The sequence below is a fragment of the Pseudomonas sp. CG7 genome (assembly GCF_023701885.1).
GTDB lineage: Bacteria > Pseudomonadota > Gammaproteobacteria > Pseudomonadales > Pseudomonadaceae > Aquipseudomonas > Aquipseudomonas zanjanensis.
Genome location: NZ_JABAEE010000042.1, coordinates 1 through 54,841 on the forward strand (window position 1 = coordinate 1; position 54,841 = coordinate 54,841).

At 61.7% G+C, this 54,841-nt stretch carries 56 protein-coding genes, 1 tRNA gene and 1 pseudogene (1 of these 58 cut by a window edge); 33 read left to right on the plus strand and 25 right to left on the minus strand.

From position 1 onward, the window contains the following. Positions 1-173 precede the first annotated feature (173 nt). From folM to HGO40_RS17590, 6 genes are all read left to right on the plus strand, one after another. Complete coding sequence (gene folM, locus HGO40_RS17565; protein ID WP_250964035.1) at positions 174-884, plus strand: dihydromonapterin reductase; 711 nt, start codon at positions 174-176, stop codon at positions 882-884. A 20-nt stretch (positions 885-904) separates the two neighbouring features. Beyond that, the gene (gene folE / locus HGO40_RS17570; protein WP_250964036.1) at positions 905-1,465 is read left to right on the plus strand and encodes a GTP cyclohydrolase I FolE; all 561 of its coding nucleotides are present in this window, start codon (positions 905-907) and stop codon (positions 1,463-1,465) included. Next, positions 1,466-1,846, plus strand: coding sequence for a dihydroneopterin triphosphate 2'-epimerase (gene folX, locus HGO40_RS17575; RefSeq protein WP_025211888.1), 381 nt, complete (start codon positions 1,466-1,468; stop codon positions 1,844-1,846). Between the two features lie 97 nt (positions 1,847-1,943). After that, positions 1,944-2,240 carry a DUF1244 domain-containing protein gene (locus HGO40_RS17580; RefSeq protein WP_250964037.1) on the plus strand — a complete coding sequence of 99 codons (297 nt, stop codon included), beginning with the start codon at positions 1,944-1,946 and terminating at the stop codon, positions 2,238-2,240. Then, positions 2,233-2,571 (plus strand): HopJ type III effector protein, encoded by a 339-nt coding sequence (locus HGO40_RS17585; protein WP_250964038.1) that lies wholly within the window; start codon positions 2,233-2,235, stop codon positions 2,569-2,571. Before HGO40_RS17580 ends, HGO40_RS17585 begins: the two co-directional genes overlap by 8 nt. 301 nt (positions 2,572-2,872) lie before the next feature. Further along, a complete protein-coding gene (locus HGO40_RS17590) occupies positions 2,873-4,123 on the plus strand; it encodes a 2-aminoadipate transaminase (protein ID WP_250964039.1) in 1,251 nt (416 codons plus the stop codon). Between the two features lie 185 nt (positions 4,124-4,308). Here HGO40_RS17590 and trxB read toward each other — a convergent pair whose 3' ends face one another. Further along, entirely contained in the window at positions 4,309-5,271 is a 963-nt protein-coding gene (trxB, locus tag HGO40_RS17600; RefSeq protein WP_250964040.1) for a thioredoxin-disulfide reductase, read from the minus strand. Between the two features lie 311 nt (positions 5,272-5,582). On the opposite strand from trxB, the gene cysZ reads away from it, so the two are divergent. Continuing rightward, positions 5,583-6,338: a sulfate transporter CysZ gene (cysZ, locus tag HGO40_RS17605; protein ID WP_250964041.1), complete on the plus strand. Its 756-nt coding sequence runs from the start codon at positions 5,583-5,585 to the stop codon at positions 6,336-6,338. A 40-nt stretch (positions 6,339-6,378) separates the two neighbouring features. Next, complete coding sequence (locus HGO40_RS17610) at positions 6,379-7,578, plus strand: glycosyltransferase family 4 protein (RefSeq protein WP_250964042.1); 1,200 nt, start codon at positions 6,379-6,381, stop codon at positions 7,576-7,578. Between the two features lie 137 nt (positions 7,579-7,715). Here HGO40_RS17610 and HGO40_RS17615 read toward each other — a convergent pair whose 3' ends face one another. The 3 genes from HGO40_RS17615 to HGO40_RS17625 form a co-directional block, all read right to left on the minus strand. Further along, entirely contained in the window at positions 7,716-8,819 is a 1,104-nt protein-coding gene (locus HGO40_RS17615) for an NADH:flavin oxidoreductase (protein WP_250964043.1), read from the minus strand. Positions 8,820-9,078: 259 nt separating this feature from the next. Next, positions 9,079-9,561 carry a glutathione peroxidase gene (locus HGO40_RS17620; protein WP_250964044.1) on the minus strand — a complete coding sequence of 161 codons (483 nt, stop codon included), beginning with the start codon at positions 9,559-9,561 and terminating at the stop codon, positions 9,079-9,081. A gap of 113 nt (positions 9,562-9,674) precedes the next feature. Beyond that, on the minus strand, positions 9,675-10,160 hold the full coding sequence (locus HGO40_RS17625; RefSeq protein ID WP_018612607.1) for an FKBP-type peptidyl-prolyl cis-trans isomerase: 486 nt from the start codon (positions 10,158-10,160) through the stop codon (positions 9,675-9,677). On the opposite strand from HGO40_RS17625, the gene HGO40_RS17630 reads away from it, so the two are divergent. From HGO40_RS17630 to yihG, 3 genes are read left to right on the plus strand one after another with little or no spacing between them, the layout of a single operon-like run. Continuing rightward, entirely contained in the window at positions 10,129-10,467 is a 339-nt protein-coding gene (locus HGO40_RS17630; RefSeq protein WP_250964045.1) for a DUF3565 domain-containing protein, read from the plus strand. The genes HGO40_RS17625 and HGO40_RS17630 overlap by 32 nt on opposite strands. Before the next feature lie 54 nt (positions 10,468-10,521). Next, complete coding sequence (gene pta, locus HGO40_RS17635; protein WP_250964046.1) at positions 10,522-12,621, plus strand: phosphate acetyltransferase; 2,100 nt, start codon at positions 10,522-10,524, stop codon at positions 12,619-12,621. Next, positions 12,622-13,530: a 1-acylglycerol-3-phosphate O-acyltransferase, YihG family gene (yihG, locus tag HGO40_RS17640; protein WP_250964047.1), complete on the plus strand. Its 909-nt coding sequence runs from the start codon at positions 12,622-12,624 to the stop codon at positions 13,528-13,530. A gap of 184 nt (positions 13,531-13,714) precedes the next feature. On the opposite strand, the gene cysN is transcribed toward yihG, so the two are convergent. The 3 genes from cysN to HGO40_RS17655 form a co-directional block, all read right to left on the minus strand. Beyond that, a complete protein-coding gene (gene cysN / locus HGO40_RS17645; RefSeq protein ID WP_250964048.1) occupies positions 13,715-15,613 on the minus strand; it encodes a sulfate adenylyltransferase subunit CysN in 1,899 nt (632 codons plus the stop codon). A 9-nt stretch (positions 15,614-15,622) separates the two neighbouring features. After that, positions 15,623-16,540: a sulfate adenylyltransferase subunit CysD gene (gene cysD / locus HGO40_RS17650; protein WP_003178041.1), complete on the minus strand. Its 918-nt coding sequence runs from the start codon at positions 16,538-16,540 to the stop codon at positions 15,623-15,625. Between the two features lie 267 nt (positions 16,541-16,807). After that, the gene (locus HGO40_RS17655; protein ID WP_250964049.1) at positions 16,808-17,566 is read right to left on the minus strand and encodes a Nif3-like dinuclear metal center hexameric protein; all 759 of its coding nucleotides are present in this window, start codon (positions 17,564-17,566) and stop codon (positions 16,808-16,810) included. 104 nt (positions 17,567-17,670) lie between these two features. Between HGO40_RS17655 and algW the strand changes: the two genes are divergently transcribed. The 3 genes from algW to HGO40_RS17670 all read left to right on the plus strand — a co-directional run bounded on the left by algW (position 17,671) and on the right by HGO40_RS17670 (position 21,912). After that, positions 17,671-18,831 carry a Do family serine endopeptidase AlgW gene (gene algW, locus HGO40_RS17660; RefSeq protein WP_250964050.1) on the plus strand — a complete coding sequence of 387 codons (1,161 nt, stop codon included), beginning with the start codon at positions 17,671-17,673 and terminating at the stop codon, positions 18,829-18,831. Between the two features lie 245 nt (positions 18,832-19,076). Continuing rightward, positions 19,077-21,182 (plus strand): TonB-dependent siderophore receptor, encoded by a 2,106-nt coding sequence (locus tag HGO40_RS17665; RefSeq protein WP_250964051.1) that lies wholly within the window; start codon positions 19,077-19,079, stop codon positions 21,180-21,182. Positions 21,183-21,192: 10 nt separating this feature from the next. Then, positions 21,193-21,912, plus strand: a complete 720-nt coding sequence (locus HGO40_RS17670; RefSeq protein ID WP_250964052.1) for a DUF4198 domain-containing protein — start codon at positions 21,193-21,195, stop codon at positions 21,910-21,912. A 306-nt stretch (positions 21,913-22,218) separates the two neighbouring features. On the opposite strand, the gene HGO40_RS17675 is transcribed toward HGO40_RS17670, so the two are convergent. Genes HGO40_RS17675 through HGO40_RS17685 form a run of 3 tightly spaced genes read right to left on the minus strand, consistent with a single transcriptional unit; the run spans position 22,219 to position 23,336 of the window. Next, entirely contained in the window at positions 22,219-22,842 is a 624-nt protein-coding gene (locus tag HGO40_RS17675; RefSeq protein ID WP_207964445.1) for an SOS response-associated peptidase, read from the minus strand. Positions 22,843-22,881: 39 nt separating this feature from the next. Further along, positions 22,882-23,142: a putative signal transducing protein gene (locus HGO40_RS17680; protein ID WP_250964053.1), complete on the minus strand. Its 261-nt coding sequence runs from the start codon at positions 23,140-23,142 to the stop codon at positions 22,882-22,884. Positions 23,143-23,153: 11 nt separating this feature from the next. Next, complete coding sequence (locus tag HGO40_RS17685) at positions 23,154-23,336, minus strand: CPXCG motif-containing cysteine-rich protein (protein WP_250964054.1); 183 nt, start codon at positions 23,334-23,336, stop codon at positions 23,154-23,156. 142 nt (positions 23,337-23,478) lie between these two features. Here HGO40_RS17685 and HGO40_RS17690 point away from each other — a divergent pair, with 142 nt between their 5' ends. Next, positions 23,479-24,642 carry a 1-acyl-sn-glycerol-3-phosphate acyltransferase gene (locus HGO40_RS17690; RefSeq protein ID WP_250964055.1) on the plus strand — a complete coding sequence of 388 codons (1,164 nt, stop codon included), beginning with the start codon at positions 23,479-23,481 and terminating at the stop codon, positions 24,640-24,642. Positions 24,643-24,879: 237 nt separating this feature from the next. On the opposite strand, the gene HGO40_RS17695 is transcribed toward HGO40_RS17690, so the two are convergent. After that, the gene (locus HGO40_RS17695) at positions 24,880-25,161 is read right to left on the minus strand and encodes a hypothetical protein (RefSeq protein WP_250964056.1); all 282 of its coding nucleotides are present in this window, start codon (positions 25,159-25,161) and stop codon (positions 24,880-24,882) included. Positions 25,162-25,386: 225 nt separating this feature from the next. Between HGO40_RS17695 and HGO40_RS17700 the strand changes: the two genes are divergently transcribed. Further along, positions 25,387-25,593, plus strand: coding sequence for a hypothetical protein (locus tag HGO40_RS17700; protein ID WP_058544127.1), 207 nt, complete (start codon positions 25,387-25,389; stop codon positions 25,591-25,593). Between the two features lie 238 nt (positions 25,594-25,831). Here HGO40_RS17700 and HGO40_RS17705 read toward each other — a convergent pair whose 3' ends face one another. Continuing rightward, a complete protein-coding gene (locus HGO40_RS17705; RefSeq protein ID WP_003205489.1) occupies positions 25,832-26,416 on the minus strand; it encodes a YajG family lipoprotein in 585 nt (194 codons plus the stop codon). 364 nt (positions 26,417-26,780) lie between these two features. Here HGO40_RS17705 and HGO40_RS17710 point away from each other — a divergent pair, with 364 nt between their 5' ends. Both HGO40_RS17710 and mqo read left to right on the plus strand, forming a co-directional pair. Next, on the plus strand, positions 26,781-27,014 hold the full coding sequence (locus tag HGO40_RS17710) for a hypothetical protein (RefSeq protein ID WP_014340171.1): 234 nt from the start codon (positions 26,781-26,783) through the stop codon (positions 27,012-27,014). 738 nt (positions 27,015-27,752) lie between these two features. After that, complete coding sequence (mqo, locus tag HGO40_RS17715) at positions 27,753-29,258, plus strand: malate dehydrogenase (quinone) (protein WP_250964057.1); 1,506 nt, start codon at positions 27,753-27,755, stop codon at positions 29,256-29,258. A gap of 63 nt (positions 29,259-29,321) precedes the next feature. On the opposite strand, the gene HGO40_RS17720 is transcribed toward mqo, so the two are convergent. From HGO40_RS17720 to HGO40_RS17730, 3 genes are all read right to left on the minus strand, one after another. Then, on the minus strand, positions 29,322-29,780 hold the full coding sequence (locus HGO40_RS17720; protein WP_250964058.1) for a hypothetical protein: 459 nt from the start codon (positions 29,778-29,780) through the stop codon (positions 29,322-29,324). Positions 29,781-29,969: 189 nt separating this feature from the next. Beyond that, the gene (locus HGO40_RS17725; protein ID WP_250964059.1) at positions 29,970-30,257 is read right to left on the minus strand and encodes a PA4642 family protein; all 288 of its coding nucleotides are present in this window, start codon (positions 30,255-30,257) and stop codon (positions 29,970-29,972) included. A gap of 61 nt (positions 30,258-30,318) precedes the next feature. Further along, a complete protein-coding gene (locus tag HGO40_RS17730) occupies positions 30,319-30,804 on the minus strand; it encodes a hypothetical protein (RefSeq protein WP_250964060.1) in 486 nt (161 codons plus the stop codon). Positions 30,805-31,133: 329 nt separating this feature from the next. Between HGO40_RS17730 and dauA the strand changes: the two genes are divergently transcribed. Beyond that, positions 31,134-32,876, plus strand: coding sequence for a C4-dicarboxylic acid transporter DauA (gene dauA, locus HGO40_RS17735; protein WP_250964061.1), 1,743 nt, complete (start codon positions 31,134-31,136; stop codon positions 32,874-32,876). 139 nt (positions 32,877-33,015) lie between these two features. On the opposite strand, the gene HGO40_RS17740 is transcribed toward dauA, so the two are convergent. Further along, complete coding sequence (locus HGO40_RS17740) at positions 33,016-33,489, minus strand: WbuC family cupin fold metalloprotein (protein WP_250964062.1); 474 nt, start codon at positions 33,487-33,489, stop codon at positions 33,016-33,018. A gap of 3 nt (positions 33,490-33,492) precedes the next feature. Continuing rightward, the gene (locus HGO40_RS17745; RefSeq protein ID WP_053125250.1) at positions 33,493-34,050 is read right to left on the minus strand and encodes a hypoxanthine-guanine phosphoribosyltransferase; all 558 of its coding nucleotides are present in this window, start codon (positions 34,048-34,050) and stop codon (positions 33,493-33,495) included. Positions 34,051-34,212: 162 nt separating this feature from the next. Between HGO40_RS17745 and upp the strand changes: the two genes are divergently transcribed. Both upp and HGO40_RS17755 read left to right on the plus strand, forming a co-directional pair. Next, the gene (gene upp, locus HGO40_RS17750; protein WP_250964063.1) at positions 34,213-34,851 is read left to right on the plus strand and encodes a uracil phosphoribosyltransferase; all 639 of its coding nucleotides are present in this window, start codon (positions 34,213-34,215) and stop codon (positions 34,849-34,851) included. A gap of 2 nt (positions 34,852-34,853) precedes the next feature. Continuing rightward, complete coding sequence (locus HGO40_RS17755; RefSeq protein WP_250964064.1) at positions 34,854-36,128, plus strand: uracil-xanthine permease family protein; 1,275 nt, start codon at positions 34,854-34,856, stop codon at positions 36,126-36,128. A gap of 144 nt (positions 36,129-36,272) precedes the next feature. Here the strand turns inward: HGO40_RS17755 and hemH are convergent, their stop codons facing one another. Together hemH and HGO40_RS17765 are read right to left on the minus strand one after the other, a co-directional pair. Beyond that, positions 36,273-37,298 (minus strand): ferrochelatase, encoded by a 1,026-nt coding sequence (gene hemH, locus HGO40_RS17760; protein ID WP_250964065.1) that lies wholly within the window; start codon positions 37,296-37,298, stop codon positions 36,273-36,275. A gap of 13 nt (positions 37,299-37,311) precedes the next feature. Then, the gene (locus tag HGO40_RS17765; protein ID WP_250964066.1) at positions 37,312-38,211 is read right to left on the minus strand and encodes a TIGR01777 family oxidoreductase; all 900 of its coding nucleotides are present in this window, start codon (positions 38,209-38,211) and stop codon (positions 37,312-37,314) included. 196 nt (positions 38,212-38,407) lie between these two features. Between HGO40_RS17765 and HGO40_RS17770 the strand changes: the two genes are divergently transcribed. The 6 genes and pseudogenes from HGO40_RS17770 (at position 38,408) to HGO40_RS17795 (ending at position 44,169) form a co-directional block, all read left to right on the plus strand. Next, entirely contained in the window at positions 38,408-39,394 is a 987-nt protein-coding gene (locus HGO40_RS17770) for an NAD(P)/FAD-dependent oxidoreductase (protein ID WP_186705017.1), read from the plus strand. Between the two features lie 176 nt (positions 39,395-39,570). Further along, positions 39,571-40,533, plus strand: coding sequence for a YbgA family protein (locus HGO40_RS17775; protein WP_250964067.1), 963 nt, complete (start codon positions 39,571-39,573; stop codon positions 40,531-40,533). Further along, complete coding sequence (locus HGO40_RS17780) at positions 40,533-41,477, plus strand: MerR family transcriptional regulator (protein WP_250964068.1); 945 nt, start codon at positions 40,533-40,535, stop codon at positions 41,475-41,477. Before HGO40_RS17775 ends, HGO40_RS17780 begins: the two co-directional genes overlap by 1 nt. Positions 41,478-41,489: 12 nt before the next feature. Beyond that, positions 41,490-42,941: pseudogene (gene phrB, locus HGO40_RS17785) on the plus strand (deoxyribodipyrimidine photo-lyase). A gap of 121 nt (positions 42,942-43,062) precedes the next feature. After that, positions 43,063-43,836 (plus strand): SDR family NAD(P)-dependent oxidoreductase, encoded by a 774-nt coding sequence (locus HGO40_RS17790; RefSeq protein ID WP_250964069.1) that lies wholly within the window; start codon positions 43,063-43,065, stop codon positions 43,834-43,836. A 27-nt stretch (positions 43,837-43,863) separates the two neighbouring features. Next, positions 43,864-44,169 (plus strand): YkgJ family cysteine cluster protein, encoded by a 306-nt coding sequence (locus HGO40_RS17795; RefSeq protein ID WP_250964070.1) that lies wholly within the window; start codon positions 43,864-43,866, stop codon positions 44,167-44,169. A 134-nt stretch (positions 44,170-44,303) separates the two neighbouring features. Here the strand turns inward: HGO40_RS17795 and HGO40_RS17800 are convergent, their stop codons facing one another. The 6 genes from HGO40_RS17800 to hemA form a co-directional block, all read right to left on the minus strand. Further along, positions 44,304-44,822 (minus strand): acyloxyacyl hydrolase, encoded by a 519-nt coding sequence (locus HGO40_RS17800; protein ID WP_186705011.1) that lies wholly within the window; start codon positions 44,820-44,822, stop codon positions 44,304-44,306. 114 nt (positions 44,823-44,936) lie between these two features. Beyond that, positions 44,937-45,728 (minus strand): glutamate racemase, encoded by a 792-nt coding sequence (murI, locus tag HGO40_RS17805; RefSeq protein ID WP_250964071.1) that lies wholly within the window; start codon positions 45,726-45,728, stop codon positions 44,937-44,939. Next, positions 45,721-46,476 (minus strand): molybdopterin-synthase adenylyltransferase MoeB, encoded by a 756-nt coding sequence (locus tag HGO40_RS17810; RefSeq protein WP_250964072.1) that lies wholly within the window; start codon positions 46,474-46,476, stop codon positions 45,721-45,723. Before HGO40_RS17810 ends, murI begins: the two co-directional genes overlap by 8 nt. Continuing rightward, on the minus strand, positions 46,470-47,300 hold the full coding sequence (gene prmC / locus HGO40_RS17815; RefSeq protein WP_250964073.1) for a peptide chain release factor N(5)-glutamine methyltransferase: 831 nt from the start codon (positions 47,298-47,300) through the stop codon (positions 46,470-46,472). The genes HGO40_RS17810 and prmC overlap by 7 nt, the downstream gene beginning before the upstream one ends. A 14-nt stretch (positions 47,301-47,314) precedes the next feature. Then, entirely contained in the window at positions 47,315-48,397 is a 1,083-nt protein-coding gene (gene prfA / locus HGO40_RS17820) for a peptide chain release factor 1 (protein WP_250964074.1), read from the minus strand. Then, positions 48,394-49,683 (minus strand): glutamyl-tRNA reductase, encoded by a 1,290-nt coding sequence (gene hemA, locus HGO40_RS17825; protein ID WP_250964075.1) that lies wholly within the window; start codon positions 49,681-49,683, stop codon positions 48,394-48,396. The genes prfA and hemA overlap by 4 nt, the downstream gene beginning before the upstream one ends. Before the next feature lie 172 nt (positions 49,684-49,855). On the opposite strand from hemA, the gene HGO40_RS17830 reads away from it, so the two are divergent. The 6 genes from HGO40_RS17830 to HGO40_RS17855 all read left to right on the plus strand — a co-directional run. Then, positions 49,856-51,580 (plus strand): tetratricopeptide repeat protein, encoded by a 1,725-nt coding sequence (locus tag HGO40_RS17830; RefSeq protein ID WP_250964076.1) that lies wholly within the window; start codon positions 49,856-49,858, stop codon positions 51,578-51,580. A gap of 4 nt (positions 51,581-51,584) precedes the next feature. Continuing rightward, the gene (gene lolB / locus HGO40_RS17835) at positions 51,585-52,202 is read left to right on the plus strand and encodes a lipoprotein insertase outer membrane protein LolB (RefSeq protein WP_250964077.1); all 618 of its coding nucleotides are present in this window, start codon (positions 51,585-51,587) and stop codon (positions 52,200-52,202) included. A gap of 1 nt (position 52,203) precedes the next feature. Then, positions 52,204-53,055, plus strand: coding sequence for a 4-(cytidine 5'-diphospho)-2-C-methyl-D-erythritol kinase (gene ispE / locus HGO40_RS17840; protein WP_250964078.1), 852 nt, complete (start codon positions 52,204-52,206; stop codon positions 53,053-53,055). Between the two features lie 37 nt (positions 53,056-53,092). Then, positions 53,093-53,167 (plus strand) — tRNA-Gln (locus HGO40_RS17845). 47 nt (positions 53,168-53,214) lie between these two features. Continuing rightward, on the plus strand, positions 53,215-54,156 hold the full coding sequence (locus tag HGO40_RS17850; RefSeq protein ID WP_003171603.1) for a ribose-phosphate pyrophosphokinase: 942 nt from the start codon (positions 53,215-53,217) through the stop codon (positions 54,154-54,156). A gap of 140 nt (positions 54,157-54,296) precedes the next feature. Next, on the plus strand, positions 54,297-54,841 hold the 5' portion of the coding sequence (locus tag HGO40_RS17855) for a 50S ribosomal protein L25/general stress protein Ctc (RefSeq protein ID WP_060740648.1). Its footprint extends 58 nt past the window's final position; only the first 545 of its 603 coding nucleotides appear in the window; it begins with the start codon at positions 54,297-54,299; its stop codon lies off the right edge, out of view.

A 54,841-nucleotide genomic window follows, 5' to 3' on the forward strand; every position in this document is an offset into this window, starting at 1 on the left:
CGCTCTGCTGAAAGGGCAAAGCGAATACCAACCAAAAGCGGCTTGAGGGCTTCCCCTCAACCATAGAATCTCCCACAGGGGACAGTTGAGTTGCCACTGGATTAGCCGTTGTACGTAGGATGCCTCCTCCGTCGCTGTTATAGTTTTGCTCTTGCCGTGAACCGAGCCGTCCCATGTCCAGTGCCACCGCTCCTATCCTGATCACTGGTGCAGCCCAGCGCGTCGGCCTGCACTGCGCCCGACGCTTGCTGGAGGACGGGCAGCCGGTGATCGCGACCTATCGCACCGAACGCCCCGGCGTGCAGGCGTTGCGCGATTTGGGGGCGACGGTGCTGTTCGCCGACTTCTCCAGCGAAACGGGAATCCTGGCCTTTATCGAACAACTCAAGCAGCACACCGACCAGCTGCGGGCCATCGTGCACAACGCCTCGACCTGGATGCCCGAGGCGCCTGGCAACGAAGCGACGGCTTTCAGCGCCATGTTCGGCGTGCACATGCTCGCGCCTTACCTGATCAACCTGCATGGCGCCGAACTGCTGCGGCGTTCAACGCCCGCGGATATCGTGCACATCAGCGATGACGTGACTCGCAAGGGCAGCGCCCGGCATATCGCCTATTGCGCCAGCAAGGCCGGCCTGGAAAGCCTGACCCTGTCGTTCGCGGCGAAGTTCGCCCCCGCGATCAAGGTCAACGGCATCGCCCCGGCCCTGCTACTGTTCAACCCCGAAGACGACGCGGCTTACCGCGCCAAGGCCCTGGCCAAGTCCGCGCTGGGTATCGAACCTGGCAGCGAAGTGATCTACCAGAGCCTGCGTTATCTGCTGGACAACCCCTATGTCACCGGCACGACCCTGACCGTCAACGGCGGGCGGCACGTCAAATAGCCTTGTTTCGAGGATGCACCATGACGCTATCCCTGCCCCAGCACTACCGCGAGATCCTCATCGGCCTGGGGGAGAACCCCGAGCGCGAGGGTTTGCTCGATACCCCGGTGCGTGCCGCCAAGGCCATGCAGTACCTTTGCCATGGCTATGAACAAAGCGTCGAGCAAATCGTCAACGGCGCGCTGTTCGCCTCTGACAGCGATGAAATGGTGATCGTCGCCGACATCGAACTCTATTCACTCTGCGAACATCACCTGTTGCCCTTCATCGGCAAGGCCCATGTGGCTTATATTCCTACCGGCAAGGTCTTGGGGCTGTCGAAGATCGCCCGGTTGGTGGACATGTTCGCCCGCCGCCTGCAAATCCAGGAGAACCTGACCCGGCAAATCGCCGACGCGGTGCAGCAGGTCACCCAGGCCGCCGGCGTGGCGGGGGTGATCGCGGCCCAGCACATGTGCATGATGATGCGCGGTGTCGAAAAACAGAACTCGACCATGAACACCTCGGTGATGCTCGGCGCCTTTCGCGATTCCAGCACCACGCGCCAGGAGTTCCTGCAATTGATTCGACGGAGCAAGTAAATGCCACAACTTCAGCCAGCCATGGCACGTATCAAGGTCAAGGACCTGCGCCTGCGCACCTTCATCGGCATCAACGAGGATGAAATCCTCAACAAGCAGGATGTGTTGATCAACCTGACCATCCTCTACGCTGCCCAAGAAGCGGTGCGCGACAACGACATCGACCACGCGCTGAACTACCGCACCATCACCAAGGCGATCATCGCCCACGTGGAAGGCAACCGCTTCGCCCTGCTCGAACGCCTGACCCAAGAACTGCTCGACCTGGTCATGGCTAATGAGTCGGTGCTGTACGCCGAAGTCGAAGTGGACAAGCCGCACGCCTTGCGCTTCGCCGAGTCCGTATCGATTACGCTCGCGGCAAGCAGGGCTACTTCGTAGCAGCCAAAAGCTTCAAGCTGTAAGCTTCAAGCCTGAACACCGCAAACCCACTTTCAGCTTGAAGCTTGCCACTTGAAGCTGTCTCGCAGAGACCCCCATGAACGACCAACAACGCCTCGAACTCGAAGCCGCCGCTTTCCGTCGGCTGGTTGCCCACCTGGACAGCCGCAAGGATGTGCAGAACATCGACCTGATGAACCTCGCCGGCTTCTGCCGCAACTGCCTGTCCAAGTGGTACAAGGCCGCCGCCGATGAGCGCCAGGTCGAGGTCAGCCTCGACGACGCCCGCGAAGTGGTCTATGGCATGCCGTACGCCGAGTGGAAAGCCCTCTACCAGAAAGAAGCCAGCGCCGAACAACAGGCGGCGTTCTCCAAAGGAAAACCCGATGTTTGATCTTGCCACCCTGCGTACCCGTCTCATGAGCGGTGAACATGCCTTCGCCGACACCCTGGCCTTTATCGCCGCCGGCTACGACTACCAACCCCAGGCTTTCAACAACGGCGGCGTGCAAAACGCCGCCGGGCAGAACGAAGGTTCGTGCAAGACCCTGGGCCTGGCGCTGCTCGAAGGCTTGAGCAATGAAGAAGCGCTGCTGGCATTCGGCGAACATTACCGTTCGGTGCTGGCCACGCCCGAAGGCAGCGATCACGGTAATATTCGCGCGTTGATGGTCCATGGGCTGGCGGGTGTGACGTTTGAGGCGCAGCCGCTGCAGCGGCGTTGATCCGAGCCCCGCTCTGTAGCCAGGTCCGCTTTTGTGGCGAGGGAGCTTGCTCCCGCTGGGCTGCGCAGCAGCCCCAAACAATCAAACTCAATTTGCCTGACACTCCGAGTTGCCAGGTTTCGGGGCCGCTTCGCGCCCCAGCGGGAGCAAGCTCCCTCGCCACGGGCTGCACATCTCAAGTAAGCGGCGCCTCACCACATCCCGACTTTTAAGATTGACCCGGCAACTTTATTTCGTTTGCCGGGCGCCTCTGCTCGCGGCTTAGATAACGGAAATCTCTCCTTCGTCCGGGCCGTCCTCCATGAGCAGCGAAACCATCAGCCAATCGATCTCTATCGTGCATCCCGTCAGCCTCAGCCACGGCAAGAATGCCGAGGTCTGGGACACCGACGGCAGACGCTACATCGATTTCGTCGGCGGCATCGGTGTATTGAACCTGGGCCATTGCCATCCGCGCATCGTCGAGGCGATCCGCGAACAGGCCACCCGGCTGACTCACTACGCCTTCAACGCCGCGCCTCACGCGCCCTACATTGAGTTGATGGAACGTCTGGCGGCGTTCATCCCGCTGGGCTACCCCGTCAGCGGCATGCTCACCAACAGCGGCGCCGAAGCGGCGGAGAATGCCTTGAAGATCGTGCGCGGTGCCACGGGCCGTACCGCCGTGATCGCGTTTGACGGCGCCTTTCACGGCCGCACCCTGGCGACCCTCAACCTCAACGGCAAGGTCGCGCCCTACAAACAGAAAGTTGGCGTGCTGCCCGGGCCGGTGTATCACCTGCCGTACCCCAGCCAGGACAACGGCATCACCTGCGATGAGGCGTTGAAGGCCATGGAGCGGCTGTTCAGCGTCGAGATCGACGTGAATGACGTGGCCTGTTTCATTGTCGAGCCGGTGCAGGGCGAAGCCGGCTTCCTGGCGTTGGACGTGCCCTTCGCCCAGGCCCTGCGGCGGTTCTGCGACGACAAGGGCATTGTTCTGATCGTTGATGAGATCCAGTCCGGCTTCGGCCGCACCGGCCAGCGCTTTGCCTTCCCCCGGTTGGGCATCGAGCCAGACCTGGTGCTGCTGGGTAAAAGCATTGCCGGCGGCGTGCCCCTGGGAGCAGTGGTGGGCCGCAAGGCGCTGCTGGACAACCTGCCCAAGGGTGGCTTGGGCGGCACCTACTCCGGCAACCCCCTTGCCTGCGCCGCCGCACTGGCGACCCTGGACGAAATGACCGACGCCAACCTGACCGCCTGGGGTGCACAACAGGAAGAGGCGATCGTCAGCCGCTACGAATCCTGGCGCCGTCGCGGGCTGAGCCCTTACCTGGGCCGCCTGACCGGTGTCGGCGCGATGCGCGGCATCGAACTGAGCCACGCCGATGGCACTCCGGCCTCGGCACAACTGACGCAACTGCTGGCCTTGGCACGGGAAGCGGGCCTGCTGCTGATGCCCAGCGGCAAATCACGGCACATCATCCGGCTGCTGGCGCCGTTGACGACCGAGCCGGCCGTGCTGGAAGAAGGATTGGATATCTTGGAGGCGTGCCTGGCGAAGCTGGCCTGACAATCGATCTTCTGACCAAACAGAGGACTTGTGGGAGCGGGCTTGCTCGCGAAGGCGGTGTGTCAGTTAGCATCGATGTCGACTGGAACACCGCCTTCGCGAGCAAGCCCGCTCCCACAGGGTCCACCGGCAGATATCCAAGCACAAAAAAACCGGCCGAAGCCGGTTTTTTTGTACCCGATGAATCAGAACGATGCGTTCTGCAGGCCATCCAGGTAACGCTCGGTGTCCAGGGCTGCCATGCAACCGGCACCGGCCGAGGTGATCGCCTGGCGGTAGACATGGTCAGCCACGTCGCCGGCCGCGAAGATGCCTTCGACACTGGTGGCGGTGGCATTGCCGTCGCGGCCGCCCTTGACTACCAGGTAGCCGTCCTTGAGTTCCAGTTGGCCTTCGAACAACGAGGTGTTCGGGGTGTGGCCGATGGCGATGAAGACGCCGTCCACTGTGATCTCGTCAAAGCTGCCGTCGTTGTTCTTCAGGCGGGCACCGGTCACGCCCATGTTGTCGCCCAGCACTTCGTCCAGGGTCGCGTTGAGCTTGAGGATGATCTTGCCTTCGGCGACGCGGGCGTTGAGCTTGTCGATCAGGATCTTCTCGGCGCGGAAGGTTTCGCGACGGTGGATCAAGGTGACCGTGCTGGCGATGTTGGCCAGGTACAGGGCTTCCTCGACGGCGGTGTTGCCGCCACCGACCACAGCCACTGGCTTGTTGCGGTAGAAGAAGCCGTCGCAGGTGGCGCAGGCCGAAACACCTTTGCCCATGAACGCTTCTTCCGACGGCAGGCCCAGGTAACGAGCGCTGGCGCCGGTGGCGATGATCAGGGCATCACACGTATAGGTCGCGCTGTCGCCGGTCAGGGTGTACGGCTTGGCGGCGAAATCCACGGCATTGATGTGATCGAAGACGATCTCGGTCTCGAAGCGCTCGGCGTGTTCCTTCATGCGCTCCATCAGGGCCGGGCCGGTCAAGCCGTGGACGTCGCCCGGCCAGTTGTCGACTTCGGTGGTGGTGGTCAATTGACCGCCGGCCTGCATGCCGGTGATCAGCAACGGCTTGAGGTTGGCACGGGCCGCATAGCCCGCAGCGCTGTAACCGGCAGGGCCGGAACCAAGGATAATCACTCGCGAATGACGCACTTCAGACATGACCTGCTCCTGTTGACCGGACCTTGCGGGCCGGAACGCCGGGTGAGCGGCGCGAATAAAAAAGGACCGTTGACGCACTTGGGGAAGGCTTGGGTTCGACAGTCCTGGAAAAGAATGGGTGCAGCGTATCGAGGGAGCGAAGATTAAGGAAATACGGTTTAACAATCCAGCTCATAGGTGAGCTCTATCCCCGGCGGTCCTTTTAATAGGCGCCTTCGCCTCAAGAAACGTTGTTACACGCCATGTCGCCGCTTTCCCGGGCGGGGCAAAGCCGGTAAGGTCGGCGCGTTCATCTTCGCTCGGAGCCACCTATGCCCGCCCCCGTCCTGTCCGGCCCGCAATATCTGCGAGAAGGCCTCAAGCTGGTCTTGAGCCCGGGCCTGCGCCTGTTCGTCCTCTTGCCCCTGGCGATCAACCTGGTGCTGTTCGTCGGATTGATCTACCTGGCCGGCCATCAGTTCAGCCTGTGGGTCGATACGCTGATGCCGTCGCTGCCGGAATGGCTGAGTTTCCTCAGCTACGTGCTCTGGCCATTGTTCGTGGTGCTCGTCGTGTTGATGGTATTTTTCACCTTCACCATGCTCGCCAACATCATCGCGGCGCCGTTCAACGGTTTTCTCGCGGAAAAGGTCGAGGTGGTCATCCGTGGCACCGACGATTTTCCGGCCTTCAGCTGGGCCGAGTTGATCGCCATGATCCCCCGGACCCTCAGCCGGGAGGCGCGCAAGCTGGGTTATTTCCTGCCCCGCGCCCTGGGGCTGTTCGTGCTGTCGTTCATCCCCGTGGTCAATCTGGTGGCGGCGCCACTGTGGCTGCTGTTCGGCGTGTGGATGATGGCGATCCAGTACATCGACTACCCGGCGGACAACCACAAGTTGGGCTGGAACGAAATGCTCGCCTGGCTGCGGGAAAAACGCTGGCAGAGCCTGGGCTTTGGCGGCAGCGTCTATCTCGTGCTACTGATCCCGGTGGTGAACATCCTGATGATGCCGGCGGCGGTGGCTGGGGCGACATTATTCTGGGTGCGCGTGCAAGGCGCCGAGACCGCGTTGGCCCGTCAGGGCTGAGCCGGTCACAAATCCATCATCCAGGCGTCACAATGACGAAATGGCCCCGGTCGACACTGGGGTCATGACCACACCCCTGCACATTACCCTGATCACCGAAACCTTCCCGCCGGAAATCAACGGCGTGGCCAACACCTTGGGCCGCCTGTACGACGGCTTGCGCGCCCGCGGGCATCAGGTCGAGCTGATACGACCTCGCCAGGCCGACGACCCGCGCCAGGCCAGTGACGACCAACTGCTGCTGTGCCGGGGCTGGCCGCTACCGGGTTATCCGGGCTTGCAGTGGGGCCAGGCGTCGATGCACAAACTCCTCCGGCGCTGGAAACGCCATCGTCCGGACGTGCTGTACATCGCCACGGAAGGGCCGCTGGGTTTGTCGGCACTGCGGGCGGCGCGTCGCCTGGGCATCTCGGTGGTCAGTGGTTTCCATACCAATTTCCAGCAATACACCCAACAGTACGGCCTCGGGCTGTTGAGTCGCGGGCTCACCCATTACCTGCGCTGGTTTCACAACCGCTCCAGCCTGACCCTGGTGCCCAGTCTCAGCCAACGCCTGGAATTGGAGCGGCGCCATTTCGAGCGGGTGGCGTTGTTGTCCCGGGGCGTGGACAGCCAACTGTTCCATCCAATCAAGCGCTCGGCGAGCCTGCGCGAAGCGTGGGGCCTGGGTGACGATGACATCGCCGTGATCCATGTCGGACGCCTGGCACCGGAGAAAAACCTCGGGCTGCTCAAGCGCAGTTTCGACACGCTGTGCAGCGCTTTCCCGGGGCGCCGGATGAAACTGGTGGTGGTCGGCGACGGCCCGCAGCGGTCCGCGCTGGAGCAGGCATTGCCCGAGGCGATCTTTTGCGGCTCGCAACGCGGCGAGGCGCTGGCCAGCCACTATGCGTCCGGGGATGTGTTTGTCTTTCCGAGCCTGACCGAAACCTTCGGCAATGTGGTACTGGAGGCACTGGCGTCCGGGCTGGGGGTGGTGGCCTACGACCAGGCCGCCGCGGCGCAACATATTCGCCATGGCTACAACGGCGTGCTGGCGATGCCGGGGGATGAAGAGGCGTTCTGCGATGCCGCCCGTTGGCTGCTGGAAGAGCGCGAGACCTTGCGTTGTGTGCGACTCAATGCACGCCAGCATGCCAGTCGCCAGGGGTGGGCGTCGGTGTTCGAGCAATTTGAAGCGCAGTTGCGAGGGGTTAGCGTGGGTGAGCAGGTGATGCCTGCTGCGCCGACTGTGCGCTGATTGTTTGGTGATGCTGAGGCCGCCATCGCGAGCAAGCTCGCTCCCACAGGGGTTCTCGGCTAAACACAAAAATTGTGCGCGCTGAAGATGAAATGTGGGAGCGAGCTTGCTCGCGATGGCGTCGGATCAGGCGCCGCTTAGACCAGGGTCATCAACGCCTCGCGACTGAACGGCAAGATCTCTTGCTCCCGCCCTTCACGGACTTTTTGCGCCCAGTCCGGATCCACCAGCAGAGCACGCCCCACCGCCACCAGGTCGAACTCATCGTTGTTCAAGCGCTCCAGCAGCTTTTCCAGGCTGGCCGGTTGCGCGACTTTGTCGGTGTTGACCATGAACTGCAGGAACTCGCCATCCAGGCCGACGCTGCCCACGGTGATGGTGGGCTTGCCGGTGAGCTTGCGGGTCCAGCCGGCCAGGTTCAGCTCGGAGCCTTCGAATTCCGGCTCCCAGAAACGTCGCGTCGAACAGTGGAAAATATCCACGCCCGCTTCGGACAACGGTTTGAGGAATTCGCCCAAGGCTTCAGGCGTCTGCACCAGGCGCGCGGCGTAATCCTGCTGTTTCCATTGGGAGAAGCGGAAAAAGATCGGGAAGCCCTCGCCCACCGCCGCACGCACGGCACGGATCAACTCGATCGCAAAGCGCGAACGGTTGGCCAGGCTGCCGCCGTAGCCGTCGGTGCGCTGGTTGCTGCCGTCCCAGAAGAACTGGTCCACCAGGTAACCGTGGGCACCGTGGAGCTCCACTCCGTCCATGCCGATGCCCTGGGCGTCTTTTGCCGCTTGGGCGAAGGCCGCGATGACATCGTCGATGTCCGCCTGGGTCATGCCGTGGACCACCACCTGGCCGTCCTTGAGCTTTTCGGTCGGACCGTAACCCGGCACGCTGGCGTCCGGCTCGGTGCCGATGCGTCGCACGCTGCCCACGTGCCACAACTGTGGAACGATCTTGCCGCCTTCGGCATGCACCGCATCGACCACCTGCTTCCAGCCGGCCAACGCTGCATCGCCGTAGAAATGCGGCACGTTCGGGTAGCCGTTGGAGGCCTTGTGCCCGACCGTCGTGCCCTCGGTGATGATCAGGCCGACCCCGGCCGCCGCGCGACGACGGTAGTACTCGATCACCTTGGCGTTCGGCACGCCGCCCGGCGAAAAGGAACGGGTCATCGGCGCCATCACCACCCGGGTCGGCAACTCGAACGCGCCGAGGTGGAAGGGTTTGAACAGGGCTTTTACAGGCATGGGGCACTCCACGGAACGAAGTCACAGGTCGGATATGACGACGATAATATGGAGCACGAGGGGCGCTGGACAGCACTATTGATTTGAATGATCAAGGATCAAAAGGGAGCGGTGAGTACCACAGCCTCAAGCACGCTCCCTGTGGCGAGGGAGCTTGCTCCCGCTCGGTTGCGCAGCAACCGCAAAAAGCCAGGGCCGCTTCGCAGCCCAGCGGGAGCACGCTCCCTCGCCACAAAGGGACCGCCATACATTATTGGGATCAAGCCAGCGCTTTTTCGATCGCCTGGATCACGGAAGGATCATCCGGCGCCGTGCGCGGTGAGAAACGCGCCAGCACCCTGCCGTCCTTGCCGAGCAGGAATTTTTCGAAGTTCCAGGTGATGTCCCCGGGAAACTCGGCCCCCTCGCCCGCCAGCAGGCGGTACAACTGATGACGTTCATGACCATTCACGTCCAGCTTGCTGGACAGCGGGAACGTCACGCCATAGTTGAGGCTGCAGAACTCCTGGATTTCCTGCTCGCTCCCCGGCTCTTGCCCGGCGAACTGATTGCAGGGCAGGCCCAGCACGCTGAAGCCCTTGTCCTTGTATTGCTGATAGAGATTTTCCAGCGCCGCGTACTGAGGCGTAAGGCCACATTTGGAGGCGACGTTGACCACCAGCACGACTTGCCCCTTGAAAGGCGCCAGAGGAAGCTCCTGACCATCCAGGGCTTTCAGTTTAAGGTCGTGGAAAGCACTCATGACGAACTCCAGGTTTGCGGATCTTTTCGAAACAGCCATGGGTGATGCTAACAGCAGCGACTAAAAAGGCGCCATAGGGCGCCTCTCCAGTCAACTTGAGCGTAGCGCAGAAATCAATGGTGATGGCCGCCTTCACCATGGACGTGACCATGGGCGATTTCTTCCTGGCTGGCGTCACGGATGTCAACGATCTTGACTTGGAAGTTCAAGCGCTGACCGGCCAACGGGTGGTTGCCGTCAACGGTGACGTCGTCGCCTTCCAGGTCGCGGATGGTGACGATCTGCATCTGGCCATCGGGCGCCGAGGCGTGGAACTGCATGCCCACTTCCAGCTCATCCACGCCTTCGAACATGCTGCGGCTCAAGGTGCTGACCAGCTCAGCGGAATATTCGCCATAGGCGTCTTCCGGCTCAACGGCGACTTTCAGCTCGTCACCGACGGCTTTGCCTTCCAGGGCCTTCTCCAGGCCTGGAATGATATTACCCGCGCCTTGCAGGTAGACCAGCGGAGCGCCGCCGGCAGAGCTGTCGATGACCTCACCAGCGTCGTTGGTCAGGGTATAGTCGATGGAGACAGCCTTATTGGCGGCGATCAGCATGGGGCGAGACCTTTTGCATAAGAATGAAGAACGGACAAGTCTAAACAAGGATTTGCCCGAAAGCGAACGGAACCCGGACAAACGGGCTAGCTCGAACAGACCGACGGTCACCGGTTTCCATCAGGACGAGGACGGACACTGGGTGGCCGAGCTGTCCTGTGGCCACACCCAGCACCTGCGTCACCAACCGCCGTGGCAGTCTCGGGCCTGGGTGCTGGACCCTGCGCAACGTATTGGAAAAATAGGCCAGCCCTTTGATTGCGGCTGGTGCGCTCAAGGCCCGGTTAGCGATAACCTTGGCGACTGAATCGTGGGTAGACGGCCAGTCATAGGTCGCGCCATTCCCCCTTAGAGAATTCGCATGCAAACTTTTTTTATCGCGCCCACCGATTTTGGGGTGGGTCTGACCTCCATCAGCCTCGGGCTGGTGCGTACCCTTGAACGGGCCGGGCTGAAAGTCGGCTTTTTCAAACCTATTGCCCAGCCGCATCCCGGCGACACCGGGCCAGAGCGCTCCACCGAGCTGGTGGCCCGCACCCATGGTCTCAAGCCGCCGCAACCCCTGGGCCTGGCCCATGTGGAGCGCATGCTCGGCGATGGCCAGCTCGATGAACTGCTGGAAGAAATCATCACCCTTTACCAGCAAGCGGCCATCGGCAAGGACGTGCTGGTCGTCGAGGGCATGGTCCCGACCCGCAACGCCAGCTACGCCGCCCGGGTCAACCTGCACCTGGCCAAGAGCCTCGACGCCGAGGTCATCCTGGTGTCGGCACCGGAAAACGAAGTGCTGACCGCGCTTTCCGGGCGGGTGGAGTTGCAAGCGCAGTTGTTCGGCGGGCCGAAGGACCCGAAAGTCCTCGGGGTGATCCTGAACAAGGTCCGCACCGACGAAAGCATGGTAGCGTTTTCCGCACGGCTCAAGGAGCACTCGCCCCTGTTGCGCAGCGGCGATTTCCGCCTGCTCGGTTGCCTGCCGTTTCGCCCCGAACTCAATGCCCCGCGCACCCGCGACGTGGCCGACCTGATGGGCGCACAGGTGCTCAATGCCGGCGACTACGAAACCCGGCGCATGAGCAACATCATCATTTGCGCCCGCACCATGCGCAACACCGTGGAACTGCTCAAGCCCGGCGTGCTGGTGGTGACGCCTGGCGATCGCGACGACATCATCCTTGCCGTGAGCCTGGCGGCAATCAACGGCGTGCCACTGGCCGGCCTGTTGCTGACCAGCGACACGCTGCCCGACCCACGCATCATGGACCTGTGCCGCGGCGCCTTGCAGGCAGGGTTGCCGGTGCTGTCGGTGAGCACCGGCTCCTATGACACCGCCAACCTGCTCAACGGCCTGAACAAGGAAATCCCCATCGATGACCGCGAACGTGCGGAGATCATCACCGATTTTGTCGCCAGCCACCTGGACGCCAAATGGTTGCACCAGCGCTGCGGCACGCCACGGGAAATGCGCCTGTCGCCAGCGGTGTTCCGCTATCAGTTGATCCAGCGCGCCCAGGCCGCCAACAAACGCATCGTCCTGCCCGAAGGCAGCGAACCGCTGACCGTCCAGGCCGCCGCCATCTGCCAGGCCCGGGGCAGTGCCCGTTGCGTGTTGCGGGCCAAGCCGGCCGACGTCGAGGCGGTGGCCCGCGCCCAAGGCATCGAACTGCCGCCAGGGCTGGAGATCCTCGATCCGGACTCGATCCGCGAGCGCTACGTCGAGCCGATGGTGCGATTGCGCAAGAGCAAGAGCCTGAACGCGCCGATGGCCGAGCAGCAACTGGAAGACACCGTGGTTATAGGCACCATGATGCTGGCCCTGGATGAAGTGGACGGACTGGTCTCCGGGGTCATCCACTCCACCGCCAACACCATCCGCCCAGCCTTGCAACTGATCAAGACCGCGCCAGGCTGCTCGCTGGTGTCCTCGGTGTTTTTCATGTTGATTCCCGAAGAAGTGCTGGTCTACGGCGACTGCGTGATGAACCCGCACCCCAGCGCTGCGGAGCTGGCGGAAATCGCCCTGCAAAGCGCCGACTCGGCCGCCGCGTTCGGCATCACCCCACGGGTGGCGATGCTCAGTTATTCCAGCGGCGAGTCGGCCAGTGGCGAAGAAGTGGAAAAAGTCCGCGAAGCCACCCTGCTGGCCCACGAAGCCCAGCACGGCTTGCTGATCGACGGCCCGCTGCAATACGACGCCGCCGCCAACGAAACCGTGGCCCGGCAACTGGCGCCCAACAGCCAAGTGGCCGGCCGGGCGACGGTGTTCATCTTCCCGGACCTCAACACCGGCAACACCACCCACAAGGCCGTGCAGCGCAGCGCCGATTGCGTCAGCCTCGGGCCGATGCTGCAAGGCTTGCGCAAACCGGTGAATGACTTGCCCCGTGGCGCCCAGGTCGACGACATCGTGTACACCATCGCCCTGACTGCGATCCAAGCCGCCAACCGACCTTTGGATATTTAAATGCTGGACTTCCTGCCTGCCCCCTTGCGCGGCGTCATTGCTTCGCTGCTGTTGGCCCTGAACACCATCGCCTGCTGCACACCTCTGTTCATCGTGGCGATCTTCAAGCTGGTGCTGCCCTTCCCCGCCGCCCAGCGCTTCACCGACTGGCTGATGAGCCACATCCATGAAGCCTGGATCAGCAACAACAAGGCCTGGATGAACCTGGTGCGGCGTACCCGCTGGCACCTCAGCGGCTTGGAGGGCCTGGATTACCAGCACTCGTACCTGATCACCAGCAACCACCAGAGCTGGGTCGACATCATGGTGTTGCAGTACGTGTTGAACCGGCGCATCCGGCCGTTGAAGTTTTTCCTCAAGCAAGAGCTGATTTGGGTGCCGGTGATCGGCCTGGCCTGGTGGGCCCTGGGTTTCCCGTTCATGAAGCGCTACTCCAAGGCTTACCTGGAAAAGCATCCGGAGAAGAAAGGCAAGGACCTGGAAACCACCCGCAAAACCTGCGCGATGTTTCGCGACAACCCCGTGGGCATCTTCAACTTCGTCGAAGGCACGCGTTATACCGAAGGCAAGCACGCCCAGCAGCAGGCACCGTTTCGCTACCTGCTCAAGCCCAAGGCCGGTGGCATCGCGTTCGTGCTCGATGCCATGGGCGAACAATTGGAGTCGATCATCAACGTGACCATCCATTACCCGGGCGGACGTCCTGGGTATTGGGATTTGCTCTGCGGCAACGTTGGCGAGGGGGTGGTGCATTGCCAGGCGCTGACGATCCCGCCCCAGTTCATTGGTAAAAGCTACGACCAGGACGGTGCCTATCGCCTGGAGTTCCAGGGCTGGATCAATCAGTTGTGGCAGGACAAGGATGCGTTGCTTGCGCAGATGCATCGGGAGTATCCCGCCAAGTCTTGAGGTGGCTGCACCGGCCTCATCGCGAGCAAGCTCGCTCCCACAGGTATTTGCCTCAGCGCTGACCATTGTGGGAGCGAGCTTGCTCGCGATGGCGCCCCTCCAGACAACAAAAAAGCCCGCCGATGATCACTCATCGGCGGGCTTTTACTTGCCGCTTGAAGCTAGAAGCTTGCAGCTGTTTCCCTTAGATCGCCCCACGCTTGCGCAACAGATCCAGCACCTGCTTGACGCTTTCTTCCAGGGTCAGCGCCTGGGTGTCGATCACCAGGTCGGCATCCAGCGGCACGTCATACGGGAAGGACTCGCCCGGGATGTTGTCGCCGGCCGCGGCATAGAGCCCTTGCGGATCACGCTGGGCACACACCGTTGGCGAGGCCTGGACGTAGACCGTCAGCAGACGCTCACGGCCGATCAGGTCCTTGGCCTGCTCGCGCCCTTCGGCACTCGGCGCAACGAACGCGGCCAAGGTCAGCAGCCCCGCGTCGTTGAACTGACGAGCGACATGCGCCGCACGGCGCCAGTTCTCGGTCCGCCCGGCACGATCCTGCGGCAAGCCCTTGTTCAGGTCATGACGCAGGTTCTGGCCATCGAGGACAAAGACCGCACGGCCCGAGGCGAACAACTTGCGCTCGACCGCATAGGCCAGCGTGCTCTTGCCAGCGCCCGACAGGCCACTGAACAAGATTGTCGCCGGCTGCTGGCCGAAACGCTGGGTGCGTTCTTCCACCGACACATGGGCCAGTTTGCCGTGGTGCGTGCTGCTGCCGTGGGTCAGCGGCTGGGCGACGATCATGCCGGCGCCGACCGTACCGTTGGTCAGGCGATCGATGACGATGAACGCGCCAGTGGTGCGGTTGCTCTCGTAACCGTCCAGGGCGATCGGCGCATCCAGGGCGATCCTCACCTTGCCGATTTCGTTGAGCTGCAACGCGCTGGCCGGACCTTCTTCCAAGGTGTTCACATCGACCTTGTTGACGATGCTGGCAATCGAGCCCGGCACGTAGCTGGTGGCACGCTTGATGTCATATTTCTTGCCCGGCAGCATCGGCTCTTCGGCCATCCACACCAGCAGCGCTTCGAAGCTGTCGGTGACCGGCGGCACGTTGTCGGCATGCACCAGCAGGTCGCCACGGGAGATGTCGATCTCGTCTTCCATGGTCAGCGTCACTGCCTGGCCTGGACCGGCGTGTTCCAGCTCGCCTTCGAAGGTGACGATGGATTTCACGCGGCTGCTCTTGCCTGACGGCAGCACCACCACTTCGTCGCCCTTGTGCACGATGCCGCTGGCGAGGGTGCCGGCGAAACCGCGGAAGTTGAGGTTCGGACGGTTGACGTACTGCACCGGGAAACGCAGGTCGGTGAAGTTGCGGTCGCCCGCCACTTCCACGGTCTCGAGGATTTCCATCAGCGACTGGCCGGTGTACCACGGCGAACGCTCGGACTTGTTCACCACGTTGTCGCCCTTGAGGGCGGACATCGGCACGAAGTGCATGCTGGTGGGCTTCATCTTCAAGCCTTCGGCGAACTTCAGGTAGTCGGCCTTGATTGACTCGAACACGCCCTGGTCGAAGTTCTTGAGGTCCATCTTGTTGATGGCCACGACGATGTGCTTGATGCCCAGCAACGAGGCGATGAAGCTGTGGCGACGGGTCTGGGTCTGCACGCCGTAGCGGGCGTCCACCAGGATGATCGCCAGGTCACAGGTGGAAGCACCGGTGGCCATGTTGCGGGTGTACTGCTCATGGCCTGGGGTATCGGCGATGATGAATTTGCGCTTGGCGGTGGAGAAATAGCGGTACGCGACATCGATGGTGATGCCTTGTTCGCGCTCGGCCTGAAGGCCATCGACCAGCAACGCCAGGTCGATGTCGTCACCGGTGGTGCCGACTTTCTTCGAATCGCGGGTGATAGCTTCCAGGTGATCTTCGTAGATCATCTTGGAGTCGTGCAGCAGGCGCCCGATCAGGGTGCTCTTGCCGTCGTCGACGTTACCGCAGGTCAAGAAGCGCAGCAGCTCTTTACGCTCGTGCTGGCCCAGGTAGGCGAGGATGTCCTCGCTGATCAAATCAGATTGATGCGACATGACAGCCCCTTAGAAATAACCTTGACGTTTTTTATCTTCCATCGAGCCTGCGCCATCGTGGTCGATGACCCGGCCCTGGCGCTCGGAAGTTCGCGTCAGGAGCATTTCCTGGATGATGTCCGTCAGGCTTTCGGCCTCGGACTCCACCGCGCCCGTCAACGGGTAGCAGCCAAGGGTACGGAAACGCACTTTCTTCTTGACGATACGGGCCTTGTCTTCGTCGGACAGGTGCTCGAGGATGCGCTCGTCGTCGATCATGATCAGCGTGCCGTTCTTCTCGATCACTTCACGCTCGGCGGCGAAGTACAGCGGCACGATCGGGATGCCTTCGAGGTAGATGTACTGCCAGATGTCCAGCTCGGTCCAGTTCGACAGCGGGAAGACGCGGATCGACTCGCCCTTGTTGACCTTGCCGTTGTAGACGTTCCACAGCTCCGGGCGCTGGTTCTTCGGGTCCCAGCGGTGCTTGCTGTCACGGAACGAGTACACGCGCTCCTTGGCGCGGGATTTCTCTTCATCGCGACGGGCACCGCCGAACGCAGCATCGAAACCATACTTGTCCAAGGCCTGCTTGAGGCCTTCGGTCTTCATGATGTCGGTGTGCTTGGCACTGCCGTGGGTGAACGGGTTGATGCCCTGCGCCACGCCGTCCGGGTTCACATGAGTGATCAGGTCCAGGCCCAATTCCTCGACCATGCGGTCGCGGAACTTGTACATTTCCTGGAATTTCCAGCGGGTGTCGACGTGCATCACCGGAAACGGCAGCTTGCCGGGGAAGAACGCCTTGCGTGCCAGGTGCAGCATCACGGCGGAGTCTTTACCGATGGAGTACAGCATCACCGGGTTATCGAACTCGGCGGCCACCTCGCGGATGATGTGGATGCTTTCCGCCTCCAGCTGTTTCAGATGCGTCAGTTTGTCGACCATGGCTACTCACGAAAACTTTCTTATGAACGGCCAGCGGGCCGTGTTCGAGCGGGGAATCCTAGCACAGCGACCTCTTCTAATCAGGGCGCCAACTAGATCGAAACAGCATATGGATATGCCCAGTGGTTCGGGCCCCGCACCGGTCTTTTTGTGGGAGCGAGCTTGCTCGCGATAGCGGTGTGTCAGCCACATTAATGTCGACTGATCCGCCGCCATCGCGAGCAAGCTCGCTCCCACAGGGGTTAGTTCCCATAGGGTTATAAACAGTCAGATCGGATTCGGGCAATCGATGAAGATGTGTTCCAGGGCAAAGCGTCGCGCCAGGTAGTCACCCAGCGCCTGGACGCCGTAGCGCTCAGTGGCATGATGCCCGGCGGCAATGAAGCTGACGCCGTTCTCCCGGGCGCTGTGGAACGTCTGCTCCGAGGCCTCGCCGCTGAGGTAAAGGTCGACACCTGCGAGCACCGCCTGATCGATATACCCCTGGCCGCCACCGGTGCACCAGCCGACCCGACGGATCATCTGCTCGCCTTCGATCAGCAGGGGCTCGCGGCCCAAGGCTTCCTGGACCTTGCGCGCGAAATCCCGGGCCGTCATCGGTTCGGACAGAGAGCCGACCAGGCCGACAATCTTGGGATTATCCGGATCCAGCGGCCCCTCGACGGTGATGTCCAACTGGCGGGCCAGTTGCACGTTATTGCCCACTTCGGGGTGCAGGTCCAGGGGCAAGTGGTAAGCCAACAGGCTGATGTCATGCTTGAGCAACGTCTTGAGACGACGCTGTTTCATGCCGGTGATACAAGGGTTCTCGCCCTTCCAGAAATAACCGTGATGCACCAGCACCAGGTCGGCCCCGGCCTCGACAGCCGCATCGAGCAAGGCCTGGCTGGCGGTGACGCCGCTGACGATGCGCCTCACCTGGGGCGCGCCTTCGACCTGCAGGCCGTTGGGGCAATAATCGGCAATCCGGCTGCTGGCCAGGTAACGGTCCGCTTCTTCTACCAGGGTGTTCAGGGCGCCGGCCATGAAAAGACTCCTAAATATCCCGTTCAGAGGCGCGCGCGGCCTCGTATAATGCGCGACATTATGGGCGGTCTCATACCGCCTGCAACCTTTGTAGGACGTGCTTAATGCTCAAGGCGCTGCGTTTTTCCGGCTGGCCGCTATTGGCCGGTGTGCTTGTCGCTCTACTGATTATCCAGCGCTACCCGGAGTGGGTTGGCCTGCCGAGCCTCGACGTCAACCTGCAGCAGGCGCCGCAAACCAAGGCGGTGCTGCAGGGGCCGGTGTCCTATGCCGACGCCGTGACCACCGCCGCGCCGGCCGTGGTGAACCTGTACACCACCAAGGTCATCAACAAACCCAGCCATCCGCTGTTCGAAGACCCGCAATTCCGGCGCTTTTTCGGCGACAACTCGCCCAAGCAGAAGCGCATGGAGTCGAGCCTGGGGTCGGGCGTGATCATGAGCCCGGAAGGCTACATCCTGACCAACAACCACGTCACCAGCGGTGCCGACCAGATCGTGGTGGCCCTCAAGGACGGCCGTGAAACCCTGGCCCGGGTGATCGGCAGCGACCCGGAAACCGACCTGGCGGTACTGAAGATCGATCTCAAGAACCTGCCAGCCATCACCATCGGCCGCTCCGACAGCATCCGCATCGGCGACGTGACCCTGGCCATCGGCAACCCGTTCGGCGTTGGCCAGACCGTGACCATGGGCATCATCAGCGCCACCGGGCGCAATCAGTTGGGCCTGAACAACTACGAGGACTTCATACAGACCGACGCCGCGATCAATCCCGGCAATTCCGGTGGCGCGCTGGTGGATGCCAACGGCAACCTCACCGGGATCAACACGGAGATCTTCTCCAAGTCCGGCGGCAGCCAGGGCATCGGTTTCGCCATTCCGGTGAAACTGGCGAGGGAGGTGATGAAATCCATCATCGAACACGGCCAGGTGATTCGTGGATGGCTGGGGATTGAAGTCCAGCCGCTGACCCAGGAACTGGCGGAATCCTTCGGCTTGTCCGGGCGGCCCGGCATCGTGGTGGCGGGGATCTTCCGCGACGGTCCGGCGCAGAAGGCCGGCCTGCAACTGGGCGATGTGATCCTGAGCATCGATGGCGAACCGGCCGGCGATGGCCGCCGCTCGATGAACCAGGTGGCGCGGATCAAGCCCACCGACAAGGTGACGATCCAGGTCATGCGCAACGGCAAGGAGCTCAAGCTCACCGCCGAAATCGGCCTGCGCCCACCGCCGGCGCCGGTCGCGGTCAAGGAAGAACAATAACCGCGCAGCACCGTGGCGAGGGAGCTTGCTCCCGCTGGGCTGCGAAGCAGACCCAACAGGATTGAATGCAATCGGTCTGGTGTTTTTGAGGTGGCAGGTTTAGGGCTGCTGCGCAGCCCAGCGGGAGCAAGCTCCCTCGCCACAAAAACGGCGTTCGGCTCCACGTTTTCAGAGAAAGATAAATAGCATAAATTCTCATTAGTAGTGTTATATTGTTTCAATCTCAAGGTTTGGAACAACATAACATGTCATCCCTGAAACGGATTTCCATCGCCAGCCTCACCCTGGGCCTGCTCGGCGATCCGGCCTACGCCGAAGAAATCCAGCCGCTGGAGCTGGACGCCATCACCGTAACGTCCGACTACGAATCCGCCACCGGGCCTGTCACGGGCTATCGCGCCACCCGCTCCGCCAGTGCAACCAAGACCGACACGGCCCTGCGTGACATCCCGCAATCGATCAGCGTGATTCCCGCCAGCGTGCTCAAGGACCTGGGCAGCACCAGTGTTGAACGGGCATTAGAGTATGCCGGCGGCGTGTCGAAGCAGAACAACTTCGGTGGCCTGACGCTTTACGAATACAGCGTGCGCGGTTTCACCACCTCGGAGTTCTACAAGGACGGTTTCAGCGCCAACCGCGGCTATCCGAGCACCCCGGACGCCGCGAACATCGAACGCATCGAAGTGCTCAAGGGCCCGGCGGCCAGCCTGTATGGCCGAGGCGACCCTGGCGGCACGGTGAACATCGTCACCAAGAAACCGCAACCGGAAGCCTTCACCACGCTGCAAACCAGCGCCGGAAGCTGGGATCGCTACCGAACCGCGCTGGACGTCAACACGCCACTGGACGCCGAAGGCAACGTGCTGTCACGGGTCAATCTGGCGGTCGAGGACAACAATAGCTTTCGCGACCATGTCGGCAGCAAACGTGTTTTCGTTGCGCCTTCCATCAGTTGGCAACTGAGCCCCGATACGCGGTTGCTGGTGGAAAGCGAAATCGTGCGCCACAGCTCGACGTTCGACCGCGGCATCGTCGCTCCGAACAATCGCTGGAGCGGCGTTTCCCGCTCGACTTTCCTGGGCGAGCCCAACGACGGCGACATCGACAATCACAACAACATGCTCCAGGCCGCCCTCGAGCATCAGCTCAACGACGCCTGGCAACTGCGCCTGGCCAGCCACTACAAGCAGGGTGAGCTCTGGGGTTTCGCTTCCGAAGCGCAGCCGTTGAACGCCGATGGCCGCACGGTGAACCGCCGCTACCGCGAACGCGACAACAACTGGCACGACAGCATCACTCAGTTTGAATTGCGTGGCCTGTTCGACCTCGGACCCTGGCAGCATGAACTGCTGATCGGCAGCGAATACGAGGACTATCGCAAGAACGAGCGCGGGACCAGGATCCTCGGTGGCAGCTACCCCATCGACATCTATCAGCCGGTCTACGGCCAGCCGAAACCCAATGGTGATCGGATCGGCACGGATTTCTTCGAGCGAGTGCAAAGCCGCGCGCTGAACCTGCAAGACCAGATCGTCTTCACCGACAAGCTGCGGGGCATGCTTGGCGTGCGCTACGAGCATTTCGAGCAGAGCATCGAAGACCACAACACCAATCTCACCAGCCGCCAACGCCACGACGCCCTGACCCAGCGGGCCGGCCTGCTGAATCAATTGACGCCCGAGGTCGGCCTGTTCGCGAACGCCTCCACCTCGTTCAAGCCCAACAACGGCCTGGATGCCGGCGGCAAGACTTTCGATCCCGAGGAAGGGGTCGGCTATGAAGTTGGGATCAAGAGCGAGTTGTTCGACGATCGCCTGAGCACCACCCTGGCGGCGTTCCGTATAGAAAAGGAAAACGTTCTGGCTCAGACCGCAGGGACTGATTTCTACAGTGCCATTGGCAAGGCCCGCAGCCAGGGTATCGACTTGCAACTGACCGGGCAGGTGACCGACGCCGTGCGGGTGATCGGCGCCTATGCCTACATCGACGCCGAAGTGACCAAGGGTGACCCGGGAAATCCCACCGGCAGCCGGATCCTCGGCGTCGCCAAACACAGCGGCAGCCTACTGGGGGTCTACGAATTCCAGGATGGGCACCTGCGCGGCTCGGATGTTGGCGCGGCGTTTACGTACGTCGGTGATCGCTCGGGCGAAGCCGGCAAGGATTTCGAACTGCCGGCCTACCACACCGTGGACCTGCTGGCCCATTACAAGGCCAGCGATGACGTCACCGTGGGCCTGAACCTGAATAACGTCTTCGACGAAAAATACTACGAACGCTCCTACAGCAATTACTGGGTCACTCCCGGCGATCCGCGCAACTTCACTGTCAGCCTCACCCTCGATCTATAAGGAAGTCAGCATGAAATACCCCAAGACCTTCGCCCTGCTTGGCCTGCTCCTGGCCGCGCAGGCCTCGGCCCATGGCCTGTGGACCGAACAGCGTCGCGGCAACATCGAAGTGATCTACGGCCACGGTGCCGAAGACAATGCCTTCAAGGCGCAGAAAATCAGCGGTGCCTGGGCCTATGACCTGGGCGGCAAGATGATTCCGGTCACCGTAGAACGCCTGCCGGACCACGCCCGCCTGCAACCGCTCAAGCCGCCAGCCGTATTGGCGGTGGCGCTGGACAACGGCATGTGGTCCCAGACGGCGGACAAGAAGTGGATCAACGAAGGCCGCAGCAAAGTGCCCGGGGCGGTCGAAGCGACCCAGACGTTCAAGTACAGCCTGGCGATCTATGAGCCTGGGGCGAAACTGCCAGCGCTGGAACCGATCAAGTTCGTGATCCTGCCGGAAGTCGACCCGCTGACCGTAGGCCCAGGCCAGCCATTGCCGGTCCGGGTGCTGCTGGACGGCAAACCGGCGGCCGGGGTGAAACTGGTGGGCGACTACCGCAGCGCGCCGAACACCGTCTCGACGGAAACCGACGCAGAGGGCCGGGCCAAGGTACTGGTGCGCAACGAAGGACTGAATGTGATCGCGGCGCACATGGAAATCAAGCTCAAGGACAACAAGGACGTGGACACCCGTGGCGTGTTCACCTCGCTGACGTTCCTGGGTGAGCCGCATCACGAGTAACCTCAGAACCTATGGGAGCAAGGTTGACTGACACGATGCCATCGCGAGCAAGCTCGCTCCCACAGGGGATTGGCGGGGACCACACTTTTGTGAACACCCGCAGCCTAGTGTGGGAGCGAGCTTGCTCGCGAAAGCGGTGGGTCAGTTTGCATGAATGTTGGATGTCACGCCCCTTTCGCGAGCAAGCCCGCTCCCACAAGGGATGGTGGGTGTACGAGAAATTTGAATACACCTGTAATCCACTGTGGGAGCGAGCCTGCTCCGGGCGGCGATCCGACGATGGGGCCAATACAAGCGCCGCAAAACTCAAGCCGGCGTCAAGCACTCCGGCCCATTGAGCTTCGGATCATTGACCATGTTGGCCAACACCCGCTCGCGCAGTGGCGCCGGCTCGCTGGCCAACAGCCCTTGCAAGGCATGCAGCGGGGTCTCGGGGTCGAGCCACAGGCGCTGGCCTTCTTCGTCCAGGATCAACGGCCGGCGTTGACCCGCCGCCGGTTGGGTGATTACCGCCGTGCTCAACCACACCTGTTCCTGCACCGGATACGCTTCCCAGATCGCGGCAAAAAACAACGACGAGCCCTCTCCCGGCGTCAGCCAGTACGGACGCTTGCGCGTACCCCCGCGCCACTCGTAGAAGCCGTTGGCCGGCAGCAGGCAGCGGCGCAGGCGCAAGGCCTCGCGGAACATCGGTTGCTCGGCCACGGTTTCGGCCCGGGCATGGGCCGGGGTGCGGGACAGGTCGGTCAGCCACGGCGGCGTCAGGCCCCAGCGCGCCCGGGCCAGCTCGCGCTGCCCCTCGGCGCCGGCCCGCAGCATCAGCACCGAATCGTTGGGCGAAATATTCCATTGGGCCTTCTGATCGGCGGGAAAACCGGGCAGGGCCGCGAAGGCGGGGTTCCAGCGAAACAGGGCATAACGTCCACACATGGGGCAACACGACTCTTGATCGAACGAACGACCGCCAGCCTAACAGACCAGCGTGCCGCGATAACTGTCCGGTTCGTCACCCGGCAGCGGCAGCGCCGCATTGTACGCGGCGATCAACTCCCGGGCGTATTGCGCCTGGTCGTCTTCCACCGCCAGCCCGAGCAATCCATGCATCGGCAACTCCCCCACGCCGCCGACCAGGTCACGCCCCACCAGGTGCGCGGTGACGCCTTCGCTGGCGAGCATGCCTTGCAGCAACTCACCTTCCATCAAGTTGTCCAGCTCGTAGATTCGCTGCATGGGCGCCCCCTTCACTCGTTTTCGCTGAAGACTTCGAGATGCCACTCTTCTTCATGGACTTGCAGTACAAAGGTGATCGGCCGACAACACACCTGACAGTCCTCGATGTAGGTCTGGTCACCGCCGGACAGGTCCACGGTTGTCTCTATTTCCTCCCCACAATAGGGACAATCATAACTAGCCTCTTCCAGCATCGCGGTCTCCCAAGTGACTTGTGCGTATAATCGCCGGTCTATTTGCAGGGCTATTTTCGTCTGGCTTATCTTCCAGGCCGTGCCCCGTCGTTTTTTCGATCGAACCTTTACTTACCCTAGCCGTTTCCAACAAGAGAGCATGATGGGCGAATTCGATGCCATCCGACCTTACGACGACAGCGAAGTCCCAGCGGTGCTGGCACGGCTGCTCGGCGACAAGGCGTTTCTAGATATCCTCACCCACTTCCGCTTCCCACGCCTGGCCGGCGCCTTCGGCTGGATGCTCAAACCCCTTATAGCGCAAAGATTGCGCCGTGAGTTCGCCGGTGTGACCTCGGTCGCTACGTTGCAGGACAAGGTGGAGTTCTACGTCGACCACACCATCGAGCGCGCCACCGATGGCGTGACCTACACCGGGGTGGAGCAATTCAAGTCCGGCAGTGCCTACCTATTCATCGCCAACCACCGCGATATCGTGATGGACCCGGCCTTCGTCAATTACGCCGTGTACCACGCCGGCCTGCCGACGCCGCGCATCGCCATTGGCGACAACCTGCTGCAAAAGCCCTTTGTCAGCGACCTGATGCGCCTGAACAAGAGTATCATCGTGCACCGCTCCATCACCGGGCGGCGGGAAAAAATGGCGGCGTACGAGTTGCTGTCGGCGTATATCAACCATTCGCTCCGCAACGACTGCGCCTCGATCTGGATCGCCCAAGCCGAAGGGCGGGCCAAGGACGGTGACGACCGGACCGAATCGGCGATCCTCAAGATGTTCCACATGAGCCGCAAGGACGAGCCGTTCGGTGAGGTGATCCAGTCACTGAACCTCACGCCGGTATCGATCAGCTACGAATACGACCCTTGCGACCAGGCCAAGGCCCGCGAGTTGTACATCCGCGCCACCACCGGCACCTACACCAAGGCCCCGGGCGAAGACGACGTGAGCATCGCCAAGGGCATCACCGGCTACAAGGGCCGGGTCCATGTGAACTTCGCGGCGCCCATCACCGAGCTGTTCGAGGACACCAAGCAATTGGCCCTGGAAATGGACCGGCAGATTCTCGGCGGCTATCGGCTGTTCCCGGTGCATTACCTGGCCTACGCCCAATGGGCCGACGCCGACCCGCAGTTGCAGGTGCCGACGGCGGCCGAGGGGTTTGGTGCTGATGAGTTGGCCAAGGCCCAGGAAGAATGGCAACGCCGACTGGACGCATGCCCGCCGGAACACCGACCGTTCCTGGTGCTGCAATATGCGACGCCGGTGCGTAACCAGTATCGGGTCAAGGCCGGGTTGGCGCTTTAAAGCCGGGCTTGCGAGGGCCTGGTTTGGCCTCTGTGGCGAGGGAGCTTGCTCCCGCTCGATTGCGCAGCAATCGCAAAACGGGCTTGCAGTGATTTGAGTGGACCTTCGACGGGGGCTGCTTCGCAGCCCAGCGGGAGCAAGCTCCCTCGCCACAAAAGCACTTTTGCCAGGCAACCCTCATTTGCCCTGCAAACACTTTTGCAAAGCGATCCTCGATTGCCTTGCAAGGCTACTGCGTTAGAACTGCGTGCTGATCCACGACACCAGCACCGCCAGCGCCAGGCAGCCGAAGCCAAACCGGTAGAAAAACCGGTTCATGCGCTGGGTGGCCAGGTCCAGCAATGCTTCGAAGCGTTCCTCGCCATTGCCACTGCGTGCTTGCAGGCAGGCCCGCGCCCGTTGTTCCCGGCGACGCGTCGCATGCAGCACCCAGCCGCCCGGGCAGGCAAACAGCAGCGCGAGCAGGTTGATCAGTTTGGCGGGGTGGGCGGCGAACAGCGAAAACAGATGCGACGACATCACGAACCTCAAGGGAAAAACGGACAGGACATGCCCGTGGCCTACGAACAGGGCGCGGATTCTACCGAAAGCCTGTCGCCCTGCGCCGTGTTTTCCGACCAGTAACGATCCCATCGCGGCGCTGGGTTCCTTTGTGGCGAGGGAGCCAAGATTAATTTCCCCCGTCACCGTTTCGTCATCTGATTAGGCCACTCTGTCGCCCTTCAAACCTTCACGGAACCCGTCATGCTGCACGCCGAAAACCAGGATCGCCTCTATCTCATCAGCCCGAGCGACGAACAACAGAACCTCGTCGACAGCTTGTCCTTCAATGTGCAGGACCGCCATTGGCTGGTGTATTGCGCCCTCGGCGGCCATCCACACGCCGACCTGCCGGAGACAGACCTGCTGACCGGGATCAGCGTGCTGGAGTTCTATTCCCAGGCAGCCTGAGAATTTCGCCCATAAAAAACCCCTGTGGGAGCGAGTCGGTGTGGGGGGGGGGGGGGGGGGGGCGCCCGGGGGTGGGGGGGGCGGCCGCAGAGTCGCGCGCCCGGCACGCGCGCGGGGCGCCGGCGGCCGCCCCCCGAGCCCGTGCCCCCCCCCCACTACCCACCACCCCCCCCCCCCCCGCCCCCCCCACCCCCGCTCCCACACAAGCTCGCTCCCACAGGGGATAGGGGTTCGTTACTTACTCAGCCAGCACCTGGCCAATGGTCGGGTCCTTGAACAGCCGGGTCAGGGCATCGCTCAAGACATCGCTGACCAGCTTGGTATTGGTGTCCTGGTTCGGTGCCATGCCGAAGCGCTGGTCCAGGGACGCACCGTAGCGACCGCTGTAGCGGCGGTTGGCGTTCTGCACGTCGGAGCGGAAGGTCGCGCCGATGGTGGCTTCGGTCACGTACATGCCTTCCTTGGGCGATTGGTACTTGAGCTCGGCCAAGGTCACGGTCAGTTGCGGTGCATTCAAGGCATTGGCGGTCGGCGTGAAGCCCAGCAGACGTACTGCGGCTTCAGCCTGGGCCTGCAACTTGGGCAGGATCTGCGCGCCCTGCACCGTGATCACGCTGGTTTCCGGGTACAACCCGCCGCGGGTGCCGAGTGTCGGCGACGGACGACCGTCCACGACCCGCACCACCACCGGCTGGCCACGCCCCACAGGGGCCAGTTGGGCATTGAGCTTGGGCTCCGGGTTAAGTTGTTGCGGGCTGTGGGCGCAGCCGACAAGGGTCAGACTGGTCACAGCGATCAAACCGAACAACAGGCGTTGCAACATGCTCTTCTCTCCAGAATCGGGCACAAACAGGCCGGCAGTATAGCGGTGCGCCATCGCGGTGAACTAGTGGCCTGTACGGTTAATTCGAGTACTCAAATTCGAGTGCCAGGGCTTGCCAGGCAAGGCGCCATGACGAGTCGTAGCCCGCTACGGCGAGGAATGGCAACGCAGGCTGGCAAGTTCTGGCGCCGAAGTTGAGTGCACGAATTAGCCACACAGGCCACTAAGACTTGCGATGGATACTGAAATGTCTGACACGAGCCGTGATTGGCGGTTCCTGTCACCCCATTGTCACGATCCTTACACCGGTATGTCATGGCTCGCTGTCAGGCTTGCTTCAAGCTTCCTGACCCGGTATCCGCTCATGCGCTTCCTCATTTCGCTGTTCACCCCGCGCCCTCATCACCGCAGCTTCGCCCTGCTCGATCGCAACGGCCGTTGCCAGGCGTTCAAGCAGTGCAGCCTGCAACCCATGGGCGAAGGCTGGGTGGAAATCGATGAGATCCGTCTCAACTGGTTGCACCAGCCATTGCCCGCCAGCGCCCGCGTGCAACCGCTTCGTGCCCGCGCACGCAACCGGCAACTGTTGACCATCTGACCGGACGGCTAATAAAAGTCATTAAACACGACCATTTCCCTGCGTTTCTTCGATACAATCTCCCCCCGATTATAAGGACGTCTCCTGATCGGGCCGCGCAACACCGCTGATGCGCTGGTATTGGCACCCCGCACCGCCCACAGAGAGCCGCCCACACAGATCGAGTGAAGCTGGCGCGCTTGCTGTTCCTCCAGGCAAATCACCACTTTTCGCGAATCTGCAGAGCTGTCATTACGCTCGGTCACTGAGCTGTCTGCCCGTTTTGCCTGTCATGTATTCCATGGGGGCAACCAAACCGGGCGCAGTGCCAGGCTGGGACAGCCCTTTTTTGAGGTTCACGTCTTCAAAAGAGCGTGAAAAAACGGGTTTTCACAACTTCACGAGAGTGTGGCGAGCAAATGAAGAGTTTTGCGTCTGAACAAGCACCATTGGCGTCTGAAACAGCCCAACGACACAGGACCGGATATCGCTCAAGAACCGGCGCCTGAAGCCTGTCCGCTACGGATTTGGTTGCACGAACGGATGTCTCGGCCAAAAGTCGAATTGCCCGCCCGGCGCTTAAATGAGTTCATGTGACTCTTGAGGCCAGGCTGCATGCATCCGCAGTAGGTGCGAAAAATTGCGAAGATTCGGACATGGCGATCCTGGCCATGGATCACTGGGGCGCAACTGACCTGCCCCGCCACTCCTGGCCGCTATGCCGACAATTTGGTGCTGCAGATTTTGGAGACGCGTTAAATGGCGCATAACGAAGCAGTCGATGTAGTTCTGGTAGGGGCCGGCATCATGAGTGCCACCCTGGCCGTGCTGCTCAAGGAGCTCGACCCCGCGATCTCGCTGGAAGTCGTCGAGCTGATGGATTCCGGTGCCGCGGAGAGTTCCAACCCGTGGAACAACGCCGGTACCGGCCATGCAGGGCTGTGTGAGCTCAACTACACGCCCCAGGCGGCCGACGGCACTGTCGACATCAAGAAAGCCGTGCACATCAACACCCAGTTCGAGGTGTCGAAACAGTTCTGGACGTACCTGACCAAAAAAGGCACGTTCGGCTCCTCCAAGTCTTTCATCGCCCCGGTGCCACACCTGCGCTTCGTGCAAGGCGAGAAAGGCGTGGCGTTCCTGAAGAAGCGTTTCGAGTTGATGCACCAGCATCACGCCTTCGCCGACATGGAATACACCGAAGACAAGGCCAAGATGGCCGAGTGGATGCCGTTGATGATGCCTGGCCGGCCAGACGATGAAGTCATCGCCGCCACCCGTGTCATGAACGGTACCGACGTCAATTTCGGCGCGCTGACCAACCAATTGCTCAAGCACCTGACCAGCGCCCCGGACACCCAAGTCAAATACTGCAAGCGCGTTACCGGGCTCAAGCGCAACGGCAGCGGCTGGACCGTGAGCATCAAGGACGTCAATTCCGGCAGCACCCGCGAAGTCGACGCCAAGTTTGTATTCCTCGGTGCCGGCGGCGCGGCGCTGCCGCTGCTGCAAGCCTCGGGCATCGAGGAAAGCAAGGGCTTCGGCGGCTTCCCGGTCAGCGGCCAGTGGCTGCGTTGCGACAACCCGGAAGTGGTCAAGCACCACCAGGCCAAGGTCTACAGCCAGGCCGCGGTGGGTTCGCCGCCCATGTCGGTGCCGCACCTGGACACCCGCGTGGTCGACGGCAAGAAATCCCTGCTGTTCGGACCCTACGCCGGTTTCACCACCAAGTTCCTCAAGCACGGCTCGATCATGGACTTGCCGCTGTCGGTACGTGCCGGCAACATCGGCCCGATGCTGGCCGTGGCCCGGGACAACATGGACCTGACCAAGTACCTGATCAGCGAAGTGATGCAGTCCATGGAACAGCGCCTGGAATCCCTGCGCCGCTTCTACCCCGAGGCGAAAGCCGAAGACTGGCGCCTGGAAGTGGCCGGCCAACGGGTGCAGATCATCAAGAAAGACCCAAAGAAAGGTGGCGTCCTGCAATTCGGCACCGAACTGGTGGCAGCCAAGGATGGCACCCTCGCCGCCCTGCTCGGCGCATCGCCGGGTGCATCGGTGACCGTGTCGATCATGCTGGAACTGATCGAACGTTGCTTCCCGGACAAGACCAAGGGCGAGTGGGCTACCAAGCTCGCGGAGATCTTTCCGGCTCGGGAAAAAGTGCTGGAAACCGACGCGGCGCTGTATCGCAAGATCAATGCGCAGAACAACATTGCGTTGGAGTTGGTCGAAGACAGCAAGGCGCACAGTTACGCCTGATACCTTGCCGCCAATATAAAAAGCCTCCCGTGCAAAACGGGAGGCTTTTTATTTTCCGCGGCGTTATTTCATGGTGAATTTGATGCGTGTTCCGCCGTTACGAACATAGTCATCATCGTCTTCTACATCAATCAATTGAGCGACACAATAACCCGTCGGCTCCGCTTTGACCCAGCGACGAAAAGGCATTGCCCCTTCGCTGATCGGTCTTCGTGCGACATGTCCAAAACTGAAATGGCAGATGCGACTGTCTTGCGTGTAGCTAAAAGCCTCTTCCTTGGAGCGTGACTGAGGCAGGTAGTACTTCAGCTCCTGGCTCTCACTCGGACTTATCCAAAAGTTGTGGCCCGAACCGGCCCAATAATCAGTCCAGCTAAAGCCGCTACCAGGAACAATATCGTCTACCGTGGCATTGTGAATCTCGACATTGACAACTTCATCCCGCGCACAGGCCGCGGAACTTGCCAGATACGCCGCCAAGGACAGCAGCACGCCGGCGATACACTTTTTTTGATCTTCCATGACCAATACAACTCCATTAAGACACTGACGTAAAAGCCACTTGGCTTCGAACGCAAAGGTAATGGAATTTCAAATAAAACAGAACAGCCCGAATGGTGACATAACCTTTCAGAGCGCTGTAAAAAAGAAAAAGTTAGTTGCATACAAGCGGAATATTCAACGCTCCGAAGAGCGTTGATAGGCGTTGATTCAGCCGCGCGCCTTGTTGATCAACGCGATGTACTCTTCGGCATTTCGCTGATCCTTGATCAGCGCAACGAAATCGTTGCCGTGCTCATCCTTGCCGTTGAGGTCATGGCCGGCCTCGACGAAGAACATCAGGAAGCGCTCGAAATCGTCGACCCGCAGGCCACGGTAGGCCTTGATCAGTTTGTGCAACGACGGCGAAGTGGCATCGACCGGTTCGAAATCGAGGAACAGCTTGATCTGTTCATCGCCAATCTCGTCGCCAATCACTTGTTTCTTGTCTTTACGCATTGCCGGCTCCAACTCGCACAATTCACGGGGCGGGCAGTTTACCCCCGGCAGGCCCCGGGGCTCAACGCGGGCGTTCGGCGCCGGTGTGCAGGTCGGCCCAGATATGGCCGTTGGCGTAAGTGAGGAACTGCACATAGACCGTGTTGTTGCGCAACAGATCGATGACCACCCGGTACTGGGCCTGTGGATAAGACAGCGTCAGGGTCTTGCTCGCCTCGTCGAAGGCCGGTTTTTTCAGGCTTTTGCTTTCGCCGTCGAAGTTGAGGATCACCTGGCTGACGGTCGCTCCTTTGTTCAAGGGCTTGCCCTTGAGACGGACCAGCAGGGGCGAAGTGACCGGGATCGGTTGCTGGTTGGACTGGCGCTGGTTACCCAGCACCACCGAATATTCGGTCACTTGCAGCAACTGCTGCTGTTCAGGTTGTTCCTGGCGCACCACCAGGTCATCCGGTGGCAGGAACTGGCTGTGCATCGGCGCGGCCACGGCCGTCAAAGGCAGACCGGCGATCAACAACAAAATGGCGCAACGGCGGATCGATACACGCATGGCAAGCTCCAGGGTCTTGGCCGGGCACTCTAGCATGAGCACCGCCGGTAAAAATAAGCGATCCGGATCAATACATCCGGGCAGCGGGCGCGGCATACTCAAAGAGCCATCAGCGTCGATCTCACTGGCGCATGCCTGTGTGGCGAGGGAGCTTGCTCCCGCTGGGTGGCGCAGCCGCCCCAACAACAGGCGACTGCGATTCCCCTGGCAAACCGCGTCGACCCGTTTTACGCCGGCTGCGCCGCCGAGCGGGAGCAAGCTCCCTCGCCACAGGGATCGTTGTTCGGCAGGTCCAGATGTAACGCCCGTTCATTTTGTGTGGAGTGCCCATGTCCTTCTCCGCCCCACCGCTGTTCGCCGCCTGGCGCCAAACCTGGCGGGCCGGTTACACCCTCGAACGCCTGCGCGGCGATCTGGTGGCCGGGCTGACCGTCGGCATTATCGCCATCCCCCTGGCCATGGCCCTGGCGATTGCCGTCGGCGTGCCGCCGCAGCACGGCCTGTACACGGTGTTGGTGGCAGCGCCGCTGATCGCCCTCACTGGCGGCTCACGCTTCAACGTGAGCGGGCCGACAGCGGCGTTCGTGGTCATCCTGCTGCCCATCACCCAGCAATACGGCCTGGGCGGCCTCTTGTTGTGCACCATGCTCGCCGGCCTGATCCTGATCGCCCTGGGCCTGATCCGCGCCGGCCGCTTGATCCAGTACATTCCCTACCCGGTCATCCTCGGTTTCACCGCGGGCATTGGCGTGGTCATTGCTACCCTGCAACTGAAGGACCTGCTGGGGCTGACCACCGCAGGCCAAGCCAAACACTACATCGAACAACTGGGGGAATTGATCGTGGCGCTGCCCGGTGCCCGTCTCGGCGATGGGCTCATCGGCGCCGCGTGCCTGGCGGTACTGATTGCCTGGCCGCGCTGGGTGCCCCGGGTGCCCGGGCATCTGGTGGCCCTGCTGGTGGGTACGCTGCTGGGGCTGGCGATGGAACGCGGCGGATGGCCGATCGCGACGCTGGGCGAACGGTTCAGCTACGTTGTCGATGGCATCGCTCACCCGGGCATTCCGCCCTTTCTACCGAGCTTCGACTGGCCCTGGAACCTGCCGGACGGCCAGGGGCATCGGTTGATCCTGTCCTATGACCTGATCCGCCAACTGCTGGCGCCCGCCTTTGCCATCGCCATGCTCGGCGCCATCGAATCCTTGTTGTGCGCGGTGGTGGCGGATGGCATGACCGGCAGCAAGCACGACCCCAACGCCGAGCTGCTGGGCCAGGGCCTGGGCAATTTGGTGGCGCCGCTGTTCGGTGGCATCACCGCCACCGCCGCCATTGCCCGCAGCGCCACCAATGTGCGCAGCGGCGCCTCTTCACCGCTGGCCGCGATCATCCACAGCCTCGTGGTGCTGGTGGCGATTGTGCTGCTGGCGCCGCTGTTCAGTTACTTGCCCATGGCCGCACTGGCCGCGCTGTTGGTGATGGTCGCCTGGAACATGAGCGAAGCCGGGCATGTGCTGCACACCCTGCGCATCGCCCCGCGCAGCGACGTACTGGTGCTGCTGACCTGCCTGGGCCTGACGGTGCTGTTCGACATGGTCCTGGCCGTCGCCGTCGGCCTGCTGCTCGCCGCCGGGCTGTTCATCAAGCGCATGAGCGAACTGACCGACAGTGCCGAACTGCCGCGCCACTTCCACCAGGCCCTGCTGGACATGCCCGAACATGTACGCTGCTACGGGATTCGTGGGCCGCTGTTCTTCGGCGCGGCGGAAAAGGCCCTGGATGTGCTGCGCCGGTTCGACCCGGGCGTTCGTGTAGTGGTCGTGGACATGAGCGCCGTGCCGATGCTGGACATGACCGCCCTGGCCGCGCTGGAAAATATCCTGAAGGATTACCGCAAGCACGGCATCGGCCTGATCCTGGTCGCGACCGCACCCCGGGTACGCCTGAAATTGCGACGCGCCGGCATTCATCGCGAACAGCGGCAATTGGCGTATGTGCAGACTTTGGAGCAGGCGCGGGTCAAGAGCGAGCAATGGCTGGCGGCTGGCAGCACCGCTCACGCAAGCCTTGCCTGATCTGTGGCAAGGGAGCCTTTGTGGCGAGGGAGCTTGCTCCCGCTGGGCTGCGTAGCAGCCCCATGGGTGGAGTTGTGCAATTGCAGGTGGGTGCTTCGCACCCAAGCGGGAGCAAGCTCCCTCGCCACAAAAGCAGGTGCTAGTCGAACTGGGCGCGCATCCAGGCGTGGTATTGCGCCACGCCGGCCTCGCCTTCGCGGGGCGCCCAGTGAGCCAGTTCGCCCTCGCCCACGGGCCGGTAAGGGCCGGCCTTGCATTCGAACATCAGGCTGTCGGCTTCCAGCACCACCAAGCCGTGATACACGCCAGCCGGCAAGTCGACGCCGAGGCAATCGCCGCCGGCCTGCAGGATGCGCTTGTCCACCACCGCACCGGCCTCGTCAAAAATCAACACCCCCAATCGGCCCTTGAGCACCAGCAAGGTTTCCGCCTTGTCGGCGCTCAGGTGACGGTGCGGCGGGATGTAGGTCGAAGGCTGCAGCCCCACCGCCATGCGATGGCACGGCTCATCCATCCCATGGAAATTATGGTGCTGCCGCCCGCGAGGATTGGCCGCGGCTTTCTCGGCCAACTCATCGAACAGCGCTTGTTCCAGAAAGCTTGGCCGAGTCATCGATTACATGCCCTTGACGGCGAAGATGCCATTGGCGTTGCGCCAGTAACCTTTGTAGTCCATGCCGTAGCCGAAGATGTAGCGGTCGATGCACGGCAGGCCGACGAAATCGGCTTTCAAGTCCGGCCGCGCCTTGCGGTCATGGTCCTTGTCGATCAGCACGGCGGTGTGCACGGCACGGGCGCCGGCGTGTTTGCAGAAGTCGATGATCGCGCCCAGGGTGTGACCTTCGTCGAGGATGTCGTCGATGATCAGCACGTCGCGGTCGATGAACGAGACTTCTGGCTTGGCTTTCCAGAACAGGTCGCCGCCGCTGGTTTCGTTGCGATAACGAGTGGCGTGCAGGTAGGACGCTTCCAGGGGGAAGTTCAGGTAGGTCAGCAGCTTGCCGGAGAAAATCAGCCCGCCGTTCATCACGCAGAACACCACCGGATTGGCATCGGCCAGTTGCTCGTTGATTTGCGCACCGACACGGGCGATGGCCGCTTCGACTTCGGCTTCGGTGTACAGGCAGTCAGCCTCTCGCATGATTTGACGGATATGCTCGAGATCAGCGGACATGGCGCTCTCCAAGGGGCAGGGTTCGGAAAAGCCGGCAAAGGTACGCATCCCGCCCGGCCAGATCAAGCGTTTGTGGACTAACGTTCTGTATTGTCTATAGGACAACACCCTCGGATAGATTAATCTAGGCCGGTTTTTTTGCCCGCCGCCGGAGCCTTCCCCATGCCCATCCTCGAGATCCGCCACCCGCTGATCAGACACAAACTCGGCCTGATGCGCCGCGCCGACATCAGCACGAAGAACTTCCGTGAACTGGCCCAGGAAGTCGGTGCCCTGCTCACCTACGAAGCCACCAAGGACCTGCCGCTGGAATCCTATGACATCGACGGTTGGGCCGGTACGGTCCAGGTCGAGAAAATCGCTGGCAAGAAAATCACCGTGGTGCCGATCCTGCGCGCCGGCATCGGCATGCTCGAGGGCGTCCTGAGCCTGCTCCCCGGGGCCAAGGTCAGCGCCGTGGGCGTGGCTCGCAACGAGCAGACCCTGCAAGCGCACACCTACCTGGAAAAACTGGTGCCGGAAATCGACGAGCGCCTGGCGATGATCATCGACCCGATGCTCGCCACTGGCAGCTCCATGGTCGCCACCATCGACCTGCTGAAAAAAGCCGGTTGCCGGGACATCCGCGCCATGGTGCTGGTCGCGGCCCCCGAAGGCATCAAGGCCGTGCAGGACGCCCACCCGGACGTGACCATCTACACCGCGTCCATCGACCAGAAACTCAACGAACATGGCTACATCATCCCGGGCCTGGGCGATGCCGGCGACAAGATCTTCGGCACCAAGCAGAAGGACGCTTGAGCATGCAAGACGAGTTCAACGATCCGCTCTGGCGCCAGATCCTGTCCGGTGCCCAGATGCTGTTCGTCGCCTTCGGCGCGCTGGTATTGATGCCGCTGATCACCGGGCTGGACCCTAACGTGGCGCTGTTCACCGCCGGCCTGGGAACGATCCTGTTCCAGGTCGTCACTGGGCGCCAGGTACCGGTGTTCCTGGCCTCGAGCTTTGCCTTCATCACCCCGATCATCCTCGCCAAGGGCCAGTTCGGCCTGGCCGCGACCATGGGCGGCGTGATGGCGGCGGGTTTCGTCTACACCTTCCTGGGCCTGGCGGTGAAGATCAAGGGCACCGGGTTCATCGATCGGCTGCTGCCGCCGGTGGTGATTGGCCCGGTGATCATCTCCATCGGCCTGGCCATGGCGCCGATTGCCGCCAACATGGCGATGGGCAAGGCCGGCGACGGCACCGAGCTGATTCATTATCAGACCGCGATGATGATTTCGATGCCGGCCCTGCTCTCGACCTTGATCGTCGCGGTGTTCGGCAAAGGTATTTTCCGCCTGGTGCCGATCATTTCCGGCGTGCTGGTGGGCTTTGCCATGGCGTTTTTCTTCGGCGTCGTGGATACCGCGAAAATCGCCGCCGCGCCATGGTTCGCCCTGCCGGCCTTCACCGCGCCGGAGTTCAACTGGCAGGCGATCCTGTTCATCGTGCCGGTCGCCCTGGCACCGGCCATCGAGCACATCGGTGGGGTGATTGCCGTGGGCAGCGTGACCGGTCGCGACTACCTGAAAAAACCCGGCCTGCATCGCACGTTGCTAGGTGACGGCATTGCCACCACCGCCGCCGGCCTGTTCGGCGGCCCGCCCAACACCACCTACGCCGAAGTGACCGGCGCGGTGATGCTGACCAAGCACTACCACCCGAAGATCATGACCTGGGCGGCGCTCTTTGCCATCAGCCTGGCGTTCATCGGCAAATTCGGCGCGCTGCTGCAAAGCATTCCGGTGCCGGTGATGGGCGGGATCCTGTGCCTGTTGTTCGGTTCGATTGCGGCGGTGGGCATGAACACGCTGATCCGCCACAAGATCGACCTGGGCGAGGCACGCAACCTGGTGATCGTTTCGGTGACGCTGGTGTTCGGCATCGGCGGCGTGCTGGTGGGCACCGGCACCGGCCCGGACGACTTCGGCCTCAAAGGCATCGCGCTGTGCGCGGTGGTGGCGATCGCGCTGAACCTGCTGCTGCCGGGTAATGACGGTTGGAAGCAAAAGAAGGTGGATGAGCCGCTGATCTGACTCAAGCTTGAAGGCTTTGTTGTCAGTCAGATAGCCATCGCGAGCAAGCTCGCTCCCACAAGGGGATCTGTTGTGAACACAAATTTTGTGACCACTCGAGACCCACTGTGGGAGCGAGCTTGCTCGCGATGAGGCCCTAGAACCTCACAAAGCTATCGGCGCCCGTTCACAGAGGGTGCTCAACGCCTTCGCCCACTGCGGCTCATCATTGAGGCAAGGCACCAGCACCAACTCCTCCCCTCCCGCTTCGCGGAACTGCTCGCGGCCGCGATCGCCGATTTCCTCCAGGGTTTCAATGCAGTCGGCGACGAACGCCGGGCACATCACCAACACTTTCTTCACGCCGCTTTTAGCCAGTTCTTCCAGGCGCGCCTCGGTGTAGGGTTCGATCCACTTGGCCCGTCCCAAGCGCGACTGGAACGACACCGACCATTTGCCGTCCGCCAGCCCCATGCGTTGGGCGAACAGTTCGGCGGTGCGGATGCATTGCGCGCGATAACAGGTTGCCATCACCTCCGGCGGCGCGTTCTTGCAGCAATCAGCATCCTTGAAGCAATGGAACCCCGTTGGGTCGAGCTTGGTCAGGTGCCGTTCCGGCAGGCCGTGGAAACTCAACAACAGATGATCGTGTTCCTGCATCAGGTACGGCTTGGCGCTGGTCACCAGGGCGTCGAGGTATTCCGGCTGATCGTAGAACGGCTGGAGGATCGAAAACTGCACATCGAGTTTCTTTTCCCGCACGACCCGCTTGGCCTCCTCGATCACCGTGGTCACGGTGCTGTCGGCGAACTGCGGGTACAACGGCGCCAAGGTGATCTTCTTGTGTCCCTGGCTCGCCAGCCGCACGAGCGCCGATTCAATGGACGGCTCGCCATAACGCATCGCCAGTTCCACCGGACCCTGGGTCCACTGCGCGGTCATGGCCTGTTGCAGCCGGCGACTGAGCACCACCAGCGGCGCACCCTCCTCCCACCAGATCGAGGCGTAGGCATGGGCCGACTGCTCGGGACGCTTGATCAGGATCAGCGATACCAGCAAGCGCCGCACCGGCCATGGCAGGTCGATGACATACGGATCCATCAGGAATTGATTGAGGTAGCGGCGCACATCGGCCACCGAGGTGGAGGCAGGCGAACCCAGATTCACCAGAAGCAACGCGTGATCGGTCATGCAACGTCCTATTTCAAAGGCGGCTGGACAAGTCTTCCAGGGCCGCAGGCAAATCAGTGAACCGGAATGTGAAACCCGCCGCCTGCAATCGGGCCGGCGTGGCGCGCTGGCCGCCGAGCAACAGCAAGGACAACTCCCCCAGCGTGACCTTCAGCGCAAGCTCCGGCATCGGCACCACGGCCGGCCGATGCAAGACGCGCCCCAGGGCCTTGGCAAAATCGCGGTTGCGCACCGGGTTCGGCGCGCACGCATTATAAGGACCGCTGGCATCGGTGCGGTGCAGAAGAAAATCAATCAGGGCGATTTGATCGTCAATGTGAACCCACGGCATCCACTGCCGACCATTGCCGATACGCCCGCCCAACGCCAGTTTGAACGGCAGCAACAACCGCGACAAAAAGCCGCCCTCGGCAGACAGGACCAGGCCGGTACGCACCAGCACCACGCGCAGGCCCAAGGCCTCGGCCCGTTGCGCGGTTTCTTCCCAGGCGCTGCACAACTGGCTGGCGAAATCTTCGCTCACCGGTCCCGACTCCTCGGTCAATTCACGCTCGCCACCGTCGCCGTACCAACCCACCGCGGAACCGGAAATCAACACCTGCGGTTTCTGCTCGCAACGCTCCAGCCACGCCAGCAAAACTTCGGTCAACGTGATGCGACTGCTCCACAACAACATCTTGCGTTTGTGGCTCCAGGGACGGTCGGCAATCGGCGCCCCCGCAAGGTTGACCACTGCATCCACCGGCTCGTCAATTTCGTCCAGCCTGGCAATACCTCGCACCGATGTCCCGCAGATTTTTGCCACCTCTTCGGGTCGGCGACTCCATACCGTCAAGCGATGTCCCTGCTGCAACCAGAGGCGGCAGAGCTGACGTCCGATCAAACCAGTACCGCCGGTCAGCAATATGTGCATGAGATGTTCCTCGCATCGCGTTTTACCCGGCCCATTAGTCTATTTTTATAGGTAGGGATTTTTCGTATCGGACAGGGTCTGTGTTTAACAATAGGACAACCTGTCCAAACGCGAACGGTAAAACTTATACCAAAAACCCAGATTGTACAGGTTTAAACGACGGCGTAGTCTGTACAGAAAGGTAAACGAGGCCCTCATGACTGTACCTATCGCAATCATCGGCACCGGCATCGCCGGACTTTCAGCCGCCCAGGCCCTGACGGAGGCCGGGCATGTCGTTCAACTCTTCGATAAAAGCCATGGCAGTGGCGGACGCATGTCGAGCAAGCGCAGCGATGCCGGCGCGCTGGACATGGGCGCGCAATACTTCACCGCCCGTGACCGCCGCTTTGTCACGGAGGTCCAGCGCTGGCAAGCCAACGGCTGGGCCGCGGAATGGAACCCGCAGCTCTACAACTTCCAGAATGGACAACTGAGCCCATCGCCGGACGAGCAGACCCGCTGGGTCGGCACCCCGCGCATGAGCGCCATCACCCGCGCTTTGCTCGACAAGTTGCAAGTGCAGTTTTCCTGCCGGATCACCGAGGTGTACCGCGGCCAGGAACATTGGCATCTGCAGGACGCGGAAGGTTTCACCCATGGCCCCTTTGGCCAAGTGGTGATTGCCACACCCGCGCCCCAGGCCACCGCATTGCTGGCGGCCGTACCGAAACTGGCCGCGGTGGCCGCCGGCGTGAAGATGGACCCGACCTGGGCCGTGGCGCTGGCTTTCGAAGCACCGCTGGATACGCCCATGGAGGGCTGCTTCGTGCAGGACAGTCCGCTGGATTGGCTGGCACGCAACCGCAGCAAACCGGGACGCGACAGCAAGCTCGACACTTGGGTGCTGCACGCCACCAGCGACTGGAGCCGGCAGCACATCGACCTGTCCAAGGAAGCGGTGATCGAACACCTGCACGGCGCGTTCGCTGAACTGCTGCACAGTGCGATGCCCGCCCCGAGCTTCAGCGTGGCCCATCGCTGGCTCTACGCCCGCCCCGCCGGCAGCCATGAATGGGGCGCCCTGGCCGATGCCGACCTGGGCCTGTATGTATGCGGCGACTGGTGCCTGTCCGGCCGGGTCGAAGGCGCATGGCTCAGCGGCCAGGAGGCAGCACGCCGCCTGCATGCCAGCCTGCAGTAAGATCGCGCGTTAGCGCTCATCATCCGCTGCTGTCGAACGAGACAGCAGCCTGCCTGCGACACTCATTGCGTCACCCCCTTGGATAAATCCGGTTGACTTGCACACATTCGGACCTATGATGAAAATATTGTACAGATCAAATAATTTGTACAAGATTTAGCTATCAGAGGTCGCCCATGTCCAAAGCAGCCATCGCCAAACCCAGAATCGCCATCAGCGCCTGCCTGATGGGGGCTGAAGTTCGCTTCAATGGCGGGCACAAGCAATCGCCATTGTGCAGCCGCACCCTCGTTGAGTATTTCGATTTCGTGTCGGTGTGCCCTGAAGTCGCTATCGGCCTGGGCATTCCTCGGGAACCGATCCGCCTGGTGGGCGACCCCGAACACCCCGAGGCGCTCGGCACGGTGAATCGCGACCTCGACGTGACCCGGCCACTGGCCGACTACGGGCGGCAGATGGCGGGTGAACTGGACGACATCTGCGGCTACATCTTCATGCAGAAATCGCCCTCCTGCGGACTGGAGCGGGTCAAGGTCTATGACCACAACGGCGTGACCCAGGACGGCGGCGGGCGCGGCATCTATGCCAAGGCCTTTTGCGAACGCCATCCCGACCTGCCGGTGGAGGAAGACGGTCGCCTCAACGACCCGGTACTACGGGAAAACTTCCTGACCCGGGTGTTTGCCTATGCCGCTTGGCAATCCTTGCGCCGCCAGGGCCTGACCCGTCGCGACCTGATCGAATTTCACTCGCGCTACAAATACCTGCTCATGGCCCACAACCCGGAGCAGTACAAAGCCCTGGGCAAACTGCTGGGCACCATGGGCAAGGCCGATGCCAACGAGCTAGGCCCACGCTATTTCAGCGCATTGATGGCCGCCCTGAAGAAGTGCGCCACCCGCCGCACCCACACCAATGTGCTGCAACACCTGAGCGGGTATCTCAAGCGCGACATCGACGCCGAGGACAAACAAGAGGTGCAGCACCTCATCGGGCAATATCGCCTCGGCATCGTGCCCTTGGTGGTGCCGCTGACGTTGCTCAAGCATCACCTGCGCCAGCACCCCGATCCTTACCTGGCGCAGCAGGTCTACCTGCAACCGCACCCGGAAAACCTCAGCTTGCGAAACGCTATCTAATGAAGCACGACCCCGACGCCAGCGCCCGCGAAGACCTGGGGGCCGATTTTGCCAAGGCCTTGGCCCAAGGCTGGCTGCCCATTCGCGAAGTCGCCCGGCAGACCGGGGTCAACGCCATCACGCTACGGGCCTGGGAGCGCCGGTACGGCCTGATCGTGCCGCACCGCACACCCAAGGGTCACCGACTGTTCAATGCCGAGCATGTACAACGGATCCGGCACATCCTCACGTGGATCGATCGTGGCGTTGCGGTGAGCAAGATCAAGCCGTTGCTGGACACGCCAGCGCCGACCGAAACCACACAGCCGGCAGAGAACGACTGGCAGCGTCAGCGCCACGCCCTGGTGCTGGCGGTGACGCAACTGGCCGAGCGCCAGATCGACGACCTGGTCAACCAGGCGATGGCGCTGTATCCGCCCTGGACCGTGTGCGAGCAATTGCTCCTGCCATTGCTGGCCGACCTGCACCTGCGCTGGCAAGGCCAGTTCGGCGCGCAGTTGGAACGAGTCTTCCTGTACTCGTGGCTGCGCAGCAAGTTCGGCAGCCGGATCTATCACAACAACCGCCAGCTGCGCGGCGTGCCCCTGTTGCTGGTCAATCAATCGGACGTACCCCTGGAGCCGCACCTGTGGCTCACCGCCTGGCTGGCCAGCAGCGCCGACTGCCCGGTGGAAGTGTTCGACAGCCCGCTGCCGGCGGGTGAGCTGGCCTTGGCGGTCGAACGCCTCAAGGCCCGTGGCGTCCTGCTGTATTCCAGTCACGCCCTCAATCTGTCCCAACTGCCCAGGCTACTGGGCGCAATTGATTGCCCTATCATCATTGCCGGCCCGGCCGCGTCGATCCACCACGCCCGGCTATCCACAGGCGTCTCGATGATCGAGGTGTCCTGGGCCGAAGACCCGCTATCGGCTCACCGCGAACTGAGTCGCCGAGAACTCCTTTAGATGAAAAACAGCATGCGATTGATCTGGCTGCGCAGCGACTTGCGCCTGCGCGACAACACCGCCCTGGCGGCCGCCGCAGCCCAAGGGCCCTGCGTGGCTGTGTACCTGACCAGCCCCGAGCAATGGCGCGCCCACGACGACGCACCGTGCAAGATCGATTTCTGGCTGCGCAACCTCGGCGCGTTGAGCGCGGCCCTGGATGAATTGAACGTCCCACTCTTGATCCGCGAGGCAGCGCATTGGCACCAGGCGCCACACGTATTGCTCACGCTATGTCGCGAACTGAATGTGAGCGCCGTGCATGTCAATGAAGAGTACGGCGTGAATGAAACGCGACGCGACGCCGAGGTCGCCCATGCCTTGAATGACCAGGGCATCGAGTTTCACAGTCACCTCGATCAACTGCTGTTCAAGCCCGGCAGCGTACTGACCAAGACCGGCAATTATTTCCAGGTGTTCAGTCAGTTCCGCAAGGTCTGCTACAACCGCCTGCATTTCTCATTGCCGAGCCTGGTCGCCACTCCGCCGAGGCAGGCGCCCACCGGCATTGCCCGCGACCCGGTGCCGATGCAAGTCGATGGATTCGCCCCGCCCAGTGAAGCATTGCGAGCCCTCTGGCCCGCCGGTGAAACCGAGGCCCGGCGGCGCCTGGACAGTTTTGTCGACCAGCACCTCGACGATTACCAGCACGAACGGGACTTCCCGGCCCGGCCCGGCACCAGCCAACTCTCGGCGGACCTGGTGGGTGGGGTGATGTCGCCGCGACAGTGCCTGCATGCCGCGCTGCAAGCCAACCAGGGAGAATTCGAAAGCTGAAGTGCCGGTGTTGTGACCTGGATCAATGAATTGCTCTGGCGAGAGTTCTATAAACACATTTTGGTGGGTTACCCCCGGGTATCACGCCACCGAGCGTTCCGCCCGGAAACCGAGGCGCTGGCCTGGCGCAAGGCTCCTGCGGAACTGGAGGCCTGGAAACAGGCACGCACCGGCTTGCCGATCATCGATGCGGCCATGCGTCAATTGCTGGAGACCGGCTGGATGCACAATCGCTTGCGGATGGTGGTCGCCATGTTCCTGACCAAGAACCTGTTGATCGATTGGCGCGAAGGCGAGCGCTTTTTCATGCGGCACCTGATTGATGGCGACTTGGCCGCCAACAATGGCGGCTGGCAGTGGAGCGCCTCCACCGGCACCGATTCGGCGCCCTGGTTCCGTATCTTCAACCCGTTGAGCCAGTCGGAAAAGTTCGACCGCGACGGGCTTTTCATCAAGCGCTGGTTACCCGAACTGAACGACCTCGATAAGCAAAGTGTCCACCACCCTAATGTGCAAGGCGAATTGTTTGGCAATACAACGTACCCGGCACCGATTGTTGATCTGGCCCAATCCCGGGCACGTGCGCTGGCAGCGTTCAGAAACCTGCCGACGCGACAGGACGCAGCCCTTGAAGGGACCGGCGATTAGCGAACATTAAATTGCTGGCCTCCTGGATGCATTATTCGCCCGATGACATATAGTCCTACTAATCGCAGGAGCTCGACTGAAGCAGTGTATCCAAGCCCTGCGCAAGCGAAAGGAGCATGAAATGGGTCTACGACCGCCACGGCGCTATTGGCTTACCGGGGCAAGCAACGGAATCGGCGCTTCGTTGGCTGAAGCGATACTCGAGTCAGGTGCCTACCTGGCAGTCAGTTCGTGCTCGGCCCGATCGTGCGAACCCCTTTCGATACGTTATCCAGGACAAGTGCTGGCAGTGCCCGGCAATTTGACCGACAGCCAGACCGTGCGCGAGATCGGCGAACACATCACTCGACAATGGGGCGCCCTGGATCAGGTGATCCTCAATGCCGGGACCACTGAGTACGTTGACGGGCAAGCCGCCGATCACCTATCGATCGAGCATATCGTGCGCAGCAACCTCCTCGCCGCCAGTTTCTGCATCGAAGTGGCAATGCCCTTGTTACGCGCCGGGATCGAACCTCACCTGGTGGGTATCGCCAGCCCGGCAACCTACCTGGCGCCTTCGCAAATCGAAGCGGGGGGCAACGGGATGCGTCATCTGTTTGAGTCGGCCCGGGCAGAACTGGCCCCCGCCGGCATCGATGTGACGTTGGTGCACCCGGGGTTCGACGGCCCATCGCTGGAGCCCGACGATTGCTTCCCGGCCCCGCGCCACTGGTCGCCAGAGGAAGCGGCGCGACAGGTGCTGAATCATTTGGTCGAACGCCCCCGGGAAGTTGCGCTCCCCATTGCCTCCATGACCGCGCTCTGGCCCCTGCCTTCATCCACCGACCCCCTGCCGGCCGACTCGGACTCATGCCAGGCAAAAAACGGCTATCCGATCAAGGGACGCCCCTGAGCCGCCGATTGCCTTACACTGCGCGCCATGAAAACCATCCCCCTCCGTGAAATCCAGGCTCCGGCGGTTACGTGCTCGACGTGCGCGGCGTGCTGCTGTCAGTTGGAAGTGATGCTGATCACCGACACCGGGGTCCCGGAGCGTTTTATCGACACGGACGATTGGGGTGGGGAAGTGATGCTGCGGCTTGACGACGGATGGTGCGCGGCCCTGGATCGCGACAGCATGATGTGCACCATCTACGAAAAGCGCCCGCTGATCTGCCGCGAGTTCGAGATGGGCGCACCGGAATGCCTGGAAGAACGCCAGGGCATTGCGACGGCGTATCGATAACAGAATGATCTGACTGATTTCTGCTGGATATCACTGTGGGAGCGAGCTTGCTCGCGATGACGGTGGACCAGGCAGTACAGGGTGGCTGGTCGATCGCTATCGCGAGCAAGCTCGCTCCCACAGTTTTTCTGCTGTTACAACGGCATCGTGTAATGCAGCGCGTAACTTTCCACACCGTCGTTGGTCGACTTGATACCCGCGTTGGAGTAGTGAGTGGCGCGAATGCCCACTTCATGCCCACCATTGAAGCGCAGGCCGAACCCGATGCGATCTTCGAACTGGAAGGCCGTGCCGAGCTTGTTGTCTTCCACTTGGGTATTGGCGAACAACGCCACACCGACACCCGCCTCGATATAAGGCTTCACGTTCTGGCCGGAAAATTCATACACGAACACGGGCGAGAACGACAGGCTGTGGTTGCTGGATGCTTCGTCCCCGTCCCAATAGGTATAGGCGCCGCTCCAGTAGCCGGTCAGGCGGCCGACGTCACTTTGCAACCAACTCTTGTCCCAGTCGAACTGCATGCCCAGGCGATAGGTCATGGTCGAGTCGCTGGTCTGGCCCACCCCAAACTCCACACCCGCTGCCTGCGCAGTGTAAGTGTGCCCCAACAACGCAGCCGCAAACGCGGCAAAGCAGAATAAGCGCTTCATTAGAAACATCCTTTTCCGAACAGACTTAGTAGATTTTGTTACAAACACTCAAAGCTATAGAAATCCACGCTAAAACAGAAGTTCAGCAGGAATTACATAATTTTCACGTTTTTTTTACAGATCGAAGCTTCGCACAACGCCGGACGAATGCCATAGCGTCGGTAGGATTTTTCTTAGATGTATCGGATCGGCACTCGTCCAGAAGTGCGTTTCACTGGCAGGTCCTTCAGCCAGCAGCCCTCGTTCAATCAACAGGCGTTGAAGTTGCCGGGCCACCGCCGCCCCCGTGTCGATGAGGCTGATATGTTCAGGAATCATCCTCTCGAGCAATGGCTTGAGGAACGGATAGTGCGTGCACCCCAGGATCAGCGTATCGCAGCCGGCCGCCAGCAACGGCTCGATGTACTGTTGCAGCAGTTGATACAGGGCAGGGCTTTGCAGGTCACCCGTTTCGATCAGTTCCACCAAACCCGGACACGGCTGCGTGATGACCCGCACATCGCTGGCGAAACGGTCGAGCAACGCGGCGAACTTGGCACTCTGCAAAGTGCCGGTGGTGGCCAATACGCCGACGATACCGCTGCGGGTCGCGGCGGCTGCCGGCTTGACCGCCGGCTCCATGCCAACGATGGGCCAATGGGGAAAATCACGGCGCAGGTCGGCAACGGCCGCCACCGGTGCGGTGTTGCAGGCAACAACCAGCGCCTTGGCGCCCTGGCCCAGGAGAAAGTCAGCAATGATCGCGCAGCGTTGTCGGATGTATTCCGGAGTCTTCTCGCCGTAGGGAATATGCCCACAGTCTGCCACGTACAACAGCGATTCATGGGGCAGCAGTCGACGGATCTCCCCCAGCACCGACAGCCCGCCGACACCCGAGTCGAGCACACCAACCGGCGCTTCACTCATGTGGATCACCGCAGACGCTGCAACCTGGGTCACGCTTGACCCGCAGTTCACGGAACCGTGTACCCAAGGCATCGATCAACAGCAGGCGCCCCCCCAGCGGCTCACCGAAGCCGGCGAGCAACTTCAAGGCTTCAAGGGCTTGCAAGCTGCCCACCAAGCCCACCAGCGGCCCGATCACACCGGCTTCGCTGCAGGTCAGCTCGGCTTCGCTGCCGTGGCCGTAGAGGCAGTGGTAGCAAGGGCTTTCGGGGCGGCGCGGGTCGAAGACCGACAACTGCCCTTCCAGGCGAATCGCCGCACCGCTGACCAGCGGCTTGCCCGCCGCGACACAGGCCGCGTTCACCGCTTCGCGGGTCGAAAAATTGTCCGAGCAGTCGAGCACCACATCCACCGCCCCGACCGCCGCGGCCAGGCTGTCTTCGTCCATGGCCGCTCGGTGAGGCACCAGCCGAACCTCGGGATTGATCGCCCCCAGGCGCCGCATCGCCGAATCGACCTTGCTCAGGCCGACGCTGTCGGTGTCGTGGATGATCTGGCGTTGCAGGTTGGTCAGGTCGACGCTGTCGAAATCCGCCAGGTGCATCTCGCCCACGCCAGCGGCAGCCAGGTACAACGCCACCGGGGCGCCGAGCCCGCCGAGCCCGATGATCAACACCCGGCTTTGCTTGAGACGCAACTGGCCGTCGATGTCGACGTGCTGCAACAGAATCTGCCGGCTGTAGCGCAACAGCTCCTGATCGTTCAGCACGGCAGGCACCCCAGGCTGATGCGCTCATGAGCGCCGAGGTCCTTGCGGCTGTGGACTTGCGTGAAACCTTGGGCGCTCAGCAAATCGCGCACCGCTTCGGCCTGATCGTATCCGTGCTCAAGCATCACCCAGCCACCCGGTTCCAGGTGAGCCGGGGCCTCGGCCACGATCTGGCGTAGATCATCGAGCCCGTCGGGCCCGGCCACCAAGGCACTGGCCGGCTCGAAACGCACGTCGCCCTCGGCCAGGTGCGGATCGCTGGCCGCGATGTACGGCGGGTTGCTGATGATCAACTGGAAACGCTCGCCTTCCAAAGCACTGAACCAGTGGCTGCTCAACACCGTGACGTTGCGCAGGTCCAGGCGCTGGCGATTGCGTTCGGCCAGGGCTACGGCTTCCAACACCCGGTCGACCGCCGTGACCTTCCAGGCCGGGCGCGCGCTGGCCAAGGCCAGGGCAATCGCGCCGCTGCCGGTGCCCAGGTCCAGGACCCGGGCCGGTGTCGCCAGCAACAAGGCCAACGCGGTTTCCACCAGCAGCTCGGTGTCGGGACGCGGGATCAGGGTATGGGGCGCGACTTCCAGGTCGAGCTTCCAGAAGCCCTGTTGCCCGAGAATGTAGGCCACCGGCTCGCCGGAACGCCGCCGCCGCAAGTATTCGGAGAACAGCAACGCTGCCTCGCTGGGCACGATCCGCTCGGGCCAGGTGTGCAGGAAGCTGCGGGACTTGCCCAGGGCAGCGGCCAGCAACAACTCGGCGTCCAGCCGTGGCGTGGGTGAATCCGGCAGTTCGGCGGCGCGTAACAGACTGGCGATGATCGTCATTTATTCACCTGTGCTTACTCGCCAATCGCCGCCAATTGGTCGGCCTGGTATTCGGCCAACAACGGCTCGATCACCGCATCGACACCACCGGCAAGTATCTCGTCCAGGGAATACAGGGTCAGGTTGACGCGATGGTCGGTGACCCGGCCCTGGGCGAAGTTGTAGGTACGGATCCGCTCGGAACGATCGCCCGAGCCCACCAGCAACTTGCGCTCGCTGGCGATGGCGTTGGCGGCGGCACTGGTCTGTTGGTCGTTGAGCTTGGCCGACAACCAGGCCATGGCCCGCGCACGGTTCTTGTGCTGGGAACGTTCTTCCTGGCACTCGACCACGATGCCCGAGGGCAAGTGCGTGATACGGATCGCCGAGTCGGTCTTGTTGACGTGCTGGCCGCCCGCGCCGGAGGAACGGTACGTGTCGACCCGCAGGTCCGCCGGGTTGATCTCGATGGCTTCCTGCTCGTCCGGCTCAGGCAATACCGCCACGGTGCAGGCAGAGGTGTGGATGCGTCCCTGGGATTCGGTGGCCGGCACGCGTTGCACGCGGTGGGCGCCGGATTCGAACTTCAGCTTGCCGTAGACATTGTCGCCCTCGACCCGGGCGATGACTTCTTTATAGCCGCCGTGTTCGCCCTCGTTCTCCGAGAGAATTTCCACCCGCCAACCGCGACGCTCGGCATAACGCGAATACATGCGGAACAGGTCGCCAGAAAAAATCGCCGCCTCGTCGCCGCCGGTGCCGGCACGGATCTCCAGGAACACGTTGCGCCCGTCATTCGGGTCCTTGGGCAGCAACATGCGTTGCAGGCTGCTTTCCAGTTCGAGCAGTTGTTCCTTGGCTTCGCGGACTTCCTCCACGGCCATTTCGCGCATGTCCGGGTCGCTGTCCTTGAGCAGCGCCTGGGCGCCTTCGAGATCGCCCTGCACTTTAAGCAGCTGTTTATAGGTGGCGACAATCGGCTCGACTTCCGCGTATTCCTTGGAATAGGTGCGGAATTTGTTCTGGTCGGAAATGACTTCGCCATCGCCCAGCAAGGCGGTCAGTTCTTCGAAACGGTCCTGGAGGATGTCCAGCTTGTTGAGCAGTGACGCTTTCATTGCGGTTTTTTATCCGAAAAGCTATCCGGTGAGCCCTCACCGAGGGCAAAGAGTTCCTGGGCCATGGCCAGCGCATCGAGGCGGCCCTCGGCGGTCAGCTTCTTGAGCTGGACACTGGGGGCAGGGAGCAACTTGTTGGTCAGGCCGCGGGCCAGTTGCACCAGCACCTCTTCGGCACTGCCGCCGTTGGCCAGCAGGCGCTGGGCCTTTTGCAGTTCCTCGTCGCGCAGGCGCTCGCTCTGTTGACGATACGCCTTGAGCACATCCACCGCAGCCAGCTCGCGCAGGCGCACCATGAAGTCCTCGGCGCCGACGCTGATCATTTCCTCCGCCGCCTGGGCCGCGCCCTGCCGGCTCTTGAGGTTCTCGGCAACCACCTCGTGCAAGTCGTCGACGCTGTAGAGGTAAACGTCATCCAACTCGCCGACTTCCGGCTCGATGTCCCGGGGAACGGCGATGTCCACCATGAAAATCGGCTTGTGCTTGCGCAGCTTCAGGGCACTTTCCACGGCGCCCTTGCCAAGAATCGGCAACTGGCTGGCGGTGGAACTGATGACGATGTCGCTGTGCACCAACTCGGCGGGAATGTCCGACAACAGCACCGCATGGGCACCGAACTGTTCGGCCAGGGTACTGGCCCGTTCCAGGGTGCGGTTGGCAACGACGATACGTTTCACACCCAGGTCATGGAGATGGCGAGCGACCAGGGTGATGGTCTCGCCGGCGCCGATCAGCAGCGCCTGGCTGCGTTGCAAATCACTGAAAATCTGTTTCGCCAGGCTGACCGCGGCAAACGCCACGGACACCGGGTTCTCGCCAATGGCCGTGTCGGTGCGCACCTGTTTGGCGGCGTTGAACGTCGCCTGGAACAGGCGCCCCAGCAGCGGGCCGACGGTGCCGGCCTCGCGGGCCACGGCGTAGGCCGACTTCATCTGGCCGAGAATCTGTGGCTCGCCCAGCACCAGCGAATCGAGCCCCGAGGCGACGCGCATCATGTGACGAACGGCCGCATCGTCTTCATGCACATAGGCACTGGCGCGCAGCTCTTCAAGGCTCAAATCATGGTATTCGGCCAACCAGCGCAGCACTGAATCGGACGAAACGTGATCCTGTTCTATATAGAGCTCGCTGCGATTGCAGGTGGAGAGGATCGCAGCTTCGCGGCTGTCGGTCAGTCGGCAGAGCTGCTGCAAGGCCTCGACCAGCTGCTCAGGCGTAAAGGCCACGCGCTCGCGGACGTCTACTGAAGCAGTCTTGTGGTTGATACCGAGTGCAAGGAAGGCCATTCAAGGTCGCTGATGGTGACGTGAAGCCGGCAATTGTCCTACTTCGTCAGATCCAGAACAACTACTCCATCTCTATCGCCTGGCCCTGGAGGGTAAATCGACGGGGCGGTTATGTTTGCCCCAAGGCTTGTGTCATGATGATCCGACCGCAGGTTAGTCGTCCTCTTCCTATATGAATAGATCTTCCGCGTTGCTCCTCGCCCTCGCCGTGCTCAGCGGCTGCCAGTCCATGGCCCCCGTTTCGACGGACGGTACGCCGCCCGTCGAAGACAGCGTGCAGGCCCCTGAAAAACCCAAGGTCTACGGCTCCTTCAGCGAAGAAACCATCTTCAGCCTGTTGAGCGCCGAACTGGCAGGCCAGCGCAATCGCTTCGACATTGCGCTGGACAACTACGTGACCCAGGCCATCAATACCCAGGACCCGGGCATCTCCGAGCGGGCATTTCGCATTGCCGAATACCTGGGCGCCGACCAACCCGCGCTCGATACGGCGCTGATCTGGGCCAGGAATGCCCCGTACGACCTCGAAGCGCAGCGCGCCGCCGCCGTGCAGTTGGCCCGGGCCGGGCGCTACGACGACTCCATGGTGTATATGGAGAAAGTCCTGCTGGGCAAGGGCGACACTCATTTCGATTTCCTGGCGCTGTCCGCCGCCGATACCGACCAGGAAACCCGCAACGGCCTGATGAAAAGCTTCGATCGCCTGTTGCAGCGCCACCCGAACAACGGCCAGCTGATTTTCGGCAAGGCCCTGCTGTTGCAACAGGACGGTGACGCCCAGGGTGCCCTCACCCTGCTGGAAGACAACCCGCCGGAAGCCGGCGAAGTGGCGCCGATCCTGTTACGGGCACGCCTGCTGCAAGGCTTGAACCGTGGCGACGAAGCGCTGCCGCTGCTGCAAAAAAGCATCATGAAGTATCCGGACGACCAGCGCCTGCGCCTCACCTACGCCCGCATGCTGGTGGAAAACAACCGCATGGACGACGCCAAGGTGGAGTTCTCCAGCCTGGTCCAGCAATACCCGGAAGACGACGAGTTGCGCTATTCCCTGGCGCTGGTCTGCCTGGAAGCCAAGGCCTGGGAAGAGGCCAAGGGTTATCTGGAAGACCTGATCGCCCGGGAAAGCCATGTCGACTCGGCCCACCTGAACCTGGGTCGCATCGCCGAGGAACGCAACGACCCCGAGAGCGCACTGATCGAGTACGCGCAGGTCGGCCCGGGCAACGATTATCTGCCGGCGCAGTTGCGCCAGGCCGATATCCTGATCAGCAATGGCAAGACCGCCGATGCCCAGAGCCGCCTCGCGGTACAACGTGATTCCCAGCCCGACTACGGGATCCAGCTGTACCTGATCGAAGCCGAAACCCTGTCGGCCAACAATCAGGGCGACAAGGCCTGGAACGTACTGCAACAAGCCTTGAAGCAATACCCGGACGATCTGAACCTGCTGTATACCCGCGCCATGCTGGCGGAAAAACGCAATGACCTGGCCCAGATGGAAAAAGACCTGCGCCTGATCATCCAGCGTGACCCGGACAACGCCATGGCCCTTAACGCCCTGGGCTATACGTTGTCGGATCGCACCACCCGCTACGACGAGGCCAAGCTGCTGATCGACCAGGCCCACCAGATCAATCCGGAAGACCCGGCGGTACTCGACAGCCTTGGCTGGGTGAATTACCGCCTGGGTAATCTCGACGAAGCCGAACGCCTGGTGCGCCAGGCCCTGGAGCGCTTTCCCGACCAGGAAGTCGCCGCTCACCTGGGCGAGGTCCTGTGGGCCAACGGCAAACAACGCGAAGCCCGGCAGATCTGGAGCCGATTCCTCAAGGATCAGCCCGACAGCCCTATCTTGCGCAGCACCATCAAACGCCTGACCGGATCCGAGACTCTTTAAGATTATGTTTTTGCGCCATCTCATCGTTTTCAGTTTCATTGCCCTGCTCGCCGGTTGCGCGGGCTTCGGCGCCCGTGAATCCGTCCACGGCCAGGGCAACCAGGCCCAGTGGCGCGAGCACAAGCAGCAACTGAGCGGCCTGGACGGCTGGCAGATCGACGGCAAGATCGGCATCCGCGCCCCGAAAGCCTCGGGCAGTGGCACGCTGTTCTGGCTGCAACGCCAGGACTATTACGATATTCGCCTGTCGGGCCCGCTGGGTCGCGGTGCGGCCCGCCTGACCGGCCGGCCGGGCCAGGTTTCGCTGGAAGTCGCCAACCAGGGGCGCTACGAGGCGCCCAGCCCCGACGCGCTGCTGGAAGAACAACTGGGCTGGAAACTGCCGGTTTCCCACCTGACCTGGTGGGTTCGTGGATTGCCGGCACCGGACAGTAAAAGTCGCCTGACACTCGACGCCGTCAGCCGCCTGTCCAACCTGGAACAGGACGACTGGCAGATCGAATACCTCAGTTATGCCCAGCAGAACGGCTACTGGCTGCCCGAACGCATCAAGCTGCACGGCAGCAACCTCGACGTCACACTGGTGATCAAGCAATGGCAGCCGCGCAAGCTGGGGCAATGACATGACCGCTGCACGCCTGACCCTGCCCTCTCCGGCCAAGCTCAACCTGATGCTGCACATCCTCGGCCGCCGCCCGGACGGCTACCACGAGTTGCAGACGATTTTTCAGTTCCTGGACTACGGCGACGAGATCACCTTTGCCGTGCGCGACGACGGCGTGATTCGCCTGCACACCGAATTCGAAGGCGTCCCCCACGACAGCAACCTGATCGTCAAGGCCGCGCAAAAACTCCAGGCGCAATCCGGTTGTGCGCTAGGCATCGATATCTGGATCGAAAAAATCCTGCCCATGGGCGGCGGCATTGGTGGCGGCAGCTCGAATGCGGCGACGACATTACTGGGCCTCAATCACTTGTGGCAGATGGACTGGGACATCGCTCGCCTCGCGGCGCTGGGCCTTTCCCTGGGCGCCGACGTGCCGGTTTTCGTGCGTGGCCACGCCGCTTTTGCCGAGGGCGTTGGGGAAAAACTCACCCCGGTGGAACCCGAAGAACCCTGCTACGTGGTGCTGGTGCCGCAAGTCTCTGTAAGTACAGCAGAAATTTTTTCAGATCCGCTGTTGACACGTAACTCTCCTCCCATTAAAGTGCGCCCCGTTCCCAAGGGAAACAGTCGAAATGACTGCTTAGCGGTGGTAGCAAGGCGTTATCCAGATGTTCGTAACGCTTTGAATTTGTTAGGTAAATTTACCGAAGCAAAACTCACCGGAACTGGAAGTTGTGTGTTTGGGGGCTTCCCAAGCAAAGCTGAAGCTGATAAAGTCTCGGCCCTTCTGACAGAGACCCTTACAGGGTTTGTAGCAAAAGGAAGCAACGTTTCGATGTTGCATCGCAAGCTGCAAGACCTGCTCTAAAAGGAATCGAGTGCTGGGCACTCGCAGCAACAGATACAGGGGCGTCGCCAAGCGGTAAGGCAGCAGGTTTTGATCCTGCCATGCGTTGGTTCGAATCCAGCCGCCCCTGCCATTTTCCTATACTCATCCAGGTATACCCTCAGCCTTCAGGTACTGCGCGTGTCCAAGATGATGGTCTTTACGGGGAACGCTAACCCCGATCTGGCTCGGCGTGTCGTACGTCAGCTGCATATCCCTCTCGGTGACATTTCTGTCGGTAAGTTCTCCGATGGCGAAATCACTGCCGAGATCAATGAAAACGTTCGCGGTAAAGACGTCTTCATTATTCAGCCGACTTGCGCTCCGACCAACGATAACCTGATGGAACTCGTCGTGATGGCTGATGCCTTCCGCCGTTCCTCGGCTACTCGTATCACTGCTGTTATTCCTTACTTTGGTTATGCCCGTCAGGATCGCCGTCCGCGTTCCGCACGTGTGGCGATCAGCGCGAAAGTCGTGGCTGATATGCTGACCGTAGTCGGCATCGACCGTGTCCTCACGGTTGATTTGCATGCTGACCAGATCCAGGGTTTCTTCGATATCCCCGTGGATAACATCTACGGTTCCCCGGTCCTGGTGGATGATATTGAAGATCAGCGCTTCGAAAACCTGATGATCGTGTCCCCGGACATTGGTGGCGTCGTGCGTGCACGGGCTGTTGCCAAATCCCTGGGAGTGGATCTGGGTATCATCGACAAACGTCGTGAGAAAGCCAATCACTCCGAAGTGATGCATATCATCGGCGACGTCGAAGGGCGCACCTGTATCCTGGTCGATGACATGGTCGATACCGCCGGCACCCTGTGCCACGCGGCCAAGGCCCTGAAAGAGCATGGCGCTGCCAAGGTCTTTGCCTACTGCACACACCCTGTGCTGTCGGGTCGAGCGATCGAGAACATTGAAAATTCCGTGCTGGACGAGCTGGTGGTGACCAACACCATCCCGCTGTCCGCTGCAGCACAAGCCTGTGCGCGTATCCGCCAACTGGATATCGCACCGGTAGTTGCCGAAGCGGTTCGCCGCATCAGCAATGAAGAATCGATCAGTGCGATGTTCCGTTAAGGGCCCTGCCCTTTCCAGAAGATCTCGTTGACGAAAAGCGCCCCGCCCCAACACTCATGTTGGGGCGGGGCTTTTTTGCCCATACCGCTTTGGCGTCGGTCGCAGACGTCATTCGGAAATGGCTATTTTGGAGATACAACATGAACGATTTTACTCTGAATGCTGAAGTGCGTTCCGACCTGGGGAAAGGTGCGAGCCGCCGCCTGCGTCGTCTCGCAAGCCTGGTTCCAGCTGTAGTCTACGGTGGCGACAAAGCCCCTGAGTCCATCAGCATGCTGGCCAAAGAAGTTGCCAAACTGCTCGAAAACGAAGCGGCCTACAGCCACATCATCGAGCTGAACGTTGGCGGCACCAAGCAAAACGTCGTGATCAAAGCCCTGCAGCGTCACCCGGCCAAAGGCCACGTGATGCACGCTGACTTCGTCCGCGTTGTTGCCGGTCAGAAGCTGACTGCTGTTGTTCCAGTGCACTTCATCAACGAAGCTGCCCCGGTCAAGAAAGGCGGCGAGATCTCGCACGTGACTTCCGAGCTGGAAGTGTCCTGCCTGCCGAAAGACCTGCCTGAATTCATCGAAGTCGACCTGGCTGACGCCGAAGTCGGCACGATCATTCACCTGTCCGACCTCAAGGCCCCTAAAGGCGTTGAGTTTGTTGCTCTGGCACACGGCGATGACAAGGCTGTTGC

What these genes read in the sequence shown, in the direction of transcription:
- folM (WP_250964035.1), top strand. Translation starts at nt 174, where the DNA reads ATGTCCAGTGCCACCGCTCCTATCCTGATCACTGGTGCAGCCCAGCGC.
- folE (WP_250964036.1), top strand. Translation starts at nt 905, where the DNA reads ATGACGCTATCCCTGCCCCAGCACTACCGCGAGATCCTCATCGGCCTG.
- folX (WP_025211888.1), top strand. Translation starts at nt 1,466, where the DNA reads ATGCCACAACTTCAGCCAGCCATGGCACGTATCAAGGTCAAGGACCTG.
- HGO40_RS17580 (WP_250964037.1), top strand. Translation starts at nt 1,944, where the DNA reads ATGAACGACCAACAACGCCTCGAACTCGAAGCCGCCGCTTTCCGTCGG.
- HGO40_RS17585 (WP_250964038.1), top strand. Translation starts at nt 2,233, where the DNA reads ATGTTTGATCTTGCCACCCTGCGTACCCGTCTCATGAGCGGTGAACAT.
- HGO40_RS17590 (WP_250964039.1), top strand. Translation starts at nt 2,873, where the DNA reads ATGAGCAGCGAAACCATCAGCCAATCGATCTCTATCGTGCATCCCGTC.
- trxB (WP_250964040.1), bottom strand. Translation starts at nt 5,271, where the DNA reads ATGTCTGAAGTGCGTCATTCGCGAGTGATTATCCTTGGTTCCGGCCCT.
- cysZ (WP_250964041.1), top strand. Translation starts at nt 5,583, where the DNA reads ATGCCCGCCCCCGTCCTGTCCGGCCCGCAATATCTGCGAGAAGGCCTC.
- HGO40_RS17610 (WP_250964042.1), top strand. Translation starts at nt 6,379, where the DNA reads ATGGCCCCGGTCGACACTGGGGTCATGACCACACCCCTGCACATTACC.
- HGO40_RS17615 (WP_250964043.1), bottom strand. Translation starts at nt 8,819, where the DNA reads ATGCCTGTAAAAGCCCTGTTCAAACCCTTCCACCTCGGCGCGTTCGAG.
- HGO40_RS17620 (WP_250964044.1), bottom strand. Translation starts at nt 9,561, where the DNA reads ATGAGTGCTTTCCACGACCTTAAACTGAAAGCCCTGGATGGTCAGGAG.
- HGO40_RS17630 (WP_250964045.1), top strand. Translation starts at nt 10,129, where the DNA reads ATGGAGACAGCCTTATTGGCGGCGATCAGCATGGGGCGAGACCTTTTG.
- HGO40_RS17625 (WP_018612607.1), bottom strand. Translation starts at nt 10,160, where the DNA reads ATGCTGATCGCCGCCAATAAGGCTGTCTCCATCGACTATACCCTGACC.
- pta (WP_250964046.1), top strand. Translation starts at nt 10,522, where the DNA reads ATGCAAACTTTTTTTATCGCGCCCACCGATTTTGGGGTGGGTCTGACC.
- yihG (WP_250964047.1), top strand. Translation starts at nt 12,622, where the DNA reads ATGCTGGACTTCCTGCCTGCCCCCTTGCGCGGCGTCATTGCTTCGCTG.
- cysN (WP_250964048.1), bottom strand. Translation starts at nt 15,613, where the DNA reads ATGTCGCATCAATCTGATTTGATCAGCGAGGACATCCTCGCCTACCTG.
- cysD (WP_003178041.1), bottom strand. Translation starts at nt 16,540, where the DNA reads ATGGTCGACAAACTGACGCATCTGAAACAGCTGGAGGCGGAAAGCATC.
- HGO40_RS17655 (WP_250964049.1), bottom strand. Translation starts at nt 17,566, where the DNA reads ATGGCCGGCGCCCTGAACACCCTGGTAGAAGAAGCGGACCGTTACCTG.
- algW (WP_250964050.1), top strand. Translation starts at nt 17,671, where the DNA reads ATGCTCAAGGCGCTGCGTTTTTCCGGCTGGCCGCTATTGGCCGGTGTG.
- HGO40_RS17665 (WP_250964051.1), top strand. Translation starts at nt 19,077, where the DNA reads ATGTCATCCCTGAAACGGATTTCCATCGCCAGCCTCACCCTGGGCCTG.
- HGO40_RS17670 (WP_250964052.1), top strand. Translation starts at nt 21,193, where the DNA reads ATGAAATACCCCAAGACCTTCGCCCTGCTTGGCCTGCTCCTGGCCGCG.
- HGO40_RS17675 (WP_207964445.1), bottom strand. Translation starts at nt 22,842, where the DNA reads ATGTGTGGACGTTATGCCCTGTTTCGCTGGAACCCCGCCTTCGCGGCC.
- HGO40_RS17680 (WP_250964053.1), bottom strand. Translation starts at nt 23,142, where the DNA reads ATGCAGCGAATCTACGAGCTGGACAACTTGATGGAAGGTGAGTTGCTG.
- HGO40_RS17685 (WP_250964054.1), bottom strand. Translation starts at nt 23,336, where the DNA reads ATGCTGGAAGAGGCTAGTTATGATTGTCCCTATTGTGGGGAGGAAATA.
- HGO40_RS17690 (WP_250964055.1), top strand. Translation starts at nt 23,479, where the DNA reads ATGGGCGAATTCGATGCCATCCGACCTTACGACGACAGCGAAGTCCCA.
- HGO40_RS17695 (WP_250964056.1), bottom strand. Translation starts at nt 25,161, where the DNA reads ATGTCGTCGCATCTGTTTTCGCTGTTCGCCGCCCACCCCGCCAAACTG.
- HGO40_RS17700 (WP_058544127.1), top strand. Translation starts at nt 25,387, where the DNA reads ATGCTGCACGCCGAAAACCAGGATCGCCTCTATCTCATCAGCCCGAGC.
- HGO40_RS17705 (WP_003205489.1), bottom strand. Translation starts at nt 26,416, where the DNA reads ATGTTGCAACGCCTGTTGTTCGGTTTGATCGCTGTGACCAGTCTGACC.
- HGO40_RS17710 (WP_014340171.1), top strand. Translation starts at nt 26,781, where the DNA reads ATGCGCTTCCTCATTTCGCTGTTCACCCCGCGCCCTCATCACCGCAGC.
- mqo (WP_250964057.1), top strand. Translation starts at nt 27,753, where the DNA reads ATGGCGCATAACGAAGCAGTCGATGTAGTTCTGGTAGGGGCCGGCATC.
- HGO40_RS17720 (WP_250964058.1), bottom strand. Translation starts at nt 29,780, where the DNA reads ATGGAAGATCAAAAAAAGTGTATCGCCGGCGTGCTGCTGTCCTTGGCG.
- HGO40_RS17725 (WP_250964059.1), bottom strand. Translation starts at nt 30,257, where the DNA reads ATGCGTAAAGACAAGAAACAAGTGATTGGCGACGAGATTGGCGATGAA.
- HGO40_RS17730 (WP_250964060.1), bottom strand. Translation starts at nt 30,804, where the DNA reads ATGCGTGTATCGATCCGCCGTTGCGCCATTTTGTTGTTGATCGCCGGT.
- dauA (WP_250964061.1), top strand. Translation starts at nt 31,134, where the DNA reads ATGTCCTTCTCCGCCCCACCGCTGTTCGCCGCCTGGCGCCAAACCTGG.
- HGO40_RS17740 (WP_250964062.1), bottom strand. Translation starts at nt 33,489, where the DNA reads ATGACTCGGCCAAGCTTTCTGGAACAAGCGCTGTTCGATGAGTTGGCC.
- HGO40_RS17745 (WP_053125250.1), bottom strand. Translation starts at nt 34,050, where the DNA reads ATGTCCGCTGATCTCGAGCATATCCGTCAAATCATGCGAGAGGCTGAC.
- upp (WP_250964063.1), top strand. Translation starts at nt 34,213, where the DNA reads ATGCCCATCCTCGAGATCCGCCACCCGCTGATCAGACACAAACTCGGC.
- HGO40_RS17755 (WP_250964064.1), top strand. Translation starts at nt 34,854, where the DNA reads ATGCAAGACGAGTTCAACGATCCGCTCTGGCGCCAGATCCTGTCCGGT.
- hemH (WP_250964065.1), bottom strand. Translation starts at nt 37,298, where the DNA reads ATGACCGATCACGCGTTGCTTCTGGTGAATCTGGGTTCGCCTGCCTCC.
- HGO40_RS17765 (WP_250964066.1), bottom strand. Translation starts at nt 38,211, where the DNA reads ATGCACATATTGCTGACCGGCGGTACTGGTTTGATCGGACGTCAGCTC.
- HGO40_RS17770 (WP_186705017.1), top strand. Translation starts at nt 38,408, where the DNA reads ATGACTGTACCTATCGCAATCATCGGCACCGGCATCGCCGGACTTTCA.
- HGO40_RS17775 (WP_250964067.1), top strand. Translation starts at nt 39,571, where the DNA reads ATGTCCAAAGCAGCCATCGCCAAACCCAGAATCGCCATCAGCGCCTGC.
- HGO40_RS17780 (WP_250964068.1), top strand. Translation starts at nt 40,533, where the DNA reads ATGAAGCACGACCCCGACGCCAGCGCCCGCGAAGACCTGGGGGCCGAT.
- HGO40_RS17790 (WP_250964069.1), top strand. Translation starts at nt 43,063, where the DNA reads ATGGGTCTACGACCGCCACGGCGCTATTGGCTTACCGGGGCAAGCAAC.
- HGO40_RS17795 (WP_250964070.1), top strand. Translation starts at nt 43,864, where the DNA reads ATGAAAACCATCCCCCTCCGTGAAATCCAGGCTCCGGCGGTTACGTGC.
- HGO40_RS17800 (WP_186705011.1), bottom strand. Translation starts at nt 44,822, where the DNA reads ATGAAGCGCTTATTCTGCTTTGCCGCGTTTGCGGCTGCGTTGTTGGGG.
- murI (WP_250964071.1), bottom strand. Translation starts at nt 45,728, where the DNA reads ATGAGTGAAGCGCCGGTTGGTGTGCTCGACTCGGGTGTCGGCGGGCTG.
- prmC (WP_250964073.1), bottom strand. Translation starts at nt 47,300, where the DNA reads ATGACGATCATCGCCAGTCTGTTACGCGCCGCCGAACTGCCGGATTCA.
- prfA (WP_250964074.1), bottom strand. Translation starts at nt 48,397, where the DNA reads ATGAAAGCGTCACTGCTCAACAAGCTGGACATCCTCCAGGACCGTTTC.
- hemA (WP_250964075.1), bottom strand. Translation starts at nt 49,683, where the DNA reads ATGGCCTTCCTTGCACTCGGTATCAACCACAAGACTGCTTCAGTAGAC.
- HGO40_RS17830 (WP_250964076.1), top strand. Translation starts at nt 49,856, where the DNA reads ATGAATAGATCTTCCGCGTTGCTCCTCGCCCTCGCCGTGCTCAGCGGC.
- lolB (WP_250964077.1), top strand. Translation starts at nt 51,585, where the DNA reads ATGTTTTTGCGCCATCTCATCGTTTTCAGTTTCATTGCCCTGCTCGCC.
- ispE (WP_250964078.1), top strand. Translation starts at nt 52,204, where the DNA reads ATGACCGCTGCACGCCTGACCCTGCCCTCTCCGGCCAAGCTCAACCTG.